At 29.2% G+C, this 57671-nt stretch carries 59 protein-coding genes and 3 pseudogenes (1 of these 62 running past the window's edge); 22 read left to right on the plus strand and 40 right to left on the minus strand.

What is annotated here, in order from left to right; all coding sequences use genetic code 11:
• Positions 1–159: 159 nt before the first annotated feature.
• Together FMM56_RS07815 and FMM56_RS07820 are read right to left on the minus strand one after the other, a co-directional pair.
• Positions 160–795, minus strand: a complete 636-nt coding sequence (locus FMM56_RS07815; RefSeq protein WP_150140324.1) for a MarC family protein — start codon at positions 793–795, stop codon at positions 160–162.
• Entirely contained in the window at positions 788–1144 is a 357-nt protein-coding gene (locus FMM56_RS07820; protein ID WP_150140326.1) for a methionine-R-sulfoxide reductase, read from the minus strand. Before FMM56_RS07820 ends, FMM56_RS07815 begins: the two co-directional genes overlap by 8 nt.
• Before the next feature lie 65 nt (positions 1145–1209).
• Here FMM56_RS07820 and FMM56_RS07825 point away from each other — a divergent pair, with 65 nt between their 5' ends.
• Positions 1210–2001: a ferritin-like domain-containing protein gene (locus FMM56_RS07825; RefSeq protein WP_150140328.1), complete on the plus strand. Its 792-nt coding sequence runs from the start codon at positions 1210–1212 to the stop codon at positions 1999–2001.
• A gap of 189 nt (positions 2002–2190) precedes the next feature.
• On the opposite strand, the gene FMM56_RS08825 is transcribed toward FMM56_RS07825, so the two are convergent.
• The 19 genes and pseudogenes from FMM56_RS08825 to FMM56_RS07915 form a co-directional block, all read right to left on the minus strand.
• On the minus strand, positions 2191–2361 hold the full coding sequence (locus FMM56_RS08825) for a hypothetical protein (RefSeq protein WP_190317947.1): 171 nt from the start codon (positions 2359–2361) through the stop codon (positions 2191–2193).
• 103 nt (positions 2362–2464) lie between these two features.
• Positions 2465–2710, minus strand: a pseudogene (locus FMM56_RS07830) (methyl-accepting chemotaxis protein); the annotation flags it as partial.
• Between the two features lie 34 nt (positions 2711–2744).
• Positions 2745–3209, minus strand: coding sequence for a hypothetical protein (locus FMM56_RS07835; RefSeq protein WP_150140332.1), 465 nt, complete (start codon positions 3207–3209; stop codon positions 2745–2747).
• Between the two features lie 76 nt (positions 3210–3285).
• Positions 3286–3678: a nitrate- and nitrite sensing domain-containing protein gene (locus FMM56_RS09275; RefSeq protein WP_150208286.1), complete on the minus strand. Its 393-nt coding sequence runs from the start codon at positions 3676–3678 to the stop codon at positions 3286–3288.
• Positions 3669–3947, minus strand: a pseudogene (locus FMM56_RS09445) (nitrate- and nitrite sensing domain-containing protein); the annotation flags it as partial. The pseudogene FMM56_RS09445 and the gene FMM56_RS09275, both read right to left, overlap by 10 nt.
• A gap of 433 nt (positions 3948–4380) precedes the next feature.
• Positions 4381–5400, minus strand: coding sequence for a nitrate- and nitrite sensing domain-containing protein (locus FMM56_RS07850; protein WP_190317948.1), 1020 nt, complete (start codon positions 5398–5400; stop codon positions 4381–4383).
• Positions 5401–5475: 75 nt separating this feature from the next.
• Positions 5476–6135, minus strand: coding sequence for a leucyl/phenylalanyl-tRNA--protein transferase (gene aat / locus FMM56_RS07855; protein ID WP_150208288.1), 660 nt, complete (start codon positions 6133–6135; stop codon positions 5476–5478).
• A complete protein-coding gene (locus FMM56_RS07860; protein WP_150140341.1) occupies positions 6110–8248 on the minus strand; it encodes an AAA family ATPase in 2139 nt (712 codons plus the stop codon). Before FMM56_RS07860 ends, aat begins: the two co-directional genes overlap by 26 nt.
• Positions 8248–8538, minus strand: a complete 291-nt coding sequence (locus FMM56_RS07865) for an ATP-dependent Clp protease adaptor ClpS (protein WP_150140343.1) — start codon at positions 8536–8538, stop codon at positions 8248–8250. Before FMM56_RS07865 ends, FMM56_RS07860 begins: the two co-directional genes overlap by 1 nt.
• Positions 8538–9140, minus strand: coding sequence for a TlpA disulfide reductase family protein (locus FMM56_RS07870; protein ID WP_150208291.1), 603 nt, complete (start codon positions 9138–9140; stop codon positions 8538–8540). The genes FMM56_RS07865 and FMM56_RS07870 overlap by 1 nt, the downstream gene beginning before the upstream one ends.
• Positions 9141–9194: 54 nt before the next feature.
• Positions 9195–9653 carry an SsrA-binding protein SmpB gene (smpB, locus tag FMM56_RS07875; protein WP_150140346.1) on the minus strand — a complete coding sequence of 153 codons (459 nt, stop codon included), beginning with the start codon at positions 9651–9653 and terminating at the stop codon, positions 9195–9197.
• On the minus strand, positions 9650–10411 hold the full coding sequence (locus tag FMM56_RS07880) for a 4-(cytidine 5'-diphospho)-2-C-methyl-D-erythritol kinase (protein ID WP_150208294.1): 762 nt from the start codon (positions 10409–10411) through the stop codon (positions 9650–9652). The genes smpB and FMM56_RS07880 overlap by 4 nt, the downstream gene beginning before the upstream one ends.
• Entirely contained in the window at positions 10389–10643 is a 255-nt protein-coding gene (gene csrA, locus FMM56_RS07885) for a carbon storage regulator CsrA (RefSeq protein ID WP_150140349.1), read from the minus strand. The genes FMM56_RS07880 and csrA overlap by 23 nt, the downstream gene beginning before the upstream one ends.
• 57 nt (positions 10644–10700) lie before the next feature.
• Complete coding sequence (locus tag FMM56_RS07890; RefSeq protein WP_150208296.1) at positions 10701–12494, minus strand: sulfatase-like hydrolase/transferase; 1794 nt, start codon at positions 12492–12494, stop codon at positions 10701–10703.
• Positions 12495–12497: 3 nt separating this feature from the next.
• Complete coding sequence (gene truB, locus FMM56_RS07895) at positions 12498–13316, minus strand: tRNA pseudouridine(55) synthase TruB (RefSeq protein WP_150140353.1); 819 nt, start codon at positions 13314–13316, stop codon at positions 12498–12500.
• Positions 13309–15438, minus strand: a complete 2130-nt coding sequence (locus FMM56_RS07900; protein ID WP_150140356.1) for an ATP-dependent helicase — start codon at positions 15436–15438, stop codon at positions 13309–13311. The genes truB and FMM56_RS07900 overlap by 8 nt, the downstream gene beginning before the upstream one ends.
• Complete coding sequence (locus FMM56_RS07905; RefSeq protein ID WP_150206204.1) at positions 15435–15875, minus strand: hypothetical protein; 441 nt, start codon at positions 15873–15875, stop codon at positions 15435–15437. Before FMM56_RS07905 ends, FMM56_RS07900 begins: the two co-directional genes overlap by 4 nt.
• A gap of 3 nt (positions 15876–15878) precedes the next feature.
• Positions 15879–17618: a M3 family oligoendopeptidase gene (locus FMM56_RS07910; RefSeq protein ID WP_150208298.1), complete on the minus strand. Its 1740-nt coding sequence runs from the start codon at positions 17616–17618 to the stop codon at positions 15879–15881.
• 3 nt (positions 17619–17621) lie between these two features.
• On the minus strand, positions 17622–18503 hold the full coding sequence (locus FMM56_RS07915) for an aspartate carbamoyltransferase catalytic subunit (protein ID WP_150140362.1): 882 nt from the start codon (positions 18501–18503) through the stop codon (positions 17622–17624).
• Between the two features lie 145 nt (positions 18504–18648).
• Here FMM56_RS07915 and metK point away from each other — a divergent pair, with 145 nt between their 5' ends.
• Complete coding sequence (metK, locus tag FMM56_RS07920; protein WP_150140364.1) at positions 18649–19869, plus strand: methionine adenosyltransferase; 1221 nt, start codon at positions 18649–18651, stop codon at positions 19867–19869.
• Between the two features lie 219 nt (positions 19870–20088).
• On the opposite strand, the gene FMM56_RS07925 is transcribed toward metK, so the two are convergent.
• From FMM56_RS07925 to FMM56_RS07955, 7 genes are read right to left on the minus strand one after another with little or no spacing between them, the layout of a single operon-like run.
• Complete coding sequence (locus tag FMM56_RS07925; RefSeq protein ID WP_150140366.1) at positions 20089–20391, minus strand: hypothetical protein; 303 nt, start codon at positions 20389–20391, stop codon at positions 20089–20091.
• A gap of 36 nt (positions 20392–20427) precedes the next feature.
• Complete coding sequence (locus FMM56_RS07930) at positions 20428–20703, minus strand: FlhB-like flagellar biosynthesis protein (protein ID WP_150140367.1); 276 nt, start codon at positions 20701–20703, stop codon at positions 20428–20430.
• A complete protein-coding gene (locus tag FMM56_RS07935) occupies positions 20700–23330 on the minus strand; it encodes a flagellar hook-length control protein FliK (protein WP_150140370.1) in 2631 nt (876 codons plus the stop codon). The genes FMM56_RS07930 and FMM56_RS07935 overlap by 4 nt, the downstream gene beginning before the upstream one ends.
• A gap of 9 nt (positions 23331–23339) precedes the next feature.
• Positions 23340–23828, minus strand: a complete 489-nt coding sequence (locus FMM56_RS07940) for a hypothetical protein (RefSeq protein ID WP_150151746.1) — start codon at positions 23826–23828, stop codon at positions 23340–23342.
• A complete protein-coding gene (locus FMM56_RS07945) occupies positions 23829–24119 on the minus strand; it encodes an AtpZ/AtpI family protein (protein WP_150151749.1) in 291 nt (96 codons plus the stop codon). It abuts the gene before it with no gap.
• 1 nt (position 24120) lies between these two features.
• Positions 24121–25395, minus strand: a complete 1275-nt coding sequence (gene hemL, locus FMM56_RS07950) for a glutamate-1-semialdehyde 2,1-aminomutase (RefSeq protein WP_150151752.1) — start codon at positions 25393–25395, stop codon at positions 24121–24123.
• Positions 25385–25738: a c-type cytochrome gene (locus FMM56_RS07955; protein ID WP_150140378.1), complete on the minus strand. Its 354-nt coding sequence runs from the start codon at positions 25736–25738 to the stop codon at positions 25385–25387. The genes hemL and FMM56_RS07955 overlap by 11 nt, the downstream gene beginning before the upstream one ends.
• Before the next feature lie 75 nt (positions 25739–25813).
• On the opposite strand from FMM56_RS07955, the gene folD reads away from it, so the two are divergent.
• Together folD and lepB are read left to right on the plus strand one after the other, a co-directional pair.
• Positions 25814–26677 (plus strand): bifunctional methylenetetrahydrofolate dehydrogenase/methenyltetrahydrofolate cyclohydrolase FolD, encoded by an 864-nt coding sequence (gene folD / locus FMM56_RS07960; RefSeq protein WP_150140380.1) that lies wholly within the window; start codon positions 25814–25816, stop codon positions 26675–26677.
• The gene (lepB, locus tag FMM56_RS07965) at positions 26674–27501 is read left to right on the plus strand and encodes a signal peptidase I (protein WP_150140382.1); all 828 of its coding nucleotides are present in this window, start codon (positions 26674–26676) and stop codon (positions 27499–27501) included. The genes folD and lepB overlap by 4 nt, the downstream gene beginning before the upstream one ends.
• Before the next feature lie 19 nt (positions 27502–27520).
• On the opposite strand, the gene FMM56_RS07970 is transcribed toward lepB, so the two are convergent.
• Positions 27521–28087 (minus strand): DJ-1 family glyoxalase III, encoded by a 567-nt coding sequence (locus FMM56_RS07970; RefSeq protein WP_150140456.1) that lies wholly within the window; start codon positions 28085–28087, stop codon positions 27521–27523.
• 242 nt (positions 28088–28329) lie between these two features.
• Here FMM56_RS07970 and FMM56_RS07975 point away from each other — a divergent pair, with 242 nt between their 5' ends.
• Together FMM56_RS07975 and FMM56_RS07980 are read left to right on the plus strand one after the other, a co-directional pair.
• Positions 28330–29070 (plus strand): amino acid ABC transporter permease, encoded by a 741-nt coding sequence (locus FMM56_RS07975; RefSeq protein ID WP_150140384.1) that lies wholly within the window; start codon positions 28330–28332, stop codon positions 29068–29070.
• A complete protein-coding gene (locus FMM56_RS07980; RefSeq protein WP_150140385.1) occupies positions 29063–29791 on the plus strand; it encodes an amino acid ABC transporter ATP-binding protein in 729 nt (242 codons plus the stop codon). The genes FMM56_RS07975 and FMM56_RS07980 overlap by 8 nt, the downstream gene beginning before the upstream one ends.
• On the opposite strand, the gene FMM56_RS07985 is transcribed toward FMM56_RS07980, so the two are convergent.
• Genes FMM56_RS07985 through ilvC form a run of 5 tightly spaced genes read right to left on the minus strand, consistent with a single transcriptional unit; the run spans position 29788 to position 33858 of the window.
• Positions 29788–30651: an RsmB/NOP family class I SAM-dependent RNA methyltransferase gene (locus FMM56_RS07985; protein WP_150208301.1), complete on the minus strand. Its 864-nt coding sequence runs from the start codon at positions 30649–30651 to the stop codon at positions 29788–29790. The genes FMM56_RS07980 and FMM56_RS07985 overlap by 4 nt on opposite strands.
• On the minus strand, positions 30629–31015 hold the full coding sequence (gene ruvX, locus FMM56_RS07990) for a Holliday junction resolvase RuvX (protein ID WP_150140389.1): 387 nt from the start codon (positions 31013–31015) through the stop codon (positions 30629–30631). Before ruvX ends, FMM56_RS07985 begins: the two co-directional genes overlap by 23 nt.
• Positions 31012–31788, minus strand: a complete 777-nt coding sequence (locus FMM56_RS07995) for a DNA-processing protein DprA (protein ID WP_150180451.1) — start codon at positions 31786–31788, stop codon at positions 31012–31014. The genes ruvX and FMM56_RS07995 overlap by 4 nt, the downstream gene beginning before the upstream one ends.
• Positions 31781–32833: a divergent polysaccharide deacetylase family protein gene (locus FMM56_RS08000; protein WP_150208304.1), complete on the minus strand. Its 1053-nt coding sequence runs from the start codon at positions 32831–32833 to the stop codon at positions 31781–31783. The genes FMM56_RS07995 and FMM56_RS08000 overlap by 8 nt, the downstream gene beginning before the upstream one ends.
• A 2-nt stretch (positions 32834–32835) precedes the next feature.
• A complete protein-coding gene (ilvC, locus tag FMM56_RS08005; protein WP_150140395.1) occupies positions 32836–33858 on the minus strand; it encodes a ketol-acid reductoisomerase in 1023 nt (340 codons plus the stop codon).
• A gap of 124 nt (positions 33859–33982) precedes the next feature.
• Here ilvC and FMM56_RS08010 point away from each other — a divergent pair, with 124 nt between their 5' ends.
• On the plus strand, positions 33983–35911 hold the full coding sequence (locus FMM56_RS08010) for an RNB domain-containing ribonuclease (protein WP_150208306.1): 1929 nt from the start codon (positions 33983–33985) through the stop codon (positions 35909–35911).
• Positions 35911–36882, plus strand: coding sequence for a DNA polymerase III subunit delta (locus FMM56_RS08015; RefSeq protein WP_150208308.1), 972 nt, complete (start codon positions 35911–35913; stop codon positions 36880–36882). The genes FMM56_RS08010 and FMM56_RS08015 overlap by 1 nt, the downstream gene beginning before the upstream one ends.
• On the opposite strand, the gene FMM56_RS08020 is transcribed toward FMM56_RS08015, so the two are convergent.
• Genes FMM56_RS08020 through FMM56_RS08045 form a run of 6 tightly spaced genes read right to left on the minus strand, consistent with a single transcriptional unit; the run spans position 36873 to position 42713 of the window.
• Positions 36873–38291 carry a Mur ligase family protein gene (locus FMM56_RS08020; RefSeq protein WP_150208310.1) on the minus strand — a complete coding sequence of 473 codons (1419 nt, stop codon included), beginning with the start codon at positions 38289–38291 and terminating at the stop codon, positions 36873–36875. The two genes, FMM56_RS08015 and FMM56_RS08020, sit on opposite strands and share 10 nt — an antisense overlap.
• Positions 38291–39010 carry an alpha/beta fold hydrolase gene (locus FMM56_RS08025; RefSeq protein ID WP_150208313.1) on the minus strand — a complete coding sequence of 240 codons (720 nt, stop codon included), beginning with the start codon at positions 39008–39010 and terminating at the stop codon, positions 38291–38293. Before FMM56_RS08025 ends, FMM56_RS08020 begins: the two co-directional genes overlap by 1 nt.
• 1 nt (position 39011) lies before the next feature.
• Positions 39012–39224, minus strand: coding sequence for a type II toxin-antitoxin system Phd/YefM family antitoxin (locus tag FMM56_RS08030; protein WP_150140404.1), 213 nt, complete (start codon positions 39222–39224; stop codon positions 39012–39014).
• A 59-nt stretch (positions 39225–39283) separates the two neighbouring features.
• Complete coding sequence (locus tag FMM56_RS08035) at positions 39284–40321, minus strand: D-alanine--D-alanine ligase (RefSeq protein WP_150140406.1); 1038 nt, start codon at positions 40319–40321, stop codon at positions 39284–39286.
• Positions 40322–40329: 8 nt separating this feature from the next.
• A complete protein-coding gene (gene ruvA, locus FMM56_RS08040; protein ID WP_150140408.1) occupies positions 40330–40878 on the minus strand; it encodes a Holliday junction branch migration protein RuvA in 549 nt (182 codons plus the stop codon).
• On the minus strand, positions 40854–42713 hold the full coding sequence (locus tag FMM56_RS08045; RefSeq protein ID WP_150208315.1) for a flagellar assembly protein A: 1860 nt from the start codon (positions 42711–42713) through the stop codon (positions 40854–40856). The genes ruvA and FMM56_RS08045 overlap by 25 nt, the downstream gene beginning before the upstream one ends.
• 108 nt (positions 42714–42821) lie before the next feature.
• On the opposite strand from FMM56_RS08045, the gene murJ reads away from it, so the two are divergent.
• The 14 genes and pseudogenes from murJ to FMM56_RS08115 form a co-directional block, all read left to right on the plus strand.
• The gene (gene murJ, locus FMM56_RS08050) at positions 42822–44270 is read left to right on the plus strand and encodes a murein biosynthesis integral membrane protein MurJ (protein WP_150208319.1); all 1449 of its coding nucleotides are present in this window, start codon (positions 42822–42824) and stop codon (positions 44268–44270) included.
• Positions 44270–45646 carry a cysteine--tRNA ligase gene (gene cysS, locus FMM56_RS08055; RefSeq protein WP_150208321.1) on the plus strand — a complete coding sequence of 459 codons (1377 nt, stop codon included), beginning with the start codon at positions 44270–44272 and terminating at the stop codon, positions 45644–45646. Before murJ ends, cysS begins: the two co-directional genes overlap by 1 nt.
• Positions 45639–47369, plus strand: a complete 1731-nt coding sequence (locus tag FMM56_RS08060; protein WP_150208323.1) for an ABC transporter ATP-binding protein — start codon at positions 45639–45641, stop codon at positions 47367–47369. The genes cysS and FMM56_RS08060 overlap by 8 nt, the downstream gene beginning before the upstream one ends.
• A 36-nt stretch (positions 47370–47405) precedes the next feature.
• Positions 47406–48464, plus strand: coding sequence for a quinone-dependent dihydroorotate dehydrogenase (locus tag FMM56_RS08065; RefSeq protein ID WP_150140418.1), 1059 nt, complete (start codon positions 47406–47408; stop codon positions 48462–48464).
• Positions 48461–49702 (plus strand): M16 family metallopeptidase, encoded by a 1242-nt coding sequence (locus tag FMM56_RS08070; protein WP_150208325.1) that lies wholly within the window; start codon positions 48461–48463, stop codon positions 49700–49702. Before FMM56_RS08065 ends, FMM56_RS08070 begins: the two co-directional genes overlap by 4 nt.
• A 3-nt stretch (positions 49703–49705) precedes the next feature.
• On the plus strand, positions 49706–50596 hold the full coding sequence (dapA, locus tag FMM56_RS08075; RefSeq protein ID WP_150208327.1) for a 4-hydroxy-tetrahydrodipicolinate synthase: 891 nt from the start codon (positions 49706–49708) through the stop codon (positions 50594–50596).
• Positions 50596–51372, plus strand: coding sequence for an enoyl-ACP reductase (locus FMM56_RS08080; RefSeq protein WP_150140422.1), 777 nt, complete (start codon positions 50596–50598; stop codon positions 51370–51372). The genes dapA and FMM56_RS08080 overlap by 1 nt, the downstream gene beginning before the upstream one ends.
• 66 nt (positions 51373–51438) lie before the next feature.
• Positions 51439–52485, plus strand: coding sequence for a glycosyltransferase family 9 protein (locus FMM56_RS08085; protein ID WP_150208329.1), 1047 nt, complete (start codon positions 51439–51441; stop codon positions 52483–52485).
• 68 nt (positions 52486–52553) lie between these two features.
• Positions 52554–53843, plus strand: a complete 1290-nt coding sequence (murC, locus tag FMM56_RS08090; protein ID WP_150140426.1) for a UDP-N-acetylmuramate--L-alanine ligase — start codon at positions 52554–52556, stop codon at positions 53841–53843.
• Positions 53843–54193 (plus strand): hypothetical protein, encoded by a 351-nt coding sequence (locus FMM56_RS08095; protein WP_150140428.1) that lies wholly within the window; start codon positions 53843–53845, stop codon positions 54191–54193. Before murC ends, FMM56_RS08095 begins: the two co-directional genes overlap by 1 nt.
• Positions 54186–56387 (plus strand): endonuclease MutS2, encoded by a 2202-nt coding sequence (locus FMM56_RS08100; protein ID WP_150208332.1) that lies wholly within the window; start codon positions 54186–54188, stop codon positions 56385–56387. Before FMM56_RS08095 ends, FMM56_RS08100 begins: the two co-directional genes overlap by 8 nt.
• A gap of 70 nt (positions 56388–56457) precedes the next feature.
• On the plus strand, positions 56458–56721 hold the full coding sequence (locus FMM56_RS08105) for a DUF2018 family protein (protein ID WP_150140432.1): 264 nt from the start codon (positions 56458–56460) through the stop codon (positions 56719–56721).
• 1 nt (position 56722) lies between these two features.
• Positions 56723–57136 (plus strand): annotated as a pseudogene (locus FMM56_RS08110) (exporting protein); the annotation flags it as partial.
• Positions 57137–57214: 78 nt separating this feature from the next.
• On the plus strand, positions 57215–57671 hold the 5' portion of the coding sequence (locus FMM56_RS08115) for a polyprenyl synthetase family protein (RefSeq protein WP_150140436.1). Its footprint extends 425 nt past the window's final position; only the first 457 of its 882 coding nucleotides appear in the window; it begins with the start codon at positions 57215–57217; its stop codon lies beyond the right edge, outside the window.

A 57671-nucleotide genomic window follows, 5' to 3' on the forward strand; every position in this document is an offset into this window, starting at 1 on the left:
TTTTTAGGGTTATTATCGACAAAAAATAAAACTTCACTTTTATCGCTTACCTCCCCCCCCCATAAGTTTTTTAAAGATATTTATCCCAGAGCTACCTGCTCCAAAAATAATAACTTTTTGCATTTTTTCTCCTTTAAATAAATTTGCGTTAATGATATATTAAATTAATTTGAAAATACCTTGCAAACCTGTAATCATCATTTTTGCCCCAACTGCTACTATAAATACTTGAGTAATTCTTGCTATTACATGTAAGATTAAGGTGCCTAAAATTTTTTCAATGGTGGCTGCGTAATGAAATAAGATAAACAAAAATAAAAAAGATGCTAAGACCGAAAAGGTAGCTATTAAAAGCCCTGAAAGTTCAGATATTACTATAACAGTTGCTAAGGTACCAGGTCCTATAAGCATAGGAAAGGCCATAGGTACAAGACTTTGTTTTAAAAGTTCTTTCTCACTCATTGTTTTAAAATGTGAAAAATCCTGCGTTTTGGCTGAAAAAAGCAAATTTTTTATAGACATTACAATGAGTATTAGACCTCCGCCCACTCGTAAATCATCTAAATTTATTCTAAATACATAGGACATAAAAAAAGGACCTGTAAATAAAAAAACTAAAACTATTATAAAACCCGTATAAAGTATAGCCCTAAAAAGTTTTTTTCGCAAAAGCAAGGGCAAACCCTGACTCATTGCTAAAAATTGGGTTAAATTCCCAAAAGGATTTAAAACTGCAAGTATAGTAACACAGGCAAGTAAAATGGCCTCTACTTCGTTTTCTAAAATCTCAAACATCGCTTTTAAAATCAAGGCTAATTGAATTTACGCAGTGCCTTATATTTTTATGCGTAAAGCCCTCGCCTATAAAAATATGACCTAAATGACCCCCACAATTTGCACAGACAATCTCAGTTCTTCTTCCGTCTTTATCAGGAATCTTCTTAACACTATCCTTAATCTCATTATCAAAGCTAGGCCAACCACAACCTGATTTAAATTTATCATTTGAGTTATAAAGTGGCACGCCACACTGCTTACAAAGATAAATTCCTTTTTCATAAAAATCATTAAATTTACCAGAAAATGGTGCTTCTGTGCCTTTATCTATAATAACTCTTTTTTCTTCGTCGCTTAAATTTTTCATATCAAACCTTTAAAATTTTAAAAGCCTTATTATACTAAAATACCCTTATTTATTAAAGGGTTAGTATGAAAGAATTTTTTTCTAGCATAGAAAAAATTTTGTATGAAAATGATTTAGGGCTTAAATTTAAGGAATTTGAAAACTTTTTTGATGATTTTAAAAGTACTAAAATAATATTTAATATGCAAACTATACCTCTTGAAAAAGATTTAATTAATACGAATTTAAAGGTACTGCACCCAACTCGCATAAGAAGACCAAAATCTACAAATAGCAATACGGCCTTGGCTAAGATTATACACTCTGTTGCTCATATTGAATTTTGTGCTATAAATTTAGCCCTTGATGCCTTGTATCGTTTTAAGGATTTGCCTATGCAATTTTACAAGGACTGGCTAGAAGTAGCAGACGAAGAGATTAAGCATTTTAAGCTTTTAGTAAGGGCCTTAAATGAGCTTGGTTTTGAGTATTCAAGTTTTGCTGTGCATAATAATTTATATGAGGCCATGAATTTAACAAAAGATAATTTAGCACTTCGTATGGGCGTGGTACATAAGGGCTTAGAGGCAAAAGGACTTGATGCAAATCCTTTTGTAATAGCTAAAATTCAACATTCTAATAATCCTATAAAAAGTTATATAGAAGAAGTTCTGAAAATCATTTTAGAAGATGAGATAAAGCATGTTAAAAAGGGCAATATCTGGTGGGAATTTGCTAAAAAAGATATGGACTTTTTAAGCATTTGCAAGGACTTTAATCAATTTTGTTTAGCTGGAAAAAAGCTAAATATTCACGCAAGATTAAGGGCTGGTTTTAAAAAAGAAGAATTAATCAAGCTAGAAAATTTTTATAATTAAACTCAATCTAAAATATATTTGTGATATTGTGTTCTTTGATTTGTTGGCGAAAGTGAGTTTTAAAATTTCGCTTAAATCTATTATATTAGTATATTTTTTAAGCATATTATTGTACCACTCACTTCACATTTTTTTAAATATAAAAATATGACTAATAAAGAAATTTAATCTCACCAAAGTGGCGAGGTATTATTTAAATTTAAATTTATTCAAGCTTTCATTGAGTTTAATGGCTTGATTGTTTAACTCATTTGAATATGATTGTATTTGCTTGTCAATTTGTGCAAGTTCTCTAACACAATCTACTATAAAGCCATTATTTTGAAGGCTTGAACTAGTATTTTTATGGATAATATTCATTTATTTTATATCTTCAAGCGGGGTAGAAATGACCTTATTTATAGTTTCAGCAAGTTTTTTCATATCATATTTCATGGTGATTGACTGATCTGCAAGTTCTCTTCTAGTTTTTTGAGTTTTCTTGCATTTGGGTACTTATGTCATCAATTGACTTTAAAAGTTTTTTTACTATTGCATCAGTTTGGGTTATTGATTGTTGAGTTCTTTCGGCTAAGGAGCGAACTTCATCGGCCACCACGGAAAAACCACGTCCATGTTCTCCAGCCCTAGCTATTTCAATGGCTACATTAAGGGCCAGTAAATTTGTTTGGTCTGCAATGTCAGTAATAATCTTTAATATATCTAAAATTTCTCTTGCTTTGTTGTTTAAGATATTAAAATTATTAGTGATTTCTTGTACTATCTTGGATATTATCATAAATGCTATCTATGATTTGTTCTGTTATTTTAGAATCGCTTATTACCATTTCAAGATGTGCTTTTGTCTGTTGTGAGTGATTAACGTTAGTTTGAACTGCTTTTTGATTAAGCTCACCTAAATTTTTATTTTTATCACTAATGCTAGTATTGTCGCTAAGATTTTTAGAAATATTCATAAAAGAATCTGAAATTTTAAGATTTTCACTAGTTTGCTTAGAAGTTTGTGAAATGATATTTCTTGTATAATCTATAAAGGTATTAATAGGCTTTGTGATAAACCTTATATCATCGTGACTTCTAACATCTATTTTTTCTGTTAAAATTTTATTAGATATGATAAAATCAATCTTTTTTGTGATATTTCTTAGATTACCTAACATATTTTTAATTATAGCAATGGATAAAACAAGGGTTACTAAGATTATCACTGCTTCAAGTATAATTAATATTAAAAAATACGATTTTAAATCAGAAATAATTTTGCAATATTTAAATTTACCCCACTTACAATCTTATCTTACACATTTTTAAGACATCAATCTTTTGAGTAATGGTATCAAACCAAGTTTTAGCAGGTACGCCGTATTCTCCTTGAGTGTACTTTGCTATTAAGATATCTCTCATTTTTTGTACTTCGTTAAAACTTTTATCATTAATAGCATTATCATAAAAGGCTATATCATCTTTATTTGCAAAATTTTTAAAAAGCTTTACAAAGGCTTCTTGTTCGGTTATTAGACTTAAAAATTTATTATAAGCTGCAATTTGTGTTGGCATGCTTGTAACAAAGATAGCATTTGCAGTGGCCCTTTCAAGACCTGCTCTTTCTTTTGCATATAAAAAATTGACATAAGCTAGGGTTTGTGTGGTTATATTAATATTATCAATTAATTTAATTGTATTAAACTACCACCTAAAAGTACGTCAATGGTGTTTGTATAATAATTCACGGTTTGACCTGTTAATGGGGTTGAGTTAATAGACTCATCGGCGTTTTTTCTAGTAGTAGAAAGTTTTTGTAATTCTTCTATACCATTTTTTAAATATCCTAAATAAAGTTCATTAACATCAGTGGTATTTTTGATAAAATCAAGTAAATTTTTATGCTTTTCATCTGTTAATTTGCGTTGATTAACTAATTCATTTGCAAAGGCCTTTCCCTTGCTAGATAAAAACCAGCACTCATATCTCTTTCTTTTTGCATTTCATGCACTAACTAGATATTCTTTTTGATATAAAAATTTGATTTTGTAGTTGTATATTTTGCTTTACTAAGCTATGAGTTCTGCTAAGTTCGTATATTAAGAAAAAAGTAGGGCAAGGGATGGGACTAAAACTAATGAAAAGCTTAAAAAATAAGCAATTTAAGCATAAAAATTTTAGTAGATTTTTTTGAAAAATGATTTATTTGTTAAATTTTTTTTGTTTAAATTATAAATTTTTATATTTTTACAAGGGCTTTAAAGATCGATATTTTAGGCATTTAATGCTTTTTTAACTTTTGTTTAAAGATATTATAAATAGCTTATTATTTGATTTTGCTTTAAATTTGACTGGGTATTACCATTTTACACAATAATTTATAAATTGTTACAAAATTTATCGTTTTTTAATGCTTTTTGCTAAAAAAATACATAAGATTATAAGAAAACTAACGCAAAGTACTTCTATAATGATGAGTATTATAAAATATGATTTTAGCTTTAAGATTATTTGATTTATCTCTTCTTTAAGCTCATTTACAAGCTCGTTTTCTATATCTTTTAATAAATCAATCTTTTTGGTAATAGTATCAAACCAAGTAATTACATTTACATTATATTCCCCTAAGTTATGCTTTGCATATATAGTACTTCTCATGTTTTGAACTTCTTCAAAAATTTGATTTTGGCTTATTTCATTATAAATATCTATGTTAGTTAAGGACCCTAGCGATTTAAATAAGTTTATATAAATTTCTTGCTGGGATACAAGGGTTAAAAATTTGGTGTAAGCGTTGTTAGAAAGGGCTTTATTAGTGATAAAAATATCATTTACAAAGGCCCTTTCTATCCCTGTTTTTTCCTTTGCATATAAAAAATAAGTATAAGATAGACTTTTTCTAGCAATATTAGCATTATTTATCAATTTATTTGCATTTAGGGAGTTATCAAGCAAATCTTGTATGGTGTTTGAATAATAATTTAGAATTTCATTGATTAAATTTTCACTTTTTAAACCATTATCAACATTGCTTCTAATCTTTGTAATAAGTTTTAAATTTTCAATCCCTTGGTGTATTAAATATATATAATTTACATTAACATTTTTCATTTTTTCAATGAAAAGCAACAATTGATTATATTTTTTATCACTTTTTAGTCTTTGGGCTTTTAACTCGTTTGCAAAACGTTCTTTATTGCTTGATAAAAAGCCTATACTCATTCCCCTTTCTTTTTGCATTTCGTGTATAAGGGCTGAGAATTTTTCAGAGATTAAAATTTGATTTTGTAATTTATCGTTATCATCTAGTAAAAAATAGGTTTTATTAAGTTCATTTGCAAGAAAAAAAAATATAGCAAATAAAGGAGCAGTAGCAAGTAGCATAATCTTAATTTTTAGGTTAAATTTAGTAATCATTAATTTTTCCATTAAAAGTTTTGAAAAACATTATAATCATTATTTATTAAATGAATTTTAAACAAAAAGATTTTTTTAAATATTTTGTAAATGAGTTTGTAAATTTCTAAAATTATCAAAGCCACTTTTAGAATTAATCTTATTTTCTAAAAGCTTTAAAAACTCAGTTCTGTCTATATTTTTAGCACCCATAAATTCTAAATGCTTATTATAAACTTGACAATCTATTAAAAAATCATATTCTTTTAATAGTTTGCAAAGTGCGATTAAAGCTATTTTTGAGATATTTTTTTTAAGGCTTACCATGCTTTCTCCAAAAAACATTTTACCTATGATAAGTCCATAAATTCCACCTATTAATTTATCATTTTCATAAAGTTCAAGGCTGTGTGCTACTCCTTTTTTAAAAAGGGTGTTATAGGTCTTTATAAATTCATTATCTATCCAAGTTTTTTCCCTATTTGCACAAAGTTTAATAAGGCTTAAAAAATCATAATCAAGCCTGAATTCATAGCAGTTTAAAAATTTTTTTATGCTTTTTTGTATGTGAATTTGATTTGGAAATAAAACGCAACGTGGATTTGGACACCACCAAGTAACAGGCTTACTAGTCCAAGGAAAAAGCCCAAATTCATAGGCATTTATTATAAAATCACAATCTAAATTAGGGGTTAAAAAAACAGGGGCATCACTCGGGGCGTTTAATAATTTAGAATACAACTGAGATTTGTTCATTTTTATCAAGCTTGATTTTAGCCTTACCACCTTTTTTCAAGCGACCAAATAAAATTTCATCGCTTAATTTTTCGCCGATTTGTTCGCTTATAACGCGTTTTAAAAGCCTAACGCCAAATTCCTTTTTATAAGCTAGTCTTGCTAAATGAATTTTTACCTTCATATCAGCACTAAGACTTACGATTTTTAAATTTTGTGAAATTTCATCTAATTCTTTTTGAACGATTTTTGCTAAAATTTCATCATCTAAGTCATTAAAATGTAAAATTTTATCTATTCTATTTATAAATTCAGGTGCGAAAAATTCCTTTATAGCCCTATCGTTTTTTTTACTTGTAGAGCTTAAAAAACCAAGTTCGTTATTATCTTTTAAACCTAAATTTGAAGTCATTATTATAATGGTATTTTTAAAATCAGCCTTTAAGCCACTATTATCTGTTAAAGTTGCATTGTCAAAAATTTGCAAAAAGGTATTGCTAAGGTCAGGGTGTGCCTTTTCTATCTCATCAAAAAGCACTACGCTAAAAGGATTTTTTCTTATAGCATTGCTTAAAAGTCCACCTTCTTCATACCCTACATATCCAGCTGGAGAGCCTATTAACTTACTTAAAGAATGCTTTTCTGCATACTCACTCATATCAAAACGTTCTAAATTTAAGCCTAAAAAATTGGCTAACTGCTTACAAAGTTCAGTTTTTCCAACTCCACTTGAACCTGTAAATAAAAACACACCCTTTGGTGAATTTTGATTCTTAAACCCTGCCCAGCTTTGCTTTAAACTTGCACAAAGTCCGTCTATTACTTCATCTTGTCCAAAAATTTTTGTTTTTAAATTTGAGTTTAAATTTAAAAGGGCCTTATTTGTATCAAGTTCAAAAATTTTATGAGAATGAGTCATTTTTGCTAGTGTATCTTCTAAATCCTTTAAGCTAGGCGTTCTTTTTTTCTTTGCGTTTAAAACAAAGGAAGCCCCAAGTTCGTCGATTAAATCAATAGCACTATCAGGCAAGAATTTATCATGGAAAAATTTCTTAGCTAATTCAACGCAAGCCTTTAAAATTTCATCATTTAATTTTATATGATGAAAGCTTTCATATTTGCTTTTTAAGCCTTTTAATATAAGCAAACATTCTTCTTCGCTTGGTTCATCGACATTTATCTTAGCAAATCTACGACTCAATGCCTTATTTTTATCAAAGGTATTTTTATATTCTAAAAAGGTAGTAGCCCCTATACATTTTAAGCTACCATTGCTAAGTGATGGTTTTAATAAATTCGCACAATCTGCATTATTTTCACCGGCTGCTCCAGCCCCAACAATGGTATGAATTTCATCTATAAATAAAATAGCATTTGGCATTTTTTCAAGTTCATTTAAAACACTTTTAATGCGTTTTTCAAAGTCACCTCTATACTTTGTACCCGATAATAAAGCACCTAAATCAAGGCTATAAATTTGAGCATCTTCTAAATTTTTTGGCACTTCTTTGTTAGCAATCTTTAAGGCTAGTCCCTCAACAATAGCTGTTTTTCCAACCCCGGCCTCGCCTATTAAGATAGGATTATTTTTCTTTCTACGAACTAAAATTTGCATCATTCTTTCAAGTTCGAAATTTCTTCCTACTAATGGGTCTATTTTACCATTATTTGCAAGGGTTGTTAAATTTATAGTGTAAAGATTTAAATTTTCTACATTATTCATATTTTTTAAGGATGAAAGCTTATCTAAGTTTAGCCCATGTTTTTGAAGTAAATAGCTAGAATACGAACGTTTATCAATTAAAATTTGTTCTAAAAAATCAACTATTTTAATATTTATTTTTGGATTTTTCTTTTTAAAATTATTTAAAATTTCATCAAGTACAACAGAAACTATAGGAGTGGTATTTTTTTCCTTTAAAATCTCGTTTTTATCGGCTATATAGCCTCTAAGTTCCCTTTCTAAAAGCTCAAAATCTCCATCTGCGTACTCTTTAAAAATTTCCTTAAAATTATTGCTTAACTTTAAAAGCGCAAAAAGTACATGTTCACAAGTTATAAATTCATGGTGATTTATCACGCTTAAATGTTTTGCGTTATCAAAAAAACTTTTTAATTCTTCATCGTATTTCATTATTCTTCTTCTACTATGCTTTGTAATGGAAAATTTGCAAGTCTTGCAGCACTTCTTACCCTTTTTTGCTTAGAAAGTGCTATTTCTTGGCTATAAATGCCACAAATTCCACTGCCCTTATTGTGTATATCAAGCATGATTTTACTAGCACTATCCATATCGTGTCCAAAAATATTCATTAAAATTTCAACTACAAAGTCCATAGTGGTAACATCATCATTTATTAATATAACCTTGTATAGTTTTGGTTCTTTAAGTTCGATATCTTCAAGTGTTTTTTCTTTAGGCATTACTTTTCCTTAATCCTTTGTATATCAGCTTGCATTAAGCTTGTAGGCACCTTGCCAAGATAAAATTTAACCATTTTACTCTCATTATAATAATCGCTTAAATCCTGATAAACTCCATTTTTAAGCATAATTTTAAAGGGCAACTGTTCCATGTGTTTATAATCAATGTCTGATAAAATTTGGGCTATAATCTTATCATTATCCTTAGAATTACTTAAAAAATAATAGGCCTTATAATCATCGGCAAATTTTTTCACCATTTCATCACTAACATCTTCAAAATGAGTTAGACCTATTATTAACAAATCTTTATTATTGTTTCTCCAAAGCTTGGTAAGTTCGCTTGCTTCTTCTTTACATGGTGCACAAAAGGTACCAAATAAATCAATTAATACAATCTTATCTTCTTCATTTTCAACCACAAAACCATTTTGCGTTCTAACTAAGGTCTTAGAACCACCATTTACGCTTTGAAGTGTGATTTTATCATTTAATTCATAGTGTTTAAACATAAAATCATTTTTAACTATCTCTTCACCACTACAAGCGCAAAAATAACAAGCACAGCATAAAACAAGCAATAAGCTTGTAAGTTTTTTCATATTTATCCTTTTTTTAAAAATAAAAATTAAATTTTAACATTTTTGATTTAATATTTAGATATTTTTATAATTTTTCATAGCCATTTTTGCGTCTAAATCAGCTTGTTTTTTCTTTAAACTTTCTCTTTTATCGTGTAAATTCTTACCCTTTGCAAGTGCTAAGGTCGCTTTAACCTTGTTTTTATCATTAAAATATAAATCTAAGATTATTAAAGTAAAGCCTTCCATGCTAACCTTGCCAAAAAGTTTATCGATTTGCTTTCTATGCATTAAAAGTTTACGGGCTCCTTTTTCTTGGTGCTTATAAAAGGCGTGAGTTGTATTTAAGCAAGAAATATGGGCATTTAGTAAAAATAATTCTGATTTTATAATCCTTACAAAAGAATCCTTTAAATTCGCCCTACCTGCCCTTAAAGATACCACTTCGCTACCCTTTAAAACAATACCAGCTTCAAATTTTTCTATTATAAAATAATCAAAAAGCCCCTTTTTATTTCTAGCAATAATTTTCATTTTTTAGCCTTAAAAATAGTACTTCCACTACCACTCATAAAAAAATTTTCATCTAAGTACTTTTTCATTTTAGGATATAAATCAACGCAGGGTTTAAATAAATCATTTAGCAAGGTATTTTTTTCTAATAAAAGTTCTCTTGAATTAATTTGTTCTAATTTTTTAGCTATTTTTAAATTTTCACTAAAATCAATATTTTTTTTATCAAATTCCTTATAAACAGCCTGTGTTTGGCATTTTATATTAGGCATTATAAGAGATAAATCTATCTTTTCATCATTAAATTCTTTTAAAATTTCCCCACAACCACTTACATTTGCACTATTAAAGCCAGATATAAAAAAAGCTATATCACTACCTAGTTTAATGCTTAAAGTTATTAAATCTTCTTTTGTGTATTTTAAATTTAATTCTTCATTCATCATTATTAAAAAGGCTGCACAATCACTACTTCCACCTCCTAAACCAGCACAATGAGGGATATTTTTAATAAGCTTTAAGCTTTTATCTTTAAAAAATTCTTTTAAACTTTCTTTATGCCCTAAACTAGCTAATAAATCATAGGCCTTAAAGATAATATTATCATCAAAATTAACATTGCTAATTAACTCAAAGCCTTCTTTATTTTTATCATTAATTAAAATTAATTCATCAAATAAATCATTGATTAAAACAAAGCGAGAGCTTAATAAATGGTACTTTCTACTATCAAGTCCTAAAATTTTTAAAAAGATATTAATCTTTGCTTTTGCTTTCATTTTTGTGAAATTTTTCCCTTAATGCTTTTAATTGCTTGATATCGCTTTTATGAAGTACGGAGTGTAAATTTTCATCCTTAATTTGAGCTATTAATTCTTTTCTTAAAATAACTAAGGATTTTGGGGCCTTAATGCCTATTTTAGCATAGCCTTTGCCTGTTTGAACGATAGTTATTTCAATATCGCGTCCTATTTGTATGCTTTCATTTTCTTTTCTTGATAAAATCAACATAGCTTACTTTCCAAAATATTTTGGCAAAGTTTAGCACAATTTCATTTAACAAAGCTTTTATTTTAAAAATTCATTCATATCCTGCAAGGTCTTAAAGATATTTTGTCTGTTTTTAGTATTTGCGTGATTTGAATAATTTATATCCTTAAAAGATAGCACGCCAAGCTTGTTTATTAAAATGATTCTATCCTTTTCGATTATGGCATTTTCAAGGTAAGACCCAGCTATAAAATACTCTCTTTGCGTCAAATTAAATAAATTTTGCCCCAAGCTATAAGTTTTAGGGTCATTTTTGACGCCAAAAACTTCTTGCATTAAGGTAACTGGTATATCATAAGCAGTACTTAAAGTATCAATTTCTTGTCCTTGCTTTAAGGGGTGTTTTACAATGAGTGGAATTTTAATTTGAGTATCTGTAAAATTGCCATTGTGACCAAAAAAGCCCTTTTTATTGTCATCAAATTCCTCGCCATGGTCTGAACTAATTATAATTATAGTATTTTTATCTAGGTTTTTTTCTTTTAAAAGTTCTAAAAGCTTATTTATATTTGTATCAGCGTAGTAAACAGCGTTTTGATAAAGATTAAAAAACTTAGTTTTTTCTTCATCATTTTTTAAATTTAGTTGATTAGGTTTTGGAATGTATGGATTAAACGGCGTTTTAAAATCTGGTGGAAAGGAAAAGCCATGTATATTATCAAAAAATATAAAAGAAAAAAATCTTTCATTATCCTTTAAATTTGTCAAAAATTCCTTAAAATCACTTATACATTCTTCATCCCTTAAATACGCAGGATTAGGCTTTGAACCAAATCTTAGATTATTTTCTTGATTAAAGATATTTTTATAAAATTCAGGCTTATTAAGACTTGCTGAGGTAAAAACGCCTAGCTTATAATCATTCTTATAAGCACTTTGAAGTAGGGCTGGAATGGTACCAGCATTTAAACTAGCATGCCAGTAATTTGGACTTATCCCATAGAAAAGCCCAAAAATTCCACCTCTTGTAGAATTTGAACTTGAATAATGATTTTTAAAAACAAAGGCATTTTTTGAAAAAGCATAGCTTAGTGGCATATTTGTTTCATTTAACATATCAAATCTAAGCGAGTCATTAATGATTAATAAGATATTTAAGGGCTTTTTCTTATTTTCATCAAAGATTAAGTCTTCTTTTGGATAATCAAAAACGCTTGATTTTGAAAGAGAAATTTTATTATTATGCAGTTCATCCTTGCTAATTAAGCCAAGTCTAAGCATCATATTATTTGCAGTCAAGGGCTTAAAAAGTGGTAAGCGATTTATAAAATCAGTTGTATTTATTAAATTTTTTGCATTTGAATAAGCATGATTTAAATTTGCAAAAATAAGGCAAAAAAGGGCAGTTAAAACGAAGTATCTAACCTTAAATTTATTAAGCATTTTAGCTAGGTAAATAATAAAAAAGGCATATAAAATAAGACAAGCAATTTCAATAAAAGAGCGAATTTTAAGTGAAGTACTTAACTCAATCACGTCCCCACCATTAAAAAATAAATCAAGCATGGCTAAATTTAAATGAAAGCGGTACAAGGAAAATAAATGGCTATCTATGGCTAAAATCACAAAGGCAAGGCTTAAAATTAAAATTTGAAAAAAGATACTTAGTTTATTTTTTATAAAAAGAAAGGGCAAAATTAAAAGAGAAATTATAAAAAAATATATGAAAAAATGCCCCAAAGAAGCTATATAAAAAAAGATTAAAGTCAGGTTAGTACTTTCACTTTTTAAAGGTGCAAAAAAGCTAGAATAATACAAGGCAAGTGGCAAAGAAAGTACGCTAAGCCATAAGATATATTTAAATTTTAACATTTTTTATTCCTTTGGTATATTATTTAAAAGGTAAGAAACCTTTTCGTCTTTAAGTTCTATAATGCTGAAATTTTCTTTATTTTCTATATAATAAATTCCATTTTCTTGCACTTTTAACTCATCTTTATTTAATTTTGCCCCAAATTTTAATTTATCTAAGTTATCAATAAAATTTGGTCTTAAATTTAAGGTCTTTAAGGCATTTAAGCTTTTTTCATTTTCATAGATAAAATTGCCTTCTGCTATTCTTTCAAGTGAACTTAAACTTGCATTAATGCCTAATTTTTTAGCAAATAACTCACACCAAGAACGAACATACCCTCCCTCGCTTAAAATTATTTTGATATTTAAAAAGGGGTGATTATAACTTACTATATCGCATGAAAAAACCTGCATTTTACAAGTTTTTAATTCTATCTTTAAGTCCCTTTTTGCAAGTTCATAAGCCCTTATGCCATTAATCTTTTTAGCACTAAATTTTGGAGGGATAAAGTTAAGTTCTCCAAGTAAGGAATTTTTAATATCTTCTAAAAAATGTAAATCAAAGGGCTTTAAAAGATTTAATTTTTCTATATTGTGCGTATCAAGGCTTTTTGATTTAAGCCCTAGCCATATTGTAGCCTTATATATTTTTTTATTTTTATCTAAAAAGCGAAAAAGTTTGCTAAATTTGCCAAAGGCTACTATTAAAACGCCTTTTGCAAAGGGGTCAAGAGTGCCAGAATACCCAGCCTTTTTTACCTTGTACTTTTTTTTAAGTTGCGTTAAAAAGGCGTTTGAGCTTAAATTTATAGGTTTTTTTGCAACGAAGAGTTTATTCATTGATTTTAGCTAAAAAAGTAGATAAAAGAATTCTAGTCTTACCGCTAAAATTTACGCTTACAAAAATTTCATTTTTTTTATGTTCGGTTACTGAAATAACTTTTCCAACGCCAAAAATTTTATGTCTAACTAAATCATTCTTTTTAAAATCATCGCTTTTATCTTGTTTATCTTTAAATTCTATATCTTCTTGCTTTTGAGCTTCTTCTTTTATAATCTTACTTTCTTTTAAGAAACGACTTTTTTTAAGGTCAAATTCTATACGCCCATTGCGTATTCTCTTTTTTGAGTAGTGAAAATTAAGCTGTTTTCTTGCCCTAGTAATGGCTACATATGCTAGTCTTCTTTCTTCTTCCATGTCACTAGACAAAGTACTAATTGGAAAAATTCCTTCTTCAAGCCCAACTATAAAAACATAATCAAATTCTAAACCCTTACTAGCGTGAATACTCATTAAATAAACATTATCTTCTTTTTCTTCCATGTTATCTTGGTCGCTTAGTAAGGAGATATTATTTAATATTTCAATTAAATTAAGCCCTTCTTTGGATTGTTCTTTTAAATCAGAATAAAAAGAATCTATATTTTCAAGCCTATCCTCATCGTTTAAATGTTCTTTATAATATGCCCTAAGTCCTATTTTTTCTTCAAAATTTTCAAATATTTCTAAGCAATTTTTGCAACCCCTTAAAAATTTTATACCCTCTATGAAATTTTTTATTTGATTGTCTGTTTTAACGCTAAAATAGCCAGTATTTGAGAGATTAACAAGGCTTTTAAATAAGGGTTGATTATGTTCAAAGGCCTTTAATTCAAGCATATTTAAGGAAGTTTGTCCAAAACCTCTTAAAGGGCGATTAATGATTCTTTTAAAAGAATAATCATCATCTAAATTTACAATCAATCTTAAATAAGCGATGATATCCTTAATCTCTTGCCTTTCATAGAATTTTATACCACTTAATAATTTATAAGGAATTTGTTTTTCTAAAAGGCTTTTTTCTATATTCCTTGAAAGTGCGTTTATGCGAAATAAAACAGCTATTTCACCAGCCTTTACGCCTTTGTTTAAAAGATTTTTAATATTTGAGCTTAATTGTTCACCTTCTACCCTTTCATCAGCACTTTCATATACTCTAATCTCTTCTCCTACTTCTTGAGTACATATTAAATTTTTACCTAATCTTTTTTGATTATTTCTTATAAGTTCATTTGCAGCATCTAAGATAACGCCAACTGAACGATAATTTTGTTCTAGGGTTATTCTTTTTACATTTTCAAATTCTTTTTCAAAATTTAAGATATTTTCTATCTTAGCACCTCTCCAAGAATAAATACTTTGGTCATCATCTCCCACAACGCAAAGATTATCATGGCTAAGGCATAAATTATTTAAAATTTTATGTTGTAAAAAATTTGTATCTTGGTACTCATCAACCGTTATATATTGATAAAAAGAACTTTGAAATTGTCTAAATCTATCATCTTGTTCTAAAATTTCATTAGTAAGTAAAAGCAAGTCATCAAAGTCAACAAAATTATATTTTAATAAATATTTTGTGTATTTTTCATAATATGTAATTAAATTTTTAAAATTCTTTTCTGTAAAATCATAATCTTCACAGAAAAAATTCTCGTATTTTTCAATATTATTTTTGAATTCCAAAGCACTTATAGCTTGATTTTTAAGCCGTGAAATAGCATTTATAAATTTATTTACTATCTTTTTATCAAATTCATCTTCTATAATTTCTCTTTTTAAAATGCCCTTTACATCATCGCTATCTTGTACAGAAAAATCACTTAATCTATTTAGCCTATGTATGTGAGCCCTTAAAAACAAAAGGCCAAATTTATGAAAGGTACAAAGCAAGGGGTTTATATCACTTCTTTCTATCATATTTAAAGCCCTTTGTCTCATAACACTAGCTGCTTTATTTGTAAAGGTTAGGGTTAGGGTATTTTGTGGGGCAATGCCTACTTCTTTTATCAAATAAGCCAGTCTTGTAGTTATAGTTTTAGTTTTACCACTACCAGCCCCTGCTAAGATTAATAAAGGGCCATCAATATGACTTGCTGCTTGTTTTTGGCTTTCATTTAAGCTATCAAAAAGTGTTGTCATTTTTTCAAATTCTTATTGTTTGGATTATTTAAAAAAAGTTTTTTTGAATTTTGCGTTAAATGCTTTTTATCACACTCGCCCTTATAAAGGCTAAAATTTACAAAAATAACACTATTTTCAACTTGAATTTGATTAATAGCTGCTAAATTTAAACTAACTAGGGTTTCATAATCATCAGGTCCAAAACCTGCCTCAAAAAAGAGTTTATCTTTTTCAAGAGAGATTGACTCAAAGGTATAACCTGCAAGGGCAAACACGCTAAGGGCGTGATTTTGTATACCAAATTCTTCAGGTAAAGGTGGGTTAAAATTTACAAATTTGGTATGTACAACTATGTTAAATTCAATACCTCCATTAGTTAGCATTTTAATAACATCATAACAATGACTTGTCATTAAAGCCACAAATTTATTATCGGCTAAAAATTTATCTAGCATGTTTTATCCTTGTTTTAAAACTAAAAATTCATTAAGTATTTTTTTTACTTCCTCAATGCCTATTTGCCAAAATTCATCATCATCTATATCAAAACCAAAGCTTGAAATAAGTTCTTTTGGACTTTTAGAACCTCCACTTTCAAGTAAATTTATATATAAATTGCTAAAATTGTCACATTTTCCACTCTTATAAAGCCCATAAAGTGCTAGTACTAAAAGTTGGGCATAAGCATAAGCATAGCAGTAAAAAGGAGAGTGTATGAAATGAGGTATATAAGCAAACCAAAGTGCGTAATCATCGCTTAAATGAACGCTTTCTTTAAACATTTTTTGCGATTCTTCCATCCAAATTTTACTTAATTCTTCTATACTTAGATTATTTTCACTTGCATGAATTCTTCTTTCAAAGGTGGTAAAATTTATCTGTCTATACAAGGTAGCAAAGATATCTTCAAGCTTAGCAGCATAAAGGGCGATTAACTCATTTTTTTTAAGCCTTGTTTTTACATAATCAAAAACAAGCATTTCAGCAAAAACAGAGGCAGTTTCAGCTGTAGTTAAAGGGGTATTTTGATTTAAAAAACTAACCTTATAGCTAAGTTTTTGGTGTATGCTATGACCTAATTCATGTGCTAGGGTAAATAAATCTCTTCTTGTATTTGTGTAATTTAATAGTATAAAAGGGTGGGTATCAGGCACACTAGAATGAGAAAAAGCACCCCCCTGCTTATTTAAAGCAGGATATACATCTATCCAGCCTTCATCAAAGGCACTTTTGGCTATTTCTTTAAATTTAGGCGAAAAGGCATCAAAGGCTTTTAAAACTATATCCTTGCTCTTTTTAAAATCAAACTTACTTTCTTTTCCAATAGGGGCATATCTATCATAATCCTTAAGCTTTGCAAGTCCTAAAATTTGTTTTTTTCTTTTATAAAAGGTATCTACTATGTCAAAATTTTTTTCTACTATGTTTATTAAAGAATCAACGCTTTTTTGTGAAATTTGATTGCTTAAATGCCTCGGGGTTTCAGCACTTTCATAGCCCCTTAAATGGCATTTTGTACGAAGCTCTGTTTTAATGGTATTTAAAATAAAGCTTAGCAAATGGGCATTTTTTCTTAAAACCTTACTAAAGGCCTTTGCAGCCTTTTTTCTATCACTTCTTTTAGCACTATAAAGCTTACTTAAAATTTCTTCTTCGCTTAATTTTTTACCATTAAAATTTATCCTAAGTCTTGCCATGCTTTCATCAAAAAGGCGAGAAAAGGCATTTGCCCCACTATTTGAAAGATGAAGCATAATCCTTTCTTCTTTTTTGCTAAGCATGTATTTTTTTTGTTTTATCAAAGTTTCTAAATAATAGCCATAATTTGTTTCACAATGACTATAATCATTAATAAAGCTTATAATTTCCTTGCTTTTTTTATCACTTAAAGCACAAAATTCAAGCTCAAAAAATAATAAATTTTCTTCAATCTTCTTACTTTCTTCTTCAAATTTAGCTAAAAACACACCCTTACTAGTATCCTTTGCAAATACTAAATAAGCATAGGTCATAATTTTATTTAAAGCAAGATTTAATTTTTCAAATTCTAATAAAACGTTTAAAAATTCATCATTACTAAGATTTTTTAACTTACCTTCATTTTCTTTAAAGGCTAGTGATTTTGAAATAGTATCTTGTGTATAATCAAGCAAGTCGTTTTCATCCTTAAATAAAACGCTTAAATCCCATTCTAACATTTTCTACCTTTCTAAAATAAGTTTTTTCAATACAGCCATTCTAATGGCAACGCCGTTTTTAACCTGCTTTAAAACAAAGCTTCTATTATCATTTAAAACTTCATCGCTTATATCAATATTCCTATTTACAGGACCTGGGTGAAGTATGATTACTTTGTGTTTGTCTAAAAGTCTTAAATTTAGACAAAAATCATTTGCATAATCTTTTAAGGAGGCATAAATGCTTTTATTATGTCTTTCAGTTTGAGTTCTTAAGTTCATAATAATATCTGCACTTTTAATTAATTTTTCATCAAGCTTATAAGCCTTATTTAAAGGCGATTTTGGCATAAAATGAGGAGGGGCAACAAGGGTTATATTTAAACCAAAACGAGTTAGAAGTTCTATATTTGAAGAAGCCACCCTTGAATTTTTTATATCTCCTATTATTAAAATGTGTTTATTCTTAACCTTGCCTTTAAAATGCGTAAAAATGGTAAATAAATCAAGCAAGGCCTGGGTAGGATGCGCATGTTTTCCATCGCCTCCATTTAAAATAGGACAATGAATATGCTTTGCCAGGATATGAGGAACGCCTGAATTACTATGTCTTATCACAATAGCATCAGGGCTCATTGCATCCAAATTTGCAGCCGTATCAAAAAGCGTTTCTCCCTTACTTGAACTACTTCTTGAAACATCAAGTCTTAAAACACTAGCACCAAGGCGGCGAGCCGCACTTTCAAATGAAGAAAGAGTCCTAGTTGAGTTTTCAAAAAATATAGTTGTCACACTTTTTTTACTAAGTAAAGTTCTAGCCTTTTCATCTAAAAATTCCTTAGCATCTTCGAAAAGTTCTAAAATTTCATCTACTTCAAGGTCTTTTGTAGTTATAAGATGCCTCATTTTTGTCCTTATATTCTTTGAGTTTTTATTTTATCAAATTAAGGTTAAAAATTGCTATGAAGTTAAAAATTAAGTCTTAAATCATTACATTTTTTTGCTAGAATATGCCGTCTTTTTTAGACTAATTCAATCCGAAAGGAAAAAAATGTATCTATTCACTTCCGAAGTTGTAAGTCCTGGACACCCTGATAAGTGTGCAGATATAATCGCTGATACAATAGTGGATATACTTTTGAGCAATGACAAAGACTCAAGAGTGGCGAGCGAAATCTTTGTCGCAGGAAATAAAGTAGTAATTGGAGGCGAGATTAAGTCAAAGCATAAACTTTCTCGTGCAGATTATGAAAATTTGGTAAAAGGTGCCTTAGAAAAAATAGGCTATGATGGTAAAAGTGCTTTTAGCAAAGAACAATGCTTGCACCCAGATGACATAGAGGTATTGCTTTTCATAAATGAACAAAGCCCTGAGATTAATCAAGGGGTAGACCAAGAAAGTGGTGAGATTGGTGCAGGAGACCAAGGCATTATGTTTGGTTTTGCAAGTTGCGAGGCCCCTGAATTTATGCCAGCAGCAATTTATTATGCTAGAATGATTTGTAATAAGGTCTATGAGTATGCAAAGGCTCACCCAAACGAACTTGGCGTAGATATAAAAACTCAAGTTACTATTGATTATGAAGATAAGAAAAATTTCGAAGAATGTAATCCTAAGCACATTCATACCATAGTAGTATCTGCACCTTGCGTTGAAAGTATGAGTATAGAAGAGGTTAGAAAACTTATTACTAAGCTTATTTTAGAAAGTAATTTACCAAAAGAACTTTTCAATCCCGATAAAACAAAAATCTTAATAAATCCAACAGGTAAATATGTAAGTCACTCATCCTTACATGATAGTGGTTTAACAGGAAGAAAACTTATAGTTGATAGTTTTGGAGGATATGCCCCAATTGGAGGTGGTGCGCAATCTAGCAAAGATTATACAAAGGTAGATAGAAGTGGACTTTATGTAGCTAGGTGGCTTGCTAAGCATATAGTGGCTGCAAATTTGGCTAAAAAATGTGTGGTTCAATTAAGCTATGCTATAGGGGTTGCTAAGCCTATATCAATTAGCGTTGATTGCATGGGTACAAATTCAAAGCTTGATGATAATATTTTAAGCGAATTTATCACTAAAAACTATCCTCTTACCCCAAAGTGGATAACTCAAAAATTTGCCCTTGACAAGCCTTCTAAAACGCATTTTTTATATGCAAATGTAGCAGCTAGGGGTCAGGTTGGTCAAAAGGATTACCCTTGGGAGCAACTTGATGAGTTAGATAAATTTAAAGATTTGCTTTTGCATTCTTTTGAACTATCACTTTAAAGGCTTTAAGCCTTTAAGGTTTTTTAGGATTTTTAATAAATTTCAAATAGATTTTAATTTTTTTATATCATTAATCTTAATGAAAATAGGGGTATTAATATTTTAAAAAATAAAAACAAGCAAAATTTATAAATTCACAAGGGAATTTTTAGGTTTTATAGAAAGCTTTTAAAATATATATATACAATGCATAAATATTAAAAAAGCTTTTAAAAATTTTTAATTTGTCGTGCTATTTTTACAATACAATAATAAGGCCTTATAGTATAAGCTATTTTTTTCTTCATCAGGTAATAAATTTAAATCATTTATCTTTATTATCACATTGCATTCATCTTCTGAGGGCTTTTTATCATTGATAAATTGTTTTATATAATTTAAAGCACTTGTAGAATCTGTAATATCCGAACTTGTAGAAGTACTGCTAGAAGAGGTACTATTTTTATTTAAGACAGATTTTAAATCAAAACCACTCATAAATAACACAGCTATTAATATAGCACTAAATTTAATAATTTTCATTTTTTATCCTTTTTAAAAAATTGTAACATAAATAAATTATTTTTTAGGTGTTTTATTTGCCATTTGATAAATAAAGGCAAAGACCTCTGCTACTGCCTTATACATATTTGGTGGAATTTCATCACCCAAATCAAGTTTACTAAGTATCTCAACCAAGTCCTCATCTTCTTTTATAGGCACTCCATGTTCTTTTGCAAGGGATATAATCTTAGCTGCACTTTCTCCTTTTCCACTAGCTAAAACCTTTGGGGCGTTATGTAATTCTTTTTGATAGCCAAGGGCAACTGCCTTTTTTATGGACTTTTGACTCATACCTTTTTATCCATTCCCATTTGTAAATCATAATTTCTTAAATTCTTTGTATCAAATTTTGACCTTATTATATCTCCTATAAAGAAATTTGAACTTAAAAGCCCAGCCTTGTTAATACTGCGTTTTAACTCGTGTGCATGTTCATAAATAGTTTTACGAAATTCCACATTTTCAGCCATTATATTAATATCAATATATTTTTCATTATTTAAACAAACCAGTACTTCAAGTTCGCCAAGGTGTGCAAATTCAAGCTTAATTTGTGCAAAAAATTTATCCTTCTTACCTCTTCTAAATACCACCTTAGAATCATTTAAATCCTCCCAAAAGAAAGGCAAATAAGTATTTATAGTATCATTTGCAAGAGATAAAAGTTGGTTATTTTCAATTTGTGCTAAAAGCCTATTTGAAGCATTATAAACTGCCTCATCGCCCTCATTTTTAGCTAAATTTGAAATTTGTAAAAGCGTGGATTTTACATCGTTTTTTATCTCATTTGCTATGTCTTGTTGGGTTTTAACCCCTATATTTGATAAATCTTTTAAAGAAATATTAAGCTTATTATTTAAAATTCTTAACTCGCTTAAATTTGTCTTGGCCGCCTGACTTTGTGGTTCAAGCTGCTTTAAACTTTCATTAATTCGCCTTGAAAGATTTGCTAAATCCTTGCTTAAATTTTCTACCTTGCTAAGTTCGCCAGCCTCCGTTTTAAAGGCTAAATTCTTTGCAACATGCGTTTTTACAATATCAACTCCTTTTAAGGCATTGTGCAAGGCCTGATTAACCTGGGCTGCTTGATTTTGCTTAGCTTGGGCTGAATTTATCGGAATTTGTGTGGTTTGTTGTGTATTTTGTTGATTTTGTGCTTGTTGATTTTGTGAATTTACTTGGGCGTTATTTTGAGTTTGGTTATTTTGATTTTGTATATTTGGCTGATTTTGCGTTGTTTGTTGATTTGGTTGGTTTTGTTGAGTTTGTACCCCTTGCGTATTTTGATTATTTTGTAAATTTGGGTTTTGATTATTTGTCTGTTGTGTTGTATTTTGATTAGCTTGATTTTGTTGTACTCCTTGGGAATTTGGTGGATTTTGTGCTCCTTGTTGACTTTGTGCCTGGGCGTTATTTTGAGTTGAGTTATTTTGATTTTGCAAATTTGGCTGATTTTGTGTTGTTTGTTGGGCTTGGTTTTGTTGATTTTGTGTATTTACTTGCTGATTTTGATTAGCTTGATTTTGTTGTACTCCTTGGGAATTTGGTGGATTTTGTGCTCCTTGTTGACTTTGTGCCTGGGCGTTATTTTGAGTTGGGTTATTTTGATTTTGCAAATTTGGCTGATTTTGTGTTGTTTGTTGGGCTTGATTTTGTACCCCTTGTGAATTTGGAGTTTGGTTTTGCGTATTTACTTGCTGATTTTGATTAGCTTGATTTTGTTGCATTTCTTGAGAATTTGCTTGGGCTGTTTGTTGATTTTGTGTTTGTTGATTTTGCGAATTTACTTGAGCGTTATTTTGATTTTGTATATTTGGCTGATTTTGCGTTGTTTGTTGGACTTGATTTTGTTGCACTCCTTGCAAATTTGGCTGGGTATTTTGATTATTTAAATTTGGTGTGTTTTGTGGATTTGTTGTATTTTGCAAGTTTTGCAAATTTGGATTTTGAGTTGTACCTTGCGTACTTTGAGTTTGAGAATTTTGCGTGTTATTTAGTATATTTTTTAATGTTGTTTCAAGACGCTCAAATCCTTGTGCTGCTTGATTTAAGCTATTTGTATTGTGCATTAAATTTAAATTTTCTGGCTTTGCAAGAGTAGCAAAAAAATCACTTTTTATAATGTTTAAGGTCTTTAAAATAAAGTTTGCTATTTGATTTACCTTGCCCTCGGCTCCCATAGGATTTTTATTTATATAATTTCTAAAATTTTCTAACTTAGAAGAAAGGTCTAAAAGAATCTTGTAATTACTAGCTTGTAATACTTGCTTATTTTCTACTTGATTATTATTTATGATATTTTGAAGTTCTTTAAGGCTATCTTTAGTGCTTAAATTTTGCGTTTCAAGCATCCAAATTTCAGATAAAATTTTCTCGCTACTTAGCGATTTTGCTGAATTTATAAGGCTATAAAAGCTTTTAGGAAGCATTTCTTCGTTTAATGCGTTTTTAAGCTTGGTTTCAAAAAATACCCCTGAATTTTTAAAAAGTGGGGCTAGATTGTTTGATTTTATTTCGCTGGCTGGTTTTAAAATTTCATTTATCTTATCTAAAAGTTTGCTAAATACATCACTTTTTGCAAGCTCACTACTTAAAAGTTTAAGCTCATTTGCAAAATTTGGGGCAAAATTTAAGGTATTTGCTTGTTTCATTATAGAGGTGTTATGGTCTTTGTTTGTTTGAATTTGGTTTAATAATTTATCTACTAATTCTTGTAATTTTTGATTGGTTTGAGTTGGGCTAAATTGTTCTTGTAAAAGATTTGTGGTGCTATTTATTAAGCTTTGTTTAAGAGTTTGTGATAAGGTACCCTTAGTATCAAGTAATTTTTCCCTAACCTCGCTTTTAATCTCGCCTTTGCTATCTGGTTTTGTAGCATTTGCAGCAACTTGAGAACTAATGGTGTTGGTATTAATCATACTTTTTCCTTATTTAAATGCACTTTTTACATAAAAAGCAAAGATGAAAACACACAAAATCAAAACTGAAATTCCACTTACAAAGCCTAAAACTGAAAGTAAATTATGGCGATGCAAGTATAAAAATCCAGCGACTAAAATCACATAAGCCAAAATTTTTAGCAAGGAAAAATACAAAGAAAAATATTGTATTTTTTGCTTAAAATTTGGCTTTAAATCGGCATTAAAGGCTTTAAAGTTAATAATTTCAGGTAAAATTTTATACTTTTTTAAAGTTATATTTAAGGGTGGATTTTCATAATTTAATTTACTAGCCCTTAATAAAATTTGTCTTTTATAGCTTAAAAAAGAAGTAATTATAATTAATAAAAAGCTAAAAATTCCTACTTCAAAGCTTAAAAAAACGGATAAATTTAAGCTATTAAAAAGCCAAAATACAATTAAGGATATTAAATTTAAGGTGCAAAAAATAACACAAAAGGCAAGTTTTTTTTGCATTTATTTTTTTTCTTTTAATTTTTTAGCTATCAATTCATCTCTTTCTTTAAATTCTTGATAGCTTTTAACCTGTCCTTGATAGGCTTTAAAGATATTTAAAAAGGCTGCTAATATGCCTATTATAACGCCTAGCCAAAAAAGCCAAGGATAGGGCGTATAGTTTTTTAATAAAAGCCCTATGCCCATGCCTAAAAAAATGGCTACAACAATGGAAATTCCAAGGCTTAATCCATCGGCTGCTTGTATGCTTTTTTGTACTATTTCTTGCCTTTTGTTATCGTATTTTTTCATTTTAGAGATTCTTAAAGCTTATAAAGGCACTATCAAGGGCTTTATCTATGATTTTTTCATTCATACAAGCACAAATAAAGCCTGTTTCAAATTGAGAAGGTGCTAGATAAATTCCATGTTTAAGCATATTTTTATGAAATTTAGCAAAAAGCTTAGTATCTGAACTTAGGGCATCTTGGTAATTTTGTACCCTTTTATCGGTGAAAAAATACCCAAACATAGACCCTACAAAGCAAGTTTGAAAAGGAACACCTTTTTCATTTGCTATTTTTTGTAAGCCCTTTGTAAGCCTTTTTGAAAGTTTTGCTAATTTTTCATAAAGATTTGGGGTATATTTTGCCTTTTTAACACTAACTAGACCTGCTGCCATGGCTAAGGGATTGCCACTTAGCGTACCTGCTTGATAAACTCCACCTTGAGGGCTTAAAAGTGTCATTATCTCATTTCTCGCTGCAAAGGCAGCAGCAGATAAACCTCCTCCTATTACCTTGCCAAAGGTTACTATATCAGCTTGTATATGATTTATGCCGTAACTTCCTAAAAAAGACGCTCTAAAGCCACTCATAACTTCATCAAAGATTAAAAGCGTTTCATTTTCTTTACAAATTTTAGTTAATTCTTGCAAAAATTCAATTTTGCCAGGTACTAAGCCCATATTACCAGCGATAGGTTCTATAATCACACAAGCTATATCTTTATGCTTATCAAAGCATTCTTTAACGCTATTTATATCATTATAAGTTGCTACTAGGGTATGTTTTGCAAAATCTTCTAAAACGCCTAAAGAACTAGGGGTATTAAAGGTAGCTGCACCACTTCCAGCACTTACTAATAAGCTATCACTATGTCCATGATAACAACCTTCAAATTTTAAAATTTTATCCCTTTTTGTAAATGCCCTAGCTAATCGAATAGCACTCATAGTAGCTTCTGTGCCACTATTTACAAAGCGAATTTTATCAAGATGAGGAAAGTCTTTTAAAACAAGCTTTGCTAAACTTGTTTCAAGCAAGGTAGGTGCTCCAAAGCTAGTACCTCTATTTAAGGCCTTTAAACACGCATTGTTAATATCCTTATCACAATGTCCAAAAAGTAAGGGTCCCCAGCTTTGCACAAAATCTACATAGGTATTTCCTTCAATATCCTTTATGAAAGCCCCTTTTCCACTATGTATAAATGGTGGATTAGAATTTACGCTTTTAAAGGCACGAACTGGCGAATTTACGCCACCTGCTATATATTTACACGCCTTTTCAAAGGCCTTTTTATTTTTCATTTTTTTGCTCCTTATCTTGGTTTATATAATTATACAAGGCAATTATCTCATTATCAGTTAATGAATAATTTGGCATAATGGATTTTACGCTTTTAATTTGCATTAAAGATTTTTTAAAGTCTTCAAAATTTAGCCCCTGTATGCTTGGTATAAGATATGGCGTTTTAATGCCTTTATTTGTGTAATAGGCTAAAATTTTACCCTCCCCTCTTTCTCCGTGGCAGTTTTTGCAACCTATACCTCTTGGATTTTCATAAAGCATTTTAGCGTATTCTTTCATAGTTATAAAATCTTCTGCAAAAAGACAAGATATTACAAAAGATATGATTAATAAAAATTTCAAAATTTCACCTTGTTAATATAGTTTTAGTATGATACAATTTTTACTTTAAAAAAGTGATTAAAAAAAGGAAAATTAATGACTCTACTTGATGGTAAAACCTTAAGCACTAAGATAAAAGAAGATTTAAAAATTCAAAGCAAGGCTTGTAAAGAAAAGGGCGTTGAGCCATGTTTGGCTGTGATTTTAGTAGGCAATGATAGTGCTAGTCATACCTATGTAAATGCAAAGGCTAAGGCATGTGAGTTTTGTGATATAAAGTCCTTAGTTTATAAACTTGATGAAAAGACAACTCAAAGAGAGCTTTTAGCCTTAATTAACACTTTAAATTATGATGATAGCGTTCATGGAATTTTAGTACAACTACCACTTCCTAGCCATATAAATAAGAATTTAATACTTGAAAGCATAGCTAGTTCAAAGGATGTAGATGGCTTTCATCCTATAAATGTTGGTTATTTAAATTTAGGAATTGAAAGTGGATTTTTGCCTTGTACCCCTCTTGGTGTAATGAAGCTTTTAAAGGCTTATGATATAAGCTTAGAAGGAAAAGATGTAGTAGTAGTAGGTGCTTCAAATATAGTAGGTCGCCCTATGGCAACACTGCTTTTAAATGCAAATGCAAGTGTTAGTATTTGTCATATTAAAACAAGGGATTTAAGTCTTTATACAAAGAATGCTGATATTATCATTATGGCTGCAGGTTGTCCAAAGTTATTAAAAGAAGATATGATAAAAGATGGAGTTGTTATAGTTGATGTGGGTATTAATAGGGTTAATGATAAATTAATAGGAGATGTGGATTTTGAAAATGTTAGTAAAAAGGCAAGTTTTATTAGTCCTGTGCCTGGTGGAGTAGGTCCCATGACTATAGCAATGCTTTTAGAAAATACTATAAAATCTGCTAAAAATATAGCCTTTAATGAGGTTGGTTTAAAATGAGCCGTTTAAAAAAACTTTATAATTTTTCAAATTCTTGGACAGGTACTATCATAATAGTCTTACTTGTCATTTTTTTCTTTATACAAGCTTTTGTTATTCCTAGTGGTTCTATGAAAAATACCTTGTTAGTTAAAGATTTTTTATTTGTAAAAAAATTTAGTTATGGCATAGTTACCCCTCATATTCCTTGGTTTGAATTTCCTTTATTGCCTGATTTTTTTAATAACGGACACTTAATCGAAGGACCTAGACCACAAAGAGGTGATATGGTAGTATTTAGAAATCCTCAAGATAAATCAATTCATTTTGTAAAAAGATGCGTTGGCGTTGGTGGGGATAGAATTATTTATGCTGATAAAACCTTATATGTTAGAATGAGTGAGGGCGATTCTTACATGAAAGAACATTATCCAGGGGATTTAGTTAGCTTAAAGAATGAGCTTTTTGTAAAAGAACCATTTAAGCAAAAAGGCATTAATTATGATGATAGGGTGGATATTGATGATATTATTTTTAAATTTATAAATGTTGGTGCCTTTGCTATGAAAGCAGTTGATATCGAAGGTCTTAATAGGGCTTATGAATTTGAAGTGCCAAATGATGAATATTTTATGATGGGTGATAATAGAGATCATTCTAATGATAGTCGTTTTTGGGGTGCTGTGCCTTATAGCTTAATAGTTGGCAAGCCTTGGTTTGTGTATTTATCTTTGGATGATGATTTTAGTGTTCGTTGGGATAGGATAGGTCGTTTTGTTGACACTCTTGAAAATAATGAAAAATACATAAAAGAACAAATTCAAAATGAAAAGGATTTTAGTTAACGCCACAAAGGGCGTTAATTTATTTTGTTAAAGGTATCAATAAGCCTTCATATAAGCTTTGATATACATTTTCATTTGTGAAAATTTTAGCAAGTTCTAGTCCAAAAAGAATAGCCACACCAGGTCCTGCTGCAGTTATAACATTGCCATTCTTAACCACTGCTTTATTAATCCTAGTTCCTTGTAAACCTGCCTCGCAACTTGGATAACAAGTAAATTCTCCACTTAAAACACCGGCTTCATTTAATACAATAGGTGCAGCACAAATTGCAGCTACGATTTTATTATCACTATGAAGTTTTTTAATAAGGCTTAAAATTTCTTTATCAGCCTTTAAATTTTGCATACCCTCAAAGCCACCAGGCAAAACAATACCAGCAAGCTCGTCCTTATTTACAGCATTAAGCGACATATCAGCCTTTATATAAACGTCATTTGCCCCCTTAACTAAAAGTTCGTTATTTAAGGCTACGCTAAATACTTGCAAATTTTTATCTAACTCACTAGCCCTTCTTAACACATCTATAATGCCGATAAATTCAGCCTCTTCAAAGCCTTGTGCTAAAGCAACCATAACTTTTTTCATTTTTTTCTCCTTTAAAATTTGATATCTTTCTTCTCTTTCCTTTGTCCTTTGTCTCATTTGTTCATTAAAACCAAGTATTAAAAATACTAAAAAAGAGACAAAAAACACTATAAAAATAAATTCTAAAATTTGCATTTTTTACCTTTTAAACTTAAAAATTATAGGCAAAAAAAGTTAAATTTTAAAGAAAATGCAAAGTTTTTTATATAAAATTGTTACTTATTAATTGTTTAGGATAAGTTTTGCAAGAAAAAAATTTAAAGCTTTTTATCTTCTTTGCTACTATTATTTTATGGGGTTATTTTTCCTTTCCTTATGAGCTTTTGCAAGTTCAAAAAGATTCTGTTATAGTTTATGAGTTTACTCCAAATGCTAAAATTTACTTACAAAGTTATGTAAGGACCTTGATTTTAACCCTTGGAGCAGTTCTTATAGGCTTGATTGTTGGCTTTTTACTAGCTATTTTAAAAACACTTCGTTTGAAGCTTTTAAATGTGATAATTGATGAGTATATAGATATTATAAGGGGTACTCCTGTAGTTTTACAATTAATGATTTTTGCCTATGTGATTTTTGTCTTTTTAGATAATTTATTGGTTGGGATTATAGCACTTGGCTTAAATGCATCAGCTTATATTGCAGAAGTTATTAGAAGTGGCATAAATAGCGTTGATAAAGGACAAATGGAAGCAGCTAGGGCCATGGGGCTTAATTATAATCAAGCAATGCGTTTAATAATACTACCACAAGCCTTTAAAAACATACTTCCAGCCCTTACGAGCGAGATTATCTTAGTTTTTAAGGATACTTCTGTGGTGGGCTTTATTAGCATTATTGATATAACCATGCAAAGTAAAAGCTTGCAAGCCATTCTTTATAATCCAAAACCTATAATTTTTACAGGGCTTATTTATTATATTAGCGTTAAAATTTTTAGTTTTTTAATGAGAAAGGTAGAATTAAGGCTTAAAAAAGATGATTGAAATTTCAAATTTATATAAAAATTATGGTGATTTAGTAGTTTTAAATGATATTTCAGTAAATATCAAAAAAGGGGATATAATAGCCATTATAGGACCAAGTGGAGGAGGCAAAAGCACATTTTTAAGGTGTATAAATTTATTAGAAAGACCAGATAATGGCAAGATTATTATAAATAATAAAAACATACTTGATAAAGACAATAATGTTAATCATTTAAGGCAAAAAATTTCCATGGTTTTTCAACATTTTAATCTCTTTGCAAATAAAAATGTCTTAGAAAATTTATGCCTAGCTCCAGTCACAACGGGTATTTTAAGCAAAGAAAGGGCTATTAATAAGGCAAGAATTTTATTAAAAAAAGTAGGCTTAGTTGATAAAGAAAACACTATGCCTTATAAATTATCAGGGGGACAAAAACAAAGGATTGCAATTGCAAGGGCTTTGATGATGAGCCCTGAGGTGATTTTATTTGACGAGCCTACTTCTGCACTTGACCCTGAAATGATAGGAGAGGTATTAAGCATAATCAAAGAACTTAAAAAAGAAAATTTAACCATGCTTTTAGTAACGCATGAAATGGGCTTTGCTAAAAATGTTGCAAATCGTGTATTTTTCATGGATAAGGGTAAAATTATGGTAGATGAAAGTCCAAAAGAATTATTTGAAAATCCACAAAATACTCGCTTGAAAGAATTTTTAAATAAGGTTTTAAATCATTAAATTTTTTTAAGCCTTGCTATAAAAAAGCCATCACAATACTCATTAGGCAAAATTCTTTTTGTCTTGTGAAGTTCCTTAATATCACTAATGCCATTTTTTGCCTTTATGTTTTCTAAATCTAAATCTAGTATTAAAAGCTTAAATTCACTATTTAAGGCATTTTCAATTACTTCTTCATTTTCTTCTTTTAAAAAAGTACAGGTACTATAAACCAACTCACCTCCTATTTTAAGAGCATTTAAGGCAGAGTGTAAAAGCTTTTTTTGAGTTAGACTTAAATTTTTAATCTCTTTTTTATTTATATTTTTAAATCCTGTTTTTGCCATGGTAGAACAAGGGGCGTCAACTAAGATTTTATCAAATTTTAAAGGACAAAGTTTGCCTATATTAATGCTATTTTTTAAAAAACATTTTGCGTTAATATTGTATTTTTTAATCGTTTCTTTTAGGGTAAAAAAACGTTCTTTATTTTTTTCAACACAGGCTAAATAACCTTGATTTTGCATAAAATTTGCTAAATTTACACTCTTTCCACCAGGGGCTGCACATAAATCAAGCACACTTTCACCACTTTTTACATTTAAATTTTTAGCACATAAATAAGAGGCAAAATTTTGTATATAAAAATACCCCTTATTAAATTCATCCATTTTACTTAAAATAATTTTATCATTAGACTTAAATACATAGCAAAAATTATTTATTTTTTGAAATTTTAAATTTAATTTTAAAAAGGCATTTTCTAACAAATTTGAAGTAGTTTTTAATAAATTTATAAAAATGCAAACGTTTTTTTCATTTTTAAAAGATTGCTCGATTATATCAAATTCATCTTTATTATAAAGTGATTCCAAGATAATCCCTTAATAAAACAAGGGCGGCTAAGCTATCAAGCTTACCATCCTTTTTTTTGCTTTTAAATTGCTTTAAAGTTAAGGCCTCTTTGCTTGTAAAACTCTCATCCTTAAAGATAATTTGACCATTAAATTCAAGTAAGCTTACAAAATGCTTGATACGCAAAGTCATTTCTTTTTCGCTATTCCCACCCTTTGGAAAACCAATTAAAAGCGTAGAAATTTCATATTCTTTTATGATATTTTTTATCTCACTTGCTGCTTGTTTTCTATTTTTTCTAATAATGGCAGTTAAAGGAGTGGCAATGTTATTAACCCCAAGTGCTAAGCCTATACGTTTTAAGCCAATATCTAAGCTTAGAATTTTCAATTTATCACCCTTATAAAAACCCCATCTATTTGAATTTTGCCTTCAAGTTCATACTCATAAACCCTTTGTCCAAATTTTGCTAAAGCTTGTTCAAGGCTTACTCCTTTTTTGCAAAATTCTAAAAGTTCGTCCGTGTTTTTATTTTCTACTTTTCCAAACTTAGATGCAAAATCCGTAAAATCAGCGATTAAACTGGCTTTATTTTCACTTAATAAAGCATTTGTACCCTTACTTTCATAAATTCGTTGAGGTAGCACAAATAATGGTTTATTTATCCTTATAGCCATTCTTGCACTTTGCATAGAGCCACTAATTAAATCAGCCTGTGCTATGATTATCATTTGAGAAAGTGCTATTATAAGGCGGTTTCTTAGTAAAAAATCATAAGGCTTTGGGGTGTAATTATCATAATTTTCACTAAGGGCTAGGCCTTTTTCATAAATTTCTTTTATAATGTATTCATTATTTTTTGGATAAATTTTATTAAGTCCATTTGCAAAAATGCCTATAGTATTCGGCATAGCAGCCTTACTAGCTATTATATCAACCCCAAGGGCCCCTCCACTTACCACGCAAACGCCCACATTTTTTAATAAACTTGCAAGTTCTAAAACACAATTTTTAGTATAAACACTCATTTTTCTAGAACCTATTATCGCAACCTTTGGCATATTTAAAAGGCTTAAATTTCCCTTGTAAAAAAGTTCTTTTGGAGGATTTTCTAAATTATTAAAAAGTTTTAAATAAGACTTATCAAGTTTTAAACTACTCATAAATTTCACTTAAATACACAAGTTTAATGCTATTTAAAAGTTTTTTGCTTTCTTTTAAGGCCAAGATTGTATTTTTTTTAGGGTGTGCTATGGCGATTGCAAAGCCATTTTTCTTAGCTAACATAACTGCTTCTTTAATCTGCTTTTTAATCACTGCTATATCGTTTATATCATCTAAAAAAACGTCTCTTTGAATATAACCATGACCCATTTGCTTAGCTATCTTTTCTACCTTAGAATTTGGAGTAGTAAGTGAGTCTACAAAACGCAAATTATGCTTATCAAGTGCCCTATAAAGCTTTTTCATCGCCTTTTCATCGCTAGTAAATAGGCTACCTGTATGATTATTTATAAACTTAACCCCCTTAAAATTCTTTTTTATATCAGCAATTTTTTTATTTATTCTATCTTGACTATCATTTGGGTGCAAGGTATCAAGCTTACTTTCATAATTTATAGCAGCTAAGGGCAAGTGAACCATATAAAATTTTAAATTCTTTGTTAGCTTGTGAGTATCCTTATAAAAATTATCACTTGGAAAAATAGAGGGCGTAAATTTTAAATTTAGCTTTTTAAATTTGTTGATTTGGTCTATATTTGAAATATCATCTATGATTAATACTAATTTTGGATTTTTTTTATCAATCTTAGCATTTTTGTGTTTTATGTCTTTTTGAATTTCTTCTTCAATCTTTTCATCAATTTTAATCTCTTCTACAACTTGACTTAAATTTTCATCATTATTTTCTAAGCTTATATTATTTTCTTGTATGCTTAAATTTTCATCCATTATAACTTGTTCTAATATTGAAATTTTAGAACTTTGATTAATATCTATAAAAAAATCTTGCTTATAAGTTTTATTTAAATCTAAATTTTGGTTTTTATTTTCTAAGCTTAAAGAACTTTGCGTAGTGTTTATATCTTTTAAGACTTGCTGTTTTTGATATTTAATCAATATAGCAAGGCTTAGAGCTACGCAAAGTAAAAATAAAATAGCGATTATTAATAATCGCTGAATTTTAATTAAGGTACTTTTTGACAAGTTTAATTCTTGTCTTTATCTACAAGTTTTTTAGCACTTATCCAAGGCATCATAGAACGAAGCGAACGACCTGTTTTTTCAATCAATGAATCGTTCATATTTTTTCTCTCAGCATGCATTCTAGCAAAACCAGCCCTTCTTTCAAGTATAAAATCCTTTGCAAAAACTCCATTTTGAATGTCTTTTAAAATGCCTCTCATAGCCTTTTTTGTTTCGCAAGTTATGATTTTTGGACCTGTTATATAATCGCCATACTCAGCTGTGTTTGATATAGAATAACGCATATCAGCAATTCCACCTTGATAGATTAAATCCACGATTAACTTCATCTCATGCAAACATTCAAAATACGCCATTTCAGGTTCATAACCAGCCTCAACTAAGGTTTCAAAACCAGCTTGTATTAAGGCAGTTAAACCTCCACAAAGCACGGCTTGTTCGCCAAATAAGTCAGTTTCAGTTTCTGCTTTAAAAGTAGTTTCTATAATGCCAGTTCTACCACCACCTATAGCACTTGCATAGCTTAGGGCTATATTTTTTGCATTTTTGCTTTCATCCTGTGCAACTGCGATTAAACAAGGAGTACCTCCTCCTATGCTAAATTCATTACGCACGGTGTGACCAGGTGCTTTTGGAGCTATCATTATAACATCAACTCCAGTTGGGGCTACTATTTGTCCATAATGTATATTAAAGCCATGTGCGAAGGCTATAGCCTTACCACTACTTAAATTTGGCTTAATTTCGCTATTAAAGATATCAGCTTGTAATTCATCAGGTGCTAAAATCATAATCACATCGCAAATTTTTGTAGCCTCGCTAACGCTTTTTACTTCAAAACCAGCATTAACAGCCTTATCCCAGCTTTTACTACCTTGTCTAAGACCTACCACTACACCTACCCCACTATCTCTTAAATTCATAGCATGGGCGTGACCTTGAGAACCAAAGCCAATTATTGCTACCTTTTTAGATTTAATCAAACTTAAATCACAATCTTTGTCATAATAAACCACAACAGCCATTCTTTTTTCTCCTTTTAATGTAAAAAGTAAAATTATATCAAAATAATCCCACAAAATAGATTTATTTATAAATTTCATGTAAAATTTGTTTTAAAGATAAAATTTAAAATACAAAGAATAAGCCGTGAAAGAATTTTTAAAAAGCCTTAATTTTGGTCTTTATGCTAATAAAGTCAATAACGAGTTTAAACAAATTTTAAGAGAACTTTTAGCTAATGATATCATCAAGGAATATAAAAATAAATATTATTTAAATAATGGCTATGTCTTTGGTGAGCTTGATATTACAAGTAAGGGTACGGGTTTTTTAAAATGTTTTGATGAAAGCTTTACTAAGGATTTATTGATTGAAAATAAATATTTAAAGGGGGCTGATTACAAAGATATAGTAGTTTGTAAACTTTTGCCACTTAGAAAAAAAAGACCTAGTGCTAAGGTGATTTTGGTTTTAAAAAAGGCAAATGAAAGTTCTATAGTTATTACTAAACAATACGCAAATGTTATTTTAGGAATGAATATTAAAACTGGCTTAAGCGTAGCCTTAAAGGCCTCTCAAAAATCCTTAAAAGCCTTGCCACTAGGCACAATTTTAAAAATAGAAAATGTAAATAATAACATAACGCAGGTTTTAGGGCATATTGATGATGAAAGTGTGGACGAGAAAATTTCTTTAAATTTATATAATAAAAATAGCGAATTTAATCAAACTTGCATTAACGAGGCCCTTGCAAATGGAGATAGCGTTGATGCTAGTTTTTATCCTCGTAGAAAGGATTTAAGGCATTTAGCATTTTGTACAATCGATCCCTTTCATGCAAAGGATTTTGACGATGCTATTTTTTATTCTAAGCAAGAAAACGCCCTTTATGTAGCAATTGCTGATGTTAGTGAGTATGTACATGCTTATAGTGCGATTGACAAAGAGGCTAGAAATAGAGGCTTTTCTATATATTTTCCCCATGTTGCAATCCCTATGTTGCCACATTTATTAAGTGAAAATATCTGTTCTTTAAAGCCAAATTTAGACCGCCTTGCCTTTTGCTTTAAGCTAAGTTTTGATGATAATTATAAGGTGGTTAAAGAAGAATTATTTGAAGCAATTATTAATTCTAAGGCTCGTTTTAACTATGATGAAGTAGATATTTTTTTAGAAAAAAAGCCTGATTTAAAAGAAATATCCTGGCTTTATGAACTTTTTAAAATCACTCAAATTTTAAGAAAAGAAAGACTTAAAAATGCCTTTGAATTTAGGACAAAAGAACTTAGAATGATGCTTGATGAGAATTTAGCCTTGAAAAACACAATTTACGAAGAAGATACCTTTTCTCATAATTTAATTGAAGATTGTATGCTTTTAGCAAATAAAGCAGCGGCAAAAATGATTGACATAGGCATATTTAGAAATCATTTAAGTGCTGATTCTAAAAAGATTGATAAGCTTATAAATGAACTTGCAAGTCTTGGTATAGATGTAAAATTAAAGCCAAATTTACCCGAACTCATACGAGATATCCAAACCCTGGCTGATGAGTTAAATTTAAGAGGAGAGGTGGATAAATTAATTATAAAAGCTCAAAAAAAGGCAGAATATGCAAGTATTAACGCTGGGCACTTTGGCTTAGGCTTTGATAAATATACTCATTTTACAAGCCCTATTAGAAGATATTCAGACCTTATCTTGCATAGACTTTTAAAAGCAAAATTAAAAAACGATGAAAGGCTTTTTAATTATTTGCTTTTGAATATAGATAGTACTTGTGAGAATTTAAGCGTACTTGAAAGGGAGGCTGATAAGGTTGCCTTTGATTTTATGGATAGGAAATTTGCAAGGTGGGCAAAGAAAAATATAGGCAAGAAATTTAAGGCTTTAATTATAGAAAATACTAGCGTAAATATAGCTAGATTGGATGATGATATAAGGGGGGCTGATATTATTTTAAGTGATATTAATGTAAATTTATTACAAAAAGTTGAGGTTGAAATAACACAAAGTGATATAGTAATGGCTAAAATTTTTGGTAAAATTACAAGGAATTTAACTTCGGAGGATTAATGTATAAAAAGGATCTACAAGGCTTACTTTATAAAGATGATTTTCCAAATTTCTTTGCACTTTATGGGGCTGATAATTTTCAAATAGAACTTTTTACAAAATTTATCAAGGAAAAATTTAAAGTTGATGAAAGCTTGAAAATGTACTTTGAAGAATACGATTTTAATAGGGCTGTTGATTTTTTGTCCTTGGGTTCTTTATTTAGTACTACAAAATTACTTGAATTAAAATTAAGCAAAAAACCAGCCAGTAAGGAGTTAAATAATTTAGTTGAACTTTGTAAAAAAAATAAGGATAATTTTTTTATCTTAGAACTTTATGATGAAAATTCAAAGCAAAATGATTTAGAAAAGGCATTTGAAACAAATTTTGTTCGCTTTTTTAAGCCAAATAGTCCAAGAGAGGCCATAGAACTTTTAGAATTAAAAGCAAAGGATCTTAATGTCAATGCTACGCAAAATGCCTTATTTGCCTTATATGAGATTTTTGATGAAAATTTATATCTTGCAGCTAGTGAGTTGGCTAAATTTCAAGGCTTAAATTTGGATGAAAACAATGTTAAAATCTATTGTTCTAGCGTAAATTTAGGCAGTTTTGAGAGTTTTTTTGACCTTCTTTTAAAAAAGGCTGATATTAGAATAGAACTTGAAAAAATCTTAGATAATTCAAATGAAATAGCCTTTATTAACTCACTTTACAATGAATTTTATAGGCTTTTTAAAATAGCCTTATTTGCTAAGATTAACGGCAGGGTTGATTTAAAAGAAATTCTAAACTATGCCCCGCCCCCGCAAGTTGCTAAGAATTTAAGCACTCTAGCCCTTTCTTTAAAATTAGAACAATACAAAGAAATTTTTTACATACTTTTAAAAACAGAACATAGCATTAAAACTAAGTCAAATTTAATAAAAAAAGAATTTTTAATATCCCAAATGCTTAAACTTTCTCGCTTTTTAAAAGCTTATAAATAATTTGGTGCGTCATTTGAAAAGAGTATTAAATCATTTTCTTTAGTTTGTGTTGCCAGTGTTGGGACAAGTTCGCTTTTATCATTAAGTATAATATTTTTAATATTTAAGTGTTGTTTAAAAATACCAGCATTAATCCTTGCACTAATTATAGCCATATCAAAGCACTCATTTATAATCTTGCAAAGCCTTATATTTTCTTCTTCTTCAACCTCTATTATACCAGGGGTTACAAGTACTCTTTGCCCCTTATTATAATCTTTACACATCCTATAACTTTCACTCATCCCAGCAAAATTCCCATTAAAGCCATCATCTATAATAAATTTTGGATTTTTAGCAATTACTTGCAAGCGGTGTTCAACAGGGTTTAGTTTTGAAATTTTTTCACTTAAATTTATTATATTTAAGCCAAGTTCTTTAGCACAACATATACAAGCACATAAATTTTGAGCGTTAAAGGTACCTAAAATATGGCTCGTAAAATGATAGATTTTATCAATTATCATAGAAAATTCTAAACTCTCAAGGCTAGAATTTGCCTTTGTTAATTTTGTATCATAAATTATTATATTTTCACCTTCGCTAAGCTTTGTACTAGAATGGACAAAGGCCTTTTTTAATCTCTTTGATTGCAAGGCTTCAAGCTTTGTTTTTCTTATATTTTCAACGCTTTTAAAATATTCTAAATGAGCCTTTCCAATCTCACCTATAATGCAAAAATGAGGGTTTAAAAATTTAGTTATTTCTAAGATATCACCTTTTAATCGAGCCCCGGCCTCTACTATATAAATTTGAGTATCAGGTTTTAAATTTTCATTAATATCTTTTATTATGCCAAGTAAGGTATTTACACTTCGTGGTGTTTTTTGTACTAAAAAATCATCTTTTAAAAGTTCGTATAAAAAATTTTTTATACTAGTTTTTCCAAAACTGGCTGTTATTAAGATGATTTGCAAATCTTTAAAAATATAAATTTTTCTAGCCCTTTTTTTATAATAAGCATTTAATAAAATATCATAAATTTTTAAAAGTATAAAAGATAGTGGCAAGGTAGGGGTTAAAAAATACAAAGAATAACTAAGGGCTAAATAGCTAAAAATAGCACTTAATATTATTAAAATTATAAAAAAAACTATAACCTTTTTTGTAAAAACTAGCTTTTTGTCAAGCTTTTTATGCCAAAAAATAAGACCTAGGCAGTTTATTAAAAGATAGATTAAAAGTATAATTTGATTAAAAGCAATAAGACTTATAAAAATCAAGCAAGGTACGATTATAAAATATAAATGCAAGTAAAAATTATGATAATGAAAGATAATGCGTTTAAATTTATATGAATACCATTGCAAGGCTAAGATAAGGTAAAATCCTAGGCTTATATTAAATAAAAATGAATTTATTATTTGCATTATAGCCCCCTAATCTTGTCGCTTATAAATTTGCCTTCTTTTAAAAAGAAGAAGTGGTCTCCTTCTAAGGCATAAAAGGTACTATTTTTTATAAGTGAGTGAATTTTTTCTCCACTACTAAGTGGGGTTGCCTTATCATATTTTCCCCAAAAAATAAGGGTTATTGCTTTTTGATTTTTAAAAAAATCTTCGAAGTTTTCATCCACTATTTTTTTAAAAATTTCATACATTAAGGGACTTAAATTTGCCCCGTCCTTGCTTACAAAAAATTTATAAAAATGAGAAAAACCTAGTTTTTTTAAGAATTTAAATATCTTTATTTTTAAACGCACTTTAAGGCTTTTTTTTACCACTATGCCAGCACTTGAAAGAAGAATTAATTTTTGATTTTCTTTACATAAAAGCGTAGCAATCTTACCTCCATAAGAATGACCTATGAAAATATCAATATCAAATTTTTTTGACTTTAAAAATTCATTTATGATATTTACATAATCCTTGCTAACTATTATTTCTGCAACGTTTGATTTACCAAAGCCAGGCAGGTCTAAATAAATATGAGTATAATCTTTTAAATACTTGCTAAATGCTTGTTGCATTAATTCTTTATTTGCCCCCCAGCCATGCAAAATAAGAATTTTTTTTTCTTGATTTGGATTTTTTAATTCATAAGAAAGATTATATATGTGATTATTATATAAAATGCTTGTACTAGCCAATTTAAACCTTTTTATTATAGATATTTTCTAATAAATTTAAAGCATCTTGTAAACGTTCAAATTCTTTCATACTAAGCATTACAGCTTCAAATTTATTATTTTTTAAAATAACTAATTTTCCACTTTCACTTTTTTTAAGCTTATCAACAATACTACTAAAATTTCGCACCAATTCAGTAGCCGTATATATTTCATCCTGTTTAAAAGAAAGCATTTTTTTTCCTAAAATACATAAAATTTCGTGTAAAATTTAGCGTATTTTCACTTAAAAAGCTATAATTTTCCTTTTTGTCCGTTTATAGAATGTAAAAAAGAATAAGAAATTTCTATTTTTTCTTCATTTTTAACGCTTTTTGCTAATCTTTCTAAGATTTGATTAAAATCCTTAAATAAATAATTTGCAAGTGAGCCTGGATTTGGGTTTATTTCATTAAGATAAACTTCATTATCAAGCACGAAAAAATCACATCTTATAAGTGCTCCTTTAAATAAAGGATTATAAATTTTTTTAAAGCTTTGCCTTAATTTTTCTTTTAAACTCTCACTTATATCAGCCTCAACCACTTCACTACTATTTGAAAAGCTATAATACTTTTGTTCAAAGTCTAATAATTCCTTTTTATGTGGTTCTTCTATAATAGAAAAAATAAACTCATCATCCACCATGCACCCTGCTAAATTATATTCTTTTATATTGCTTTTAAATTCTTCAACTATGATATCAGTGTCAAATTCAAAGCCCACATCCTGAGCATAATTAAATTCTATATCATCTTTTAAAACCGAAATTCCTATACTACTTCCAAGTCTAGCTGGTTTTAAAATGCAAGGATAATTTATCTTTGGCAAGGCTTGATTTTTTCTTAACATTACATAAGGCAGGGTTTTAACGCCAACATTTTTAGCATAAAGTTTAGTTAATTCTTTATTAAAGGATAAAACACTAGCCTCCATTCTAGGACCTATGTATTTAAGTGAGTAAAATTCGCATAAAGCTGCTATTTTTCCATCCTCTCCGTCTTTTCCATGTATTAAATTTATAATACAATCAAAGCTTAAATCATTTGTACCAAAAAGGCTTTTTGAAAAAAAGCCACCTTGTTTTAAAAAGAGTTCTTTTTCTTTTTTATAAGCATTTGAACTAAATATTTTAGCGTTTAATTTTTCTTTTGGAATTTCATAAAATTTTCTATCTTTATCACAAAATACAAAGCAAAGTTCATTATTTAAAATTTTTTTTAACACCACAGCACTAACAATGCTAATTTCATGTTCGTACGAATTTCCACCAAAAAGTATAAGATATTTCATTTTTTTCCTTAGGCAAGTTTTTTAAGGGCTTCTTTTATAAGCTCACTAGTATCTTTTGACTCACAAGTTGCAAGCACAGAAAGAATTTTATCTTGTTTAAAGCCTAGACTTAATAAGGCTTGATAAGCCTCGTGTTTATCATCGCTAATACTTTCTATTTTTTTCATATCTCCAAGTTCGACTATAATGCGTTTTGCACTTTTTACACCAATGCCAGGTACCTTTTTTAAAACAGATTCATCGCCTAAGGCTAGGGCCTTATAAAAGGAATTTGTATCAAGGCTAGAACAAACTGCCATTGCAGTGCTAGTTCCTACGCCATTTACTTTTAAAAGCATTTCAAAAACCTTTTGTTCATCCTTATCTAAAAAGCCAAAGAATTTATTAGAGTCTTCTTTTATTATTTGAGTGATTAAAAGCTCGATTTTTTCATTAATTTTTAATTTTGAAGAACAAAACAAAGATATAAAAACGCCATAACTTACGCCATTTTGACATTTAATAACAGCAAAGGTAGGTTCTTTTTTAGTGATTATGCCTTCGATTGCGACAACCACGAAAGCACCTCCTCTTCGTACTCTACACTCTTTTCAAGCACTATAAATTCTTGATTATCCATTTCTTGCTTTTTTAACCCTATGTATTTAAAATTCTCATTAGCAGAAGAGGCATAAAAAATATCTTCCTTTGGTTCAAGCAGACTAAATCTAATCTCGCACATTTCACTCCATTTTCCACTTTTATTAATAAAGGTAGCCTTGACAAGTTCATCTTGCAAACTTTTAAATTCATCATAAAATTTATTTTTTTCTTCTAAAAGTGCCTTTTCATCGCTTTGAGTTTTTATAAAATCCTTTTTAAGTAATTGATAATCCCTTAAAATCTTTTTATATTGTATAGGAATTTCTTGCTTAAAGGTTTGTAATTCTTGCATTTTTTTCTGTATAGTTATGATATTTGATTTATTTGCTAAAAGATTTTGTTTTAATATCAAGCATCTTTTATTAAGCTTTAAAATTTCATCGTGTAATTTTGTAAGAATTTGTTCGTAATTTTTTTCTTGGGTTTTAATCTTAGCGTGAAATTTATTATTTTCCCCTTCAAATTTTTCAACTACAGCATTTTCAAAAAAGGTGCAAAAATTATTATGAGTAAGTGTATCAATATAAATTTTATCAGCTATGATATTGCCCCCTAAGCTCTTTTTTATCTTAACAATCCTAGCCTTAATGGTACCATTTTCAAGTAAGTCTATATTTACAATATCCCCTTCTATATAACCTCTATGCGTTTTTATATAGGCCTCATTTTTTGCATAAAGTTTAGCCTTAGTATGTGTGGTCCCATCGATATTTAGCTTACTTGCCCTTAAATTTGTATTACCAGCCACGCTACCTGCGACATTTAATTCCTCGCATTCTATACCAACGCCAGAATTTACAGCATCTTGCATATCAGAAAGCAATCTTATATTAATCTTAACATTTTTATCAAGCCCAGCCTTAATAATGCCAACCGTTTTAAAATCCACACTTCCAAAATCAATAGTATTTGCTATATCAAAGCTATTAGCATTTTCGGCAACATAGCCCTTTTTTTGCGAAACATAATCTACATATCCATCATTTTGTATAGGTTTTAAATTTTCAGAACAAGAAAAATTTGTCTTGCTTTCAGCAGGTTTTGCAACCTTTAAAAAATGTAAATTTAAACTCTTTCCAGGGCTTCCATCTTTTTGTTGAATATGTCTTAGTATAGTTTCATTTTCATTAACCGCTATAATGCCTGATAATTTCTCATCAAGGGTATAATCTTGTACTTTTTCTTTATAAAATAATATTAGCCTTTCACTTTGACTAGGTACTAAATCAATTCCTCTTGCAACTATTAGTTGAATTTTTTCATTTATAGGTGTGTGTTGGTGTTTAGCAACTGTGTTAAAAAGATTTTGTTTAAAATCAAAAAAGCGAATCCCTAAGAAAAATTTTAGTTTAATAAGCTTTTTATAAATTGTTTGTATAAGGTCTAAGATAAGATTATCATGGTATTTTAATTTAGTAAAATCAATCTGTACCACTATTCTAGTAATATTTTTATTTGCACTTAAACGAATGGCATTTGAAACTTCATCAATGCCTTTTCTTTGAAAAAATTTTACCTTATAATTTTGTTGAATATGCAAATCTTCTTTTAAAAATACTTCATCCTTTTCAAAAAATGCTAAATCTTTTTCGCTTATTTCTTCCCATTGTGGTGTGGTACCGAAACGATAATGTGTATCAAAAGAAAGCACATTAAAATCAACCTCTTCTACCTTTATATCAAGTTTTTTAGCAACATTAAAGATATCTTTATAAGGATTTTGTGTATTTATGGTTACTGTTTCTGGCAAATTTGCTCCATTTAAAAATAATTTTAAAATATATTATACTTAATATTATACTTAATTTTAATCAATTTTAGATAAAATACAAAAATATTTTTTTACGATTAATTTATAATGAAAAGTGTTATTTTTAAAAATTTTCTTATCAATGCATCAGGCATTTTATTTTCTAGAATTCTTGGACTTGCAAGGGATGTTTTACTCGCCCTTTTTTTAGGGGCAGGTTTATTTAGTGATATTTTTTTTGTAGCTATAAAAATGCCAGCATTTTTTAGGCGAATTTTTGCAGAAGGGGCCTTTGGACAATCTTTTTTACCAAATTTTGTAAAGGCTAAAAAAAAGGGTGCTTTTTGCTTTCAAGTACTTATTCAATTTGGTATTGTGGTGTTTTTATTTTGCCTTTTAGTTAGTTTTTTCGCCTCTTTTTTTACTAAAATTTTTGCCTTTGGTTTTGACGAAAATACCATAAAACTAGCCGCCCCTCTTGTTGCAATTAATATTTGGTACTTATTTTTTATCTTTTTAGTTACCTTTTTAGCAGCTATTTTAAACTATAAACAAAAATTTTTTATAACCTCTTTTTCGGCATCTTTATTTAATCTAAGTATAGTAATAGCAGCCTTTTTTGTTGATAAAAATGAACCTAATCAATCGCTTTATTATTTTTCCTATGCCACTGTTTTAAGTGGGGTAGCCCAGTTAATATTGCACTTAATGGTACTTCGTTCAAATTTAGTTATTAAAGCAATGTTTTTAGCAATGAAATTTAAAACTAAGACAAAATTAAATAATTTTTATGCAAATTTCTTTCACGGGGTGCTAGGTTCTTCAGCTACGCAGTTAAGCTCTCTTTTAGATACTACAATAGCAAGTTTTTTAATTACAGGCAGTATTTCTTATTTATACTATGCTAATCGCGTTTTTCAACTTCCACTAGCCCTTTTTGCAATAGCCATAACTCAAGTTTCCTTTCCTAAAATTTTAAAACACTTAAAAAATAAGCAAGAAGATTTAGCCTTAAATTTTATGCAAAAGGCCTTTGCAAGTTTGAGTATATTATTAATAATTTCAAGCATAATAGGCTCTGTTTTTTCCTTAGAAATTTCAAAGCTTTTATTTGAAAGAGGAAATTTTAACGAAAAAGATAGCCTTTTAACTGCTTATGTATTAATAGCCTATTTAATAGGGCTTTTACCCTTTGGTTTACAAAAACTTTTTTCCTTATGGCTTTATGCTAGATTTAAGCAAAAAATAGCAGCCCTCATAGCCTTTAAGGCCCTTGTTTTATCCTTTCTTTGTTCGATTTCATTAATCTTTTTAATAGAAGATGAACACTTAAAGGTTTTAGCCGTAGCCCTTGCTAGTTCAATATCAGCTTTTTATCTACTTTTTGCAAATATAAAAGAATTTGGCTTTAAACAATTTTTATCGATATTATCTTTTAAATGGGTTTTTATTGGCGTTTTGGGCTTAATTTTATTTGGGCTTTTACTTTTTTATTTAAAAGGTGTAATTTTATTTATGTTAATATGTTGCTTTGATTTTATAAAAGGAATGTTTTAATGAGGCTTTTTGATAGCGTTAGCAAGGAAAAAATTAATCTAAATCAAAAAGAAGTAAATATCTATCTTTGTGGTCCAACCGTTTATGATTTATCACATTTAGGACATGGAAGAAGTAGTGTTTGTTTTGATTTATTGCACCGTGTTTTATTAGCCTTAAATTATAAGGTAAATTTTGTTAGAAATTACACTGATATTGATGATAAAATTTTAAACAAAATGCAAGAAAGCAATAAGTCCTTAGAAGAAATAACTGAACTTTATATAAAAAAATATGAAAGTGATATGGCTAGTTTAAGGATTTTAGAACCAAGCAAAAAGCCAAGGGCTACGCATTTTATAGGGCAAATGTTAGAATTGATTAAGGACCTTGATAAAAGGGGCTTTGTTTATAAATTACAAGATGGAATTTATTTTGATACAAGCAAAGATAAGGCTTATTTAAGTCTTTCAAAAAAGCCCTTAGATAATACTAAAACGCGTTTAGAACAAGAAGTTAGCAAAAAAAATCCAAGCGATTTTGTTTTATGGAAATTTGATGAAAATTTTTATGAAAGTGAGTATGGCAAAGGAAGACCTGGTTGGCATAGTGAGTGCGTGGCTATGATTTTAGGCATTTTTAAAAATACTCTTGATATACACGCAGGAGGGGCAGATTTATTTTTTCCTCACCATGAAAACGAGGCAGCCCAGTGTCGTTGTGCTTATGATAAAAATTTAGCAAAAATTTGGCTACATAATGGCTTTGTAAATATCAATGGAGAAAAGATGAGTAAAAGCTTAAATAATAGCTTTTTTATAGAAGATGCCTTAAAATCAAATTTAGGAGAGGTGTTAAGACTTTATCTTTTAAGCGTTCATTATAGGGGGCATTTTAATTATTCTTTGCAGGATTTAGAACTTAGCAAAAAAAGACTTGATAAGATATATAGACTTAAAAAAAGATTAGAACTTAAAGAACTTGAGGATTTTCCTATACACTCAAATTTTAAAAGCCAAATTTCACAAAATATCTTAGAGGTTTTGCAAGATGATTTAAATATCTCAAAGGCCTTAGCCTTGCTTGATGATTTTATTATAAATGCAAATTTAAGCCTTGATAAGAATCAAAAAGATATAAAAGAAAAATTACAAGATGAATTTAAGGAAGTAGCTAAAATTTTTGGACTTGGCTTTTTGGACCCTGTTTTTTATTTTCAACATGGAGTAAGCAAAGAGGAGATTAAGTGTATAGAAGAACAAATTCTACAAAGAAAGTTAGCAAAAGAAAACAAAGAATATACAAAGGCTGATTTAATAAGAGATAATTTAAAACAAAGGGGCATTTTATTACTAGATACTAAAAATGGCACTATTTGGGAGAAAGATAATGTGTAAAACAATGAGTTTGCTTGAAATTTTATCGCGTTTTAAGCCTTTTTATAAGCAATATTGGTTTTATTTTGTCTTAGCTATAATAGGTATGTTACTAGGGGCAGGAGGTACTGCTGGAAGTGCCTATGTATTAGAACCTATACTAGATAAAGTTTTTATAGAAAAAAATGAAGCTTTGCTTTATTATATCCCTTTTTTAGTGGTTATTGCATATTTTGCTAAAAGTTTTGGCGTTTATATGCAATCTTTTTATATCTCTTATATAGGCACAAATATTTTAAAAACATTACGTGAAAAGGTCTTGCAAAATTTATTAAACCTTGATATGAAATTTTTTAAACAATACAGAAGTGGAGAATTAATAAGTCGTTGTACAAATGACATAAACGCACTTCAAAGCATAGTTTCAAATATCATACCTGATTTATTTAGAGAAAGCATAACTGCCATAGGACTTTTAGCCGTAGTTTTATATCAAAGTACTACCCTAGCGTTTTTTGCCCTTATTATTTTGCCCTTAGCAATATTGCCTTTAATGTTATTTGCAAGGCATTTAAAACGTTATGCAAGGAAAATTCAAGAAAAAAATTCAGACCTTTTATCTCGTTTAAGTGAAATTTTTACAAATATCGAACTTATCAAGGCAAATAACGCCCAGCTTAAAGAAAGTATGAAATTTAATACCCAAAATGATATGTTTTGTAAATTAAATTTAAAAAGCATTAGAATATATAATCTTTCAAGTCCCTTAATGGAAACCGTGGGTTCAATAGGCATCGCTATAGTTGTTATAATTGGCGGAAAAGAAGTTATTGAGGGTAATATGAGCGTAGGGTCTTTTACAAGCTTTACAAGTGCTTTATTTTTAGCTTATACGCCTATAAAAAGGATATCAAATTTATACAACCAGTTTCAAACGGCCATTAGTGCAAGTGAAAGAACCTTTTATTTGCTTGATTTGAGACCTGAGATTAAGGGTGGTGAAAAGCAGTTAAATAATATTGAAAAACTTGAATTTAAAAATGTAAATTTTGCATATGATGAGAATAAAGAAGTGCTAAAAAATGTAAGTTTTGATTTTAAAAGGGGTGAAAGTTTTGGTCTTGTTGGACCTAGTGGAAGTGGAAAATCTTCAATAGTTGGTTTGATTTTACATTTTTTTGAAAAACAGGGTGGTGAAATTTTAATAAATAATGAAAGATTAGAAAATTTTAGCCTTGAATCCTTGCGTTCAAAAATTTCTTTAGTTACCCAAGATATTTATATGTTAAATGATACAATAGCAGCAAATGTAGCATTTAGCGAGAATTTAGATGAAGAAAATGTTATAAAGGCTTTAAAACTTGCAAATGCCTTTGAATTTGTGGAAAAAATGGGTGGAATTCACACTCAACTTTTAGAAAATGCTAAGAATTTAAGTGGAGGTCAAAAACAAAGAATAGCAATAGCTAGGGCACTTTATAAAAAGCCTGATTTATTAATATTTGATGAATCAACTTCTGCCCTTGATAATGAAAGCGAAAAGGCCATTGTAAGAACCATTGAAAATCTTAAAAAAGAACATTTGATTTTAATCATAGCCCATAGGTTAAGCACCATTGAAAAGAGTGATAAAATCGCAGTTTTAAAGGATGGGAACATTTTAGCTATAGGAAATGATGAAGAACTTTTGCAAACTTGCACGCTTTATAAGCAATTTAAAAGTAAAGATGATAATTTAAGTTAAATTTGGTTAAAATCCTAGCCAAAGAAAAGGAAAAGTATGAATTATAACAGCTTAAAATCGTTACTTTTTAAACTTGATGCAGAAATGGCACATTTATTAGCTGAGTATTCTTTAAGAAGTATAAGTGCAATTTCACCAGCATTTTTAAACATTTTAGCACATTCTTATATGGTAAATGATGAAAGCTTAGAACAAAATTTACTAGGTTTAGATTTTTATAATCCCGTGGGCTTAGCAGGTGGTTTTGATAAAAATGCTACTATGATTAAGCCCTTAAGCTCTCTTGGTTTTGGTTTTTTAGAATTTGGTACCTTTACGCCAAAGGCACAAAGTGGCAATGAAAAGCCTCGTTTATTTCGCTTAATCAAAGATGAAAGCTTACAAAATGCTATGGGCTTTAATAATAAAGGGGCACACTTCATAGCCCAAAGGCTTAAAAAACTTTATCCCTTTGTATTGCCACTTGGTGCAAATATAGGTAAAAATAAGCTTACCCCAAATGAAGAAGCTTTAAATGATTATTTTTCTTTATTAAAATCCTTTGATAATTTGAGTGATTATTTTGTAATCAATATCTCATCGCCTAATACTAAGAATTTAAGACAGCTCCAAAGTTCTAGTTTTTTAAAGGAATTATTAAGCGAGGCTAAAAATATAAGCAAAAAGCCTATTTTGATAAAGATTGCACCTGATATGGATTATAAAGATGCGATTTTGCTTTGTCAAAGTGGGACTGAATTTGGGGCAAGTGGCTTTATTATAGCAAATACAAGCGTTGATTATACCTTGCTAGATAATAACCGAACCTTTGGTGGCATTAGTGGAAAATTAATACAAGAAAAAAGTGGAATTTTTTTCAAAAATGTTGCTAAAGAACTTTTTAATAAAACACTTTTAATAGCAAGTGGAGGCATTGATAGTGCTGAGGTTGCTTATGAGAGAATTAAAAATGGGGCAAGTCTAATACAAATTTTTACAGGCCTAGTTTTTAAGGGTCCTTCTCTTGTAAAAGATATAAATTTAGGATTTATTGAATGTTTAAAAAAAGATGGATTTTCTAATATTAAAGAAGCAATTGGAGTAAATTTGAAATGATAAATTATGAAAAAATAAGTTTAAAAAATAAGCTTGATGTTTATGCCTTTAAGGTAAATGAAAATAGCGATGTAATAAGCGTTGATATTTTTTATAAGGTAGGTTCAAGGAATGAAGTTATGGGAAAAAGTGGCATAGCACACATGCTTGAACATTTAAATTTTAAGTCTACAAAGAATTTAAAGGCAGGGGAATTTGATGAGACAGTTAAGGGTTTTGGTGGCGTTGATAATGCAAGTACAGGCTTTGATTACACTCATTATTTTATAAAATGTGCTAAGAAAAATTTAGATAAGGCACTTTTTTTATTTGCTGAATTAATGCAAAATTTAAGCTTAAAGGATGAGGAATTTCAGCCTGAACGCAATGTGGTACTTGAAGAAAGACGTTGGAGAACGGATAATAATCCACTTGGATATTTATATTTTAGGCTTTTTAATAACGCATTTTTATATCATTCTTATCACTGGACTCCTATTGGATTTTATAAGGATATTGAAAATTGGAGTATTGATGATATTAAGGATTTTCATTCTACCTTTTATCAGCCAAAAAATGCTATTTTGTTAGTAAGTGGTGATATTGATAGTGAAGAGGTTTTTAAGAGTGCTAAAAAGCATTTTGAACATATTAAAAACACTAAAAAAATTCCTAAAATTCATTATAAAGAACCAAAGCAAGATGGGGCTAAAAGGCTTATTATAAAGAAAAGCTCAGATACGCAATTACTAGCCCTTGCTTATAAAATTCCAAATTTTAAACATAAGGATATGGTTAGCTTAAAGGCTTTAAGTGAGCTTTTATCAAGTGGAAAAAGTGCTTTGATGAATGAAATTTTAATTGATAAGTTAAATTTAATAAATGATTATTATGCCTTTGCAAATGATAGCATTGATGAAAACTTGTTTATTTTTATTTGTGTTTGCAATAAAAATATTAAGGCAGAAGTTGTAGAAAAAGAACTTTTAAAGATAATTGAAAATTTAAAGCTAGGTAAAATTTCTAAAAAGCAGTTGCAAAAGATTAAAAATAATGTAAAAAGTGATTTTGTCTTCTCTTTAAATACAGCTAGTGCTGTTTCTAATATTTATGGTTCTTATTTGGCTAAGGGTGATTTAAATCCTTTGTTAAATTTTGAAAATAATATACAAAATTTAAGTATAGATGATTTAAAATTTTGTGCAAAAAAATATTTTAATGAAGAAAATTCAACGACTTTGATACTAAGAAAGGATTGATAAATGAATAAAATTATAGGTGCTATGACGGCTTTAATTACGCCTTTTAAAAATGGTAAGCTCGATGAGGAATGCTATGAAAGGCTTATTAAAAGGCAAATTCAAAATAATATTGATGCTATAGTTCCTGTTGGTACCACAGGAGAAAGTGCTACTCTAACGCATGAAGAACATAGAATTTGTATTCAAATAGCGGTACAAGCTTGTAAAAATACAAATACAAAGGTCCTTGCAGGTGCTGGAAGTAATGCAACTCACGAAGTAATAGCCTTGGCCCAGTTTGCACAAAGCGTGGGAGCTGATGGAATTTTAAGCGTTACTCCTTATTATAATAAACCTACTCAAAATGGACTTTTTGAACATTATAAGGCCATTGCAAATAATATTGACCTGCCTTTGCTTTTATATAACGTACCTTCTAGGACGGGCTGTGAGATTGAGGTTGATACTATCATAAAATTATTTTTAGAATGTGAAAATATTTATGGCGTTAAGGAAGCAAGTGGGAATATTCAAAGATGCGTGGAATTACTTGCAAAAGAAGAAAGAATGATTGTTATATCAGGAGATGATGCTATAAATTATCCTATCTTAGCAAGTGGTGGAAAGGGCGTTATTTCAGTTACTTCAAATCTCTTGCCTGATATGATTAGCAAATTAACGCATGAGGTCTTAAATGAAAATTATCAAGAATCAAGAAAGCTAAATTCTAAGCTTTATAATATAAATAAGATTTTATTTTGTGAAAGCAATCCTATCCCTATAAAAACTGCTATGTTTATAGCTGGGCTTTTGCCAAATTTGGAATTTAGGTTACCTTTATGTTCTATCAGTAAAGAAAATTATGCTAAAATTGAAAGTGTTATGAAAAATTATGAGATAAAAGGATTTTAATGCAAGAATTTAAAGGAAAAACCTTAGTTATAAGTGGTGGTACAAGGGGCATAGGAAAGGCCATAGTTTATGAATTTGCAAAGGTTGGCGTAAATATCGCTTTTACTTATAATTCAAATGCTGATATAGCTAGGGATATGGTTGAGGATTTACAAACAAATTATAAAATCAAAGCTAAAGCTTATGAGTTTAATATTTTAGAACCAGAAAGCTATAAGGAACTTTTTGAAAAGATTGATTTAGATTTTGATAGGATTGATTTTTTTATATCAAATGCCATTATTTCAGGCAGGGCTGTAGTCGGGGGCTATACTAAATTTATGAAGTTAAAACCGAAGGGGATTAACAATATCTTTACAGCCACGGTTAATGCCTTCGTGGTAGGAACTCAAGAAGCAGCTAAGAGAATGGAAAAGATTGGTGGTGGAAGTGTTATTTCTATATCTTCTACTGGAAATTTAGTTCACATAGAAAATTATGCAGGGCATGGCACGGCAAAAGCAGCAGTTGAGGTTATGATGAAGTATGCAGCTACTGAACTTGGTGATAAAAATATAAGGGTAAATGTAGTAAGTGGGGGTCCTATTGATACAGATGCCTTAAAGGCTTTTACAAATTATGAAGAAGTAAAACAAGCCACTATTGATTTAAGCCCTTTAAATAGAATAGGTCAGCCAAGTGATTTAGCAGGGGCATGTTTATTTTTATGTTCAAGTAAGGCAAGTTGGGTAACAGGACATACTTTCATAGTAGATGGAGGCACTACTTTTAAATAAGCTTAAAATTTTATAAATATTTAAGTGCTTAAGTGCTATATTAGATTTATTTATAAAGGATAAGCCATGTTAGGTAGTAGTCCTTATTTTAAACGTTTATCAGTGGGTCTTTATTGTCCTTATGAAGGACTTAGTGATTTAGTGGTATCTTTAAAACTCTTGTATGCTTTAAAATATATCTATAATGCAAAGGTTATTGTTTTTGGTTCTAAAGTCAATGAAAGCTTGGCAAGGGCAATTGAATTTATAGATGAGTATGTAGAACTTTCTTATGATATTAAGTATGAGAAGGATAAACGCAAGAACCGAGATATTATAAATGAATTTATGCTTGATTATATCATTCCTTTAAGGGCTGGAAATAAGAGCATAAATTTTTTAAAAAGCACAAATGCTAAATTTATTATTATTAGAACTAAAGAAGAATTAGAATATTCTTCAAGATTTATCTTTGTAAATTTTGAAAATAATAAAAAATTACAACAATCAAATGAATTTTTAAGGGTGCTTTATAGGGCTAGAAGTATTAATAGTGCTTTATTTGATAAAGAAATTTCAAAACTAAGTTTTGATATAGACATTCAAACTAAAAAAAAGCATAAAGAAAAAATTGATAACTTTTTTAAAAATATTAATAACCCCTTAAATTCAATACTTATATCACCCTTTGCTAAGGAGACAAAATATAATTTGCGTTTGAAAGATTATATAAAATTCATTAAAGAGGCAAGAACAAAGTATCCATATTTAAATTTTATAGTACTAACTAATGAAAAAACGCATGAAAATTTCTTAGAACACATTGATAAGATTGATGAAAAACTCCTTAAAAGCATATATATTTTTAAAAATGATGGAGATATTTTAAATATTTGTGAGCTTTTAAAAAGGGTAAAATGCTTAATAGCTCCAAGTTCAGGTACAATGTATCTAGCTACTATTTTAAAGATTAATAGCATAGGGCTTTATTCTTTACATGATACTGTTTATTGGGAAAGTTTTAATAAAAATTATGTTTTACTTGAAAAAATCAAGGATGGTTTAAGTAAAACAGACATTCAAAACGCAATAGGTATGCTACTTTTTAAACTTGCAGAATTTCTTAGAAAATAATCGCAACATAAGGCATTTATAGCCAAATTTTGATATAATTAATCTTATTTTTATTCAAAGGCTTTAAATTGCAAAAGATTCATTTTATCGGCATAGGTGGTATAGGAATTTCAGCACTTGCAAGATTCTTAAAAGAAAAAGGTTTTATCATTAGTGGAAGTGATTTAAAAAGGAGTAAGATTACAGATCAGTTAGAAAGCGAGGGCGTTAAGGTTAGTATTCCACACCGGGCTAGTAATGTTAAAGGCAAGGATTTAATCATTTACTCAGCTGCCATAAAGGAAGAAAATGCAGAATTTAAAGAGGCAAATAAACTTGGCATAAAATGCCTTTCTAGAAAAGAGGCCTTACCCTTGATATTAAAGGATAAAAGGGTCTTTGCAATAGCAGGGGCACATGGAAAAAGCACTACTTCAAGCATAATGGCTAGTTTACTGCCACAAAGTTCAGTGATAATAGGGGCGATTTTAAAGGAATTTGGTTCAAATATGATTTATAAAGAAAATGAAAATTTAGTCTTTGAGGCCGATGAAAGCGATAGTTCTTTTTTAAATTCAAATCCTTATTTAGCCATAGTTACAAATGTTGAGGCCGAACATTTAGAACATTATGATAATGAATTTCAAAAATTACAAAATGCTTATTTGCAGTTTTTACAAACAGCTAAAAAAAGGGTTATAAATGTAGAAGATGAGTATTTAGCTACCCTTGATATTGATGCTATAAGGCTTTATCCAAGCAAGGATATTAAAAATGTGCGTATGAGTGTGGAAAATTTTAAGCCTCAAACTTGTTTTGAGCTTAAAGATTTAGGCACTTTTTGCATAAATGGAATGGGCAAGCATTTAGCAATCGACGCAGCCTTGGCTATTTTAGCCTTAATCGATGAGTATGATATAAATGATTTAAGAACTAGGCTTAAAAATTATCAAGGCATTAAAAAACGTTTTGATATATTACATGCTAACGAAAAACTAGCAATTATTGATGATTATGGGCATCACCCAACAGAAATTGCTACTACTTTAATCGCAACAAAAGAATATGCAAAACTAGCAAAGTATAATAAAATAACAGCTATCTTTCAACCTCACCGCTACACCCGTTTAGCAGCAAATTTACAAGCCTTTGCTGATTCTTTTAAAGAAGTTGATGAACTTTTTATCTTGCCAGTTTATGCAGCAGGGGAGAAAAAAATAGTACTTGATATTAAAAAATATTTTCCAAATGCCATTTTTATAAAGGACATTAAAAGAGAGGGAGATTATCTAGTTACCAATAAGGGCAAGGTCTTAGAAGAAGGTTTAATTATAGGCTTTGGAGCAGGGGATATTAGTTTGAAATTAAGGGGAGTGTAGTGAGTAGAGTAGTAATATTTTTACTTTGTGCTTTTGCTATTTTAATTTTTGTTTACGCACTTAGAGAAAAATTAGGCAAAAAGGCTAAGCCTGCCTTTTTTATTTTATTTTTATTATTGATTTTAGGCATTGGAATTTTTGAATATAAAAACATTGTCAAAGGCCATAAACAAGACGATTTATTAATAGCCTTTAATCAAGGAAAAAGCTTAATATGCAAAAATATAATAGTTGAAAGTTCAAATTTTAATTATGAATTTGGTACTTCAAGTTTTATCTCAAAAGACATTAATAAAAGCTTGAAATTTCTAGTTTTAGACATTAAAGATTGTAAGTTAAATAATGAATGAAAATTTTAAAAATCTTTTAATAAAGCTTGATTTAAAAGAATATTTAGAAAATTTTACAAGCTTTTTTGCAAGAAAAAAAGATTTTTTTATGCAAGGGGATATAAGGCTTCATTTTAGTAGGATTAACGAACTTAGTCTCATTGAATTTAATCCACCCCCACTAGTTAAAAATTTGGACCTATCCCTAACTCACCTTAGCAAACAAGGAATTTTACACTTAGATGAAAGTTGTGAATTTGTAAAAATTATTCGTTATTTTGTGTATTTAAAAAAATTAAAATTTGAAAAAAATTTAAAAGAATGGCTTGATAAGATAGAATTTCCAAGTGTGCTTTTAGAACTTTGTGAGTATTTTGATGAAGAGAGCAATTTTAAAGAAAGCATTGATGAGGGATTTTTAAACATAAATGAGGCATTAAAAATAAAAGAAGAAATGATAAGGGCTGAGTTTAAAAAACTTAGCTATTCTAAGTCCTTAGCCCCTTATCTTATGGATACTCAAATTCACTTAATAAATGGCTTTGAGGCCCTTTTGGTAAGAGGTGGCTTTAATCATAGTTTAAAGGCTAAAATAGTAGGGCGAAGTTCAAGTGGGGGTTTTTATATCTTTCCTTTAAGTGTTGAAAATTTACAAGCTGATATTGATAAGCTTAAGGGTCAAAAAGAAGAATTATTTTACGAGTATGCAAAAAAAATTTCTTTTATCTTACATAAACAGCTTTTATTTTTGAAATTTATTAATAAGGCCTTTGATTTATTTGATAATTATAGTGCTAGAATTTTATTTGCTAAAAGTAAGGATTTTGAATTTGTCTTGCCAAGTAATGATGAAAAAATCATACTTAAAAATTTCGCCCATCCAGCCCTTAAACACGCAAAAAGAGTTGATTTAGATTTTTCAAAACGCGTTTTAATCATAACAGGGGTAAATGCCGGTGGTAAATCCATGCTTTTAAAAAGTATACTTTGTGCTTGTATTTTAGCAAAATATCTTTTGCCTATGCGTATTAAGGCAGATGAAAGTAAGATAGGGTCTTTTAAGGGTTTTGAGACCATTATAGAAGACCCTCAAAATGTGAAAAATGATATTTCAACCTTTGCTGGTAGAATGCTACAATTTTCAAGGCTAAATGGGTCTAAAAATCTACTTTTAGGCATTGATGAGATTGAACTTGGAACTGATTTTGAAGAAGCGGCATGTTTATATAGCATATTAATAGAAAATTTAATGGATAATAAAATCATAATTACAACGCACCATAAAAGACTGGCTATGCTTTTAGCAAAAAATGAAAATGTAGAATTAATAGCTGCTTTATATGATGAAAAAAACGCTATGCCAAAATATGAGTTTATGAAAGGAATTATAGGTAAGTCTTATGCCTTTGAAACGGCGTTGCGTTATAAGATTGCTCCTTTTATCATAGAAAAAGCTAGAATTTTATATGGAGAAGATAAGCAAAATTTAGAAGAATTAGTAGGAATTAATATAAATTTAGAATTAGAACTTAAAGAAAGATTAAGAAATTTAGAAAAAAAAGAAATAAAAACCAATGAAATTTTATCTTCTTTAAAGGAGCAAAAAGAAAGGCAGGATAAGGAATTTAAAGAAAGACTTCAAAGGCTTGAATTTGATTTTTATAAGGCCATAAATGAGGCCAAAAAAACTCTTGATTTTAAGGATTTAAAAGAAAAGCAACGTTCTTTAAATAAGGCAAATGAGTTAAAAAAGGCTATTAATGTAGATACTTTAAAGCAAGATTTAGAATTTAGACTTGGGGATTTTGTAAAGTATGAAAATATCAAGGGTAAAATCATAGGACTTACAAAAAATGAGGCCTTGATTGAAAGCGATGGCTTAAATCTTAGAATAGCTTTAAATTTGCTTAAAAAAACTTCAACTTTACCACAAAAAACAGCTAAAATTAATATTAATATAAAAAAACCAGCAAGTGTGAATTTAAGCCTTGATTTGCATGGTTTAAGAAGTGAAGAGGCCATTGAAAGACTTGATAAATTTATTTCAGATGCACTAATAGCAGGGCTTGACGAGGTTATAGTATATCATGGTATAGGCACAGGAAAACTTGCTTTTGCAGTGAAAGAGTTTTTAAAAACACATAAAAGCGTTAAGGAATTTAAAGATGCCACCGTTAATCAAGGTGGTTTTGGTGCTAAAATCATTAAATTTTAAAAAGGTGTTAAACTGCTTTTAACTTTTAAAATTTTATAATCAAGGCTTAAAAAATTTTAAGGTAAGAAAAATGGATTTTTTAGATGAAATGTTAAACAAAAGCCCTAAGGAAAAATTTATAGAAATTTTACAAAACGGCAATTTAGGAGCCTTAGAAAAGACCTTTGAAAGCTTTTTTGAAGAATATATAGCAATGATTGAATTACTAGAAAAACAAGGCTTAAACGAGAGGCATTTAAGGGAATTTATCCTAGAAAATGCTGAGTTAATGAGTGAAAGAAAAAACGATATTTTTATAGAACTTACGGCAAAAATTTTAGGGCACGAGGGATAAGTTGAGAAAAATTTTTATTTTGTGTGTATTTTTTATAAGTTCTTTTTGTGCTGAGCCTGAATTTGCACATATTTATGATTTTAAACTAAATAAAGATGAAAGGGCAAGTGTTGAGATAAAAGAGTTAGGATACGAAAATGATGTTCAAAATTTTGACTTTTATTGGACCCTTTTTGATAATACAAATATGATAGTTCATACAAAATTTAGAAAATACCCTCGCCAATTTGTTATGTCCTTGCGTAGAAATTTAAACTGGTATTCTCAAACACTAATCCCTGATTATACAAATCCAAATATTGACAGGGCTCGTTTGGTTTTTGAATTTAAAGACTTTTCAAGGGGGATTGCAACATTTAGGGTGTATATTGAAGATAGAGATTCTAGGCTTGAGGTGAAATTTTTAGATCCAAAAAATATGAATAATATACAAAATACAAACTAGATTAAGTAAAAAATAATAAAATAATAAAAAAAAAAAAAAGGAAATTTTGTGCAAGAAATTGATTCTTTAATAGAAAGTTTTTTAAAAGATTTAAACTATCCACCTATTTTAGATATGATGAAACATACAAATTCGGGTAAAAAACTTCGTTCAAAACTACTTTTAAGCATCGCAAAACCTAGTAAAAAAGCCTTTATACTTTGTGCTGTTATTGAACTTATACATTTAGCTAGTTTATTACATGATGATATTATTGATGATAGCAAGTTAAGAAGAGGGGTAAAATCAATAAACGCTGAATTTGGCGTTAAAAATGCCCTAATGCTTGGTGATATTTTATATGCTAAGGCCTTTTTTGAATTAAGCAAAATCGAAGCAATTTTTGGACAAATCATCTCAAAAGCCGTTTCAAATTTGGCTATTGGCGAGTTAATGGATGTAAGTTTAAGTCAAACTTTTAATAGCGACAAAAAGGCATATTTAGATATGATTTATAATAAAACTG

The organism is Campylobacter sp. LR264d (assembly GCF_008633895.1).
GTDB lineage: Bacteria > Campylobacterota > Campylobacteria > Campylobacterales > Campylobacteraceae > Campylobacter_D.

Coding starts and splice junctions, on each gene's coding strand:
- FMM56_RS07815 (WP_150140324.1), bottom strand. CDS start 795: ATGTTTGAGATTTTAGAAAACGAAGTAGAGGCCATTTTACTTGCCTGT.
- FMM56_RS07820 (WP_150140326.1), bottom strand. CDS start 1,144: ATGAAAAATTTAAGCGACGAAGAAAAAAGAGTTATTATAGATAAAGGC.
- FMM56_RS07825 (WP_150140328.1), top strand. CDS start 1,210: ATGAAAGAATTTTTTTCTAGCATAGAAAAAATTTTGTATGAAAATGAT.
- FMM56_RS08825 (WP_190317947.1), bottom strand. CDS start 2,361: ATGAATATTATCCATAAAAATACTAGTTCAAGCCTTCAAAATAATGGC.
- FMM56_RS07850 (WP_190317948.1), bottom strand. CDS start 5,400: ATGATTACTAAATTTAACCTAAAAATTAAGATTATGCTACTTGCTACT.
- aat (WP_150208288.1), bottom strand. CDS start 6,135: ATGAACAAATCTCAGTTGTATTCTAAATTATTAAACGCCCCGAGTGAT.
- FMM56_RS07860 (WP_150140341.1), bottom strand. CDS start 8,248: ATGAAATACGATGAAGAATTAAAAAGTTTTTTTGATAACGCAAAACAT.
- FMM56_RS07865 (WP_150140343.1), bottom strand. CDS start 8,538: ATGCCTAAAGAAAAAACACTTGAAGATATCGAACTTAAAGAACCAAAA.
- FMM56_RS07870 (WP_150208291.1), bottom strand. CDS start 9,140: ATGAAAAAACTTACAAGCTTATTGCTTGTTTTATGCTGTGCTTGTTAT.
- smpB (WP_150140346.1), bottom strand. CDS start 9,653: ATGAAAATTATTGCTAGAAATAAAAAGGGGCTTTTTGATTATTTTATA.
- FMM56_RS07880 (WP_150208294.1), bottom strand. CDS start 10,411: ATGAAAGCAAAAGCAAAGATTAATATCTTTTTAAAAATTTTAGGACTT.
- csrA (WP_150140349.1), bottom strand. CDS start 10,643: ATGTTGATTTTATCAAGAAAAGAAAATGAAAGCATACAAATAGGACGC.
- FMM56_RS07890 (WP_150208296.1), bottom strand. CDS start 12,494: ATGTTAAAATTTAAATATATCTTATGGCTTAGCGTACTTTCTTTGCCA.
- truB (WP_150140353.1), bottom strand. CDS start 13,316: ATGAATAAACTCTTCGTTGCAAAAAAACCTATAAATTTAAGCTCAAAC.
- FMM56_RS07900 (WP_150140356.1), bottom strand. CDS start 15,438: ATGACAACACTTTTTGATAGCTTAAATGAAAGCCAAAAACAAGCAGCA.
- FMM56_RS07905 (WP_150206204.1), bottom strand. CDS start 15,875: ATGCTAGATAAATTTTTAGCCGATAATAAATTTGTGGCTTTAATGACA.
- FMM56_RS07910 (WP_150208298.1), bottom strand. CDS start 17,618: ATGTTAGAATGGGATTTAAGCGTTTTATTTAAGGATGAAAACGACTTG.
- FMM56_RS07915 (WP_150140362.1), bottom strand. CDS start 18,503: ATGAGGCATCTTATAACTACAAAAGACCTTGAAGTAGATGAAATTTTA.
- metK (WP_150140364.1), top strand. CDS start 18,649: ATGTATCTATTCACTTCCGAAGTTGTAAGTCCTGGACACCCTGATAAG.
- FMM56_RS07925 (WP_150140366.1), bottom strand. CDS start 20,391: ATGAAAATTATTAAATTTAGTGCTATATTAATAGCTGTGTTATTTATG.
- FMM56_RS07930 (WP_150140367.1), bottom strand. CDS start 20,703: ATGAGTCAAAAGTCCATAAAAAAGGCAGTTGCCCTTGGCTATCAAAAA.
- FMM56_RS07935 (WP_150140370.1), bottom strand. CDS start 23,330: ATGATTAATACCAACACCATTAGTTCTCAAGTTGCTGCAAATGCTACA.
- FMM56_RS07940 (WP_150151746.1), bottom strand. CDS start 23,828: ATGCAAAAAAAACTTGCCTTTTGTGTTATTTTTTGCACCTTAAATTTA.
- FMM56_RS07945 (WP_150151749.1), bottom strand. CDS start 24,119: ATGAAAAAATACGATAACAAAAGGCAAGAAATAGTACAAAAAAGCATA.
- hemL (WP_150151752.1), bottom strand. CDS start 25,395: ATGAAAAATAAAAAGGCCTTTGAAAAGGCGTGTAAATATATAGCAGGT.
- folD (WP_150140380.1), top strand. CDS start 25,814: ATGACTCTACTTGATGGTAAAACCTTAAGCACTAAGATAAAAGAAGAT.
- lepB (WP_150140382.1), top strand. CDS start 26,674: ATGAGCCGTTTAAAAAAACTTTATAATTTTTCAAATTCTTGGACAGGT.
- FMM56_RS07970 (WP_150140456.1), bottom strand. CDS start 28,087: ATGAAAAAAGTTATGGTTGCTTTAGCACAAGGCTTTGAAGAGGCTGAA.
- FMM56_RS07980 (WP_150140385.1), top strand. CDS start 29,063: ATGATTGAAATTTCAAATTTATATAAAAATTATGGTGATTTAGTAGTT.
- FMM56_RS07995 (WP_150180451.1), bottom strand. CDS start 31,788: ATGAGTAGTTTAAAACTTGATAAGTCTTATTTAAAACTTTTTAATAAT.
- ilvC (WP_150140395.1), bottom strand. CDS start 33,858: ATGGCTGTTGTGGTTTATTATGACAAAGATTGTGATTTAAGTTTGATT.
- FMM56_RS08015 (WP_150208308.1), top strand. CDS start 35,911: ATGTATAAAAAGGATCTACAAGGCTTACTTTATAAAGATGATTTTCCA.
- FMM56_RS08020 (WP_150208310.1), bottom strand. CDS start 38,291: ATGCAAATAATAAATTCATTTTTATTTAATATAAGCCTAGGATTTTAC.
- FMM56_RS08030 (WP_150140404.1), bottom strand. CDS start 39,224: ATGCTTTCTTTTAAACAGGATGAAATATATACGGCTACTGAATTGGTG.
- FMM56_RS08035 (WP_150140406.1), bottom strand. CDS start 40,321: ATGAAATATCTTATACTTTTTGGTGGAAATTCGTACGAACATGAAATT.
- murJ (WP_150208319.1), top strand. CDS start 42,822: ATGAAAAGTGTTATTTTTAAAAATTTTCTTATCAATGCATCAGGCATT.
- cysS (WP_150208321.1), top strand. CDS start 44,270: ATGAGGCTTTTTGATAGCGTTAGCAAGGAAAAAATTAATCTAAATCAA.
- FMM56_RS08060 (WP_150208323.1), top strand. CDS start 45,639: ATGTGTAAAACAATGAGTTTGCTTGAAATTTTATCGCGTTTTAAGCCT.
- FMM56_RS08065 (WP_150140418.1), top strand. CDS start 47,406: ATGAATTATAACAGCTTAAAATCGTTACTTTTTAAACTTGATGCAGAA.
- FMM56_RS08070 (WP_150208325.1), top strand. CDS start 48,461: ATGATAAATTATGAAAAAATAAGTTTAAAAAATAAGCTTGATGTTTAT.
- dapA (WP_150208327.1), top strand. CDS start 49,706: ATGAATAAAATTATAGGTGCTATGACGGCTTTAATTACGCCTTTTAAA.
- FMM56_RS08080 (WP_150140422.1), top strand. CDS start 50,596: ATGCAAGAATTTAAAGGAAAAACCTTAGTTATAAGTGGTGGTACAAGG.
- FMM56_RS08085 (WP_150208329.1), top strand. CDS start 51,439: ATGTTAGGTAGTAGTCCTTATTTTAAACGTTTATCAGTGGGTCTTTAT.
- FMM56_RS08100 (WP_150208332.1), top strand. CDS start 54,186: ATGAATGAAAATTTTAAAAATCTTTTAATAAAGCTTGATTTAAAAGAA.
- FMM56_RS08105 (WP_150140432.1), top strand. CDS start 56,458: ATGGATTTTTTAGATGAAATGTTAAACAAAAGCCCTAAGGAAAAATTT.